This window comes from Vibrio casei, from assembly GCF_002218025.2.
GTDB lineage: Bacteria > Pseudomonadota > Gammaproteobacteria > Enterobacterales > Vibrionaceae > Vibrio > Vibrio casei.
This window is the reverse complement of sequence record NZ_AP018680.1, coordinates 2,133,840-2,191,510: the sequence shown is the minus strand read 5'-3', so window position 1 is coordinate 2,191,510 and position 57,671 is coordinate 2,133,840. Positions and strand designations below refer to the sequence as shown.

The 57,671-nt window shown below is 41.9% G+C and carries 50 protein-coding genes, 4 tRNA genes and 3 rRNA genes (2 of these 57 cut by a window edge); 44 read left to right on the top strand and 13 right to left on the bottom strand.

Going from position 1 to position 57,671, the window contains the following annotated elements; genetic code table 11:
* Positions 1-786, top strand: the end of a protein-coding gene (clpB, locus tag VCASEI_RS10320) for an ATP-dependent chaperone ClpB (protein WP_089110695.1). The gene continues 1,791 nt to the left of window position 1, outside the view; only the last 786 of its 2,577 coding nucleotides appear in the window; its start codon lies beyond the left edge, outside the window; it ends in the stop codon at positions 784-786.
* Between the two features lie 64 nt (positions 787-850).
* Here clpB and VCASEI_RS10315 read toward each other — a convergent pair whose 3' ends face one another.
* Positions 851-1,840 carry an isopenicillin N synthase family dioxygenase gene (locus tag VCASEI_RS10315; RefSeq protein WP_089110696.1) on the bottom strand — a complete coding sequence of 330 codons (990 nt, stop codon included), beginning with the start codon at positions 1,838-1,840 and terminating at the stop codon, positions 851-853.
* A 116-nt stretch (positions 1,841-1,956) separates the two neighbouring features.
* Positions 1,957-2,430, bottom strand: coding sequence for a nucleoside deaminase (locus tag VCASEI_RS10310; protein WP_086961733.1), 474 nt, complete (start codon positions 2,428-2,430; stop codon positions 1,957-1,959).
* A 79-nt stretch (positions 2,431-2,509) separates the two neighbouring features.
* Here VCASEI_RS10310 and VCASEI_RS10305 point away from each other — a divergent pair.
* Positions 2,510-4,053 (top strand): IS3 family transposase gene (locus tag VCASEI_RS10305; RefSeq protein WP_110957763.1). Its coding sequence is split into 2 segments (ribosomal slippage): positions 2,510-2,975 and positions 2,975-4,053, totalling 1,545 coding nucleotides; the frame shifts between segments, so codons are not numbered across the junction.
* 35 nt (positions 4,054-4,088) lie between these two features.
* On the opposite strand, the gene VCASEI_RS10300 is transcribed toward VCASEI_RS10305, so the two are convergent.
* Genes VCASEI_RS10300 through VCASEI_RS10290 form a run of 3 tightly spaced genes read right to left on the bottom strand, consistent with a single transcriptional unit; the run spans position 4,089 to position 6,738 of the window.
* On the bottom strand, positions 4,089-4,862 hold the full coding sequence (locus tag VCASEI_RS10300; protein ID WP_086961732.1) for an ABC transporter permease: 774 nt from the start codon (positions 4,860-4,862) through the stop codon (positions 4,089-4,091).
* A 56-nt stretch (positions 4,863-4,918) separates the two neighbouring features.
* Positions 4,919-5,734 carry an ABC transporter ATP-binding protein gene (locus VCASEI_RS10295; protein ID WP_110957790.1) on the bottom strand — a complete coding sequence of 272 codons (816 nt, stop codon included), beginning with the start codon at positions 5,732-5,734 and terminating at the stop codon, positions 4,919-4,921.
* On the bottom strand, positions 5,731-6,738 hold the full coding sequence (locus VCASEI_RS10290) for an ABC transporter substrate-binding protein (RefSeq protein ID WP_110957789.1): 1,008 nt from the start codon (positions 6,736-6,738) through the stop codon (positions 5,731-5,733). Before VCASEI_RS10290 ends, VCASEI_RS10295 begins: the two co-directional genes overlap by 4 nt.
* 487 nt (positions 6,739-7,225) lie before the next feature.
* On the opposite strand from VCASEI_RS10290, the gene VCASEI_RS19770 reads away from it, so the two are divergent.
* The 10 genes from VCASEI_RS19770 to nfsA all read left to right on the top strand — a co-directional run bounded on the left by VCASEI_RS19770 (position 7,226) and on the right by nfsA (position 15,606).
* Positions 7,226-8,029: an amidohydrolase family protein gene (locus tag VCASEI_RS19770; protein ID WP_264298570.1), complete on the top strand. Its 804-nt coding sequence runs from the start codon at positions 7,226-7,228 to the stop codon at positions 8,027-8,029.
* Complete coding sequence (locus VCASEI_RS19765; RefSeq protein ID WP_264298569.1) at positions 8,014-8,577, top strand: amidohydrolase family protein; 564 nt, start codon at positions 8,014-8,016, stop codon at positions 8,575-8,577. Before VCASEI_RS19770 ends, VCASEI_RS19765 begins: the two co-directional genes overlap by 16 nt.
* Before the next feature lie 612 nt (positions 8,578-9,189).
* Positions 9,190-10,746, top strand: a 16S ribosomal RNA gene (locus VCASEI_RS10280).
* A gap of 91 nt (positions 10,747-10,837) precedes the next feature.
* Positions 10,838-10,913 (top strand) — tRNA-Glu (locus tag VCASEI_RS10275).
* A gap of 19 nt (positions 10,914-10,932) precedes the next feature.
* Positions 10,933-11,008 (top strand) — tRNA-Lys (locus VCASEI_RS10270).
* Between the two features lie 43 nt (positions 11,009-11,051).
* A tRNA-Val gene (locus VCASEI_RS10265) sits at positions 11,052-11,127 on the top strand.
* Between the two features lie 354 nt (positions 11,128-11,481).
* A 23S ribosomal RNA gene (locus VCASEI_RS10260) occupies positions 11,482-14,369 on the top strand.
* Between the two features lie 119 nt (positions 14,370-14,488).
* Positions 14,489-14,604 (top strand): 5S ribosomal RNA (rrf, locus tag VCASEI_RS10255).
* The 16S, 23S and 5S rRNA genes sit together here with 4 tRNA genes alongside, the layout of an rRNA operon.
* Positions 14,605-14,634: 30 nt before the next feature.
* Positions 14,635-14,711 (top strand) — tRNA-Asp (locus tag VCASEI_RS10250).
* Between the two features lie 172 nt (positions 14,712-14,883).
* Positions 14,884-15,606: an oxygen-insensitive NADPH nitroreductase gene (gene nfsA / locus VCASEI_RS10245; protein WP_089111218.1), complete on the top strand. Its 723-nt coding sequence runs from the start codon at positions 14,884-14,886 to the stop codon at positions 15,604-15,606.
* Between the two features lie 83 nt (positions 15,607-15,689).
* On the opposite strand, the gene VCASEI_RS10240 is transcribed toward nfsA, so the two are convergent.
* The 3 genes from VCASEI_RS10240 to rdgC form a co-directional block, all read right to left on the bottom strand.
* Entirely contained in the window at positions 15,690-15,944 is a 255-nt protein-coding gene (locus tag VCASEI_RS10240; protein ID WP_089111219.1) for a YfhL family 4Fe-4S dicluster ferredoxin, read from the bottom strand.
* Complete coding sequence (gene trhP, locus VCASEI_RS10235) at positions 15,945-17,408, bottom strand: prephenate-dependent tRNA uridine(34) hydroxylase TrhP (protein WP_089111220.1); 1,464 nt, start codon at positions 17,406-17,408, stop codon at positions 15,945-15,947.
* A 178-nt stretch (positions 17,409-17,586) separates the two neighbouring features.
* Positions 17,587-18,498, bottom strand: coding sequence for a recombination-associated protein RdgC (gene rdgC, locus VCASEI_RS10230; protein WP_089111221.1), 912 nt, complete (start codon positions 18,496-18,498; stop codon positions 17,587-17,589).
* 255 nt (positions 18,499-18,753) lie between these two features.
* Here rdgC and phoB point away from each other — a divergent pair, with 255 nt between their 5' ends.
* From phoB to VCASEI_RS10215, 3 genes are read left to right on the top strand one after another with little or no spacing between them, the layout of a single operon-like run.
* Positions 18,754-19,443, top strand: a complete 690-nt coding sequence (phoB, locus tag VCASEI_RS10225) for a phosphate regulon transcriptional regulator PhoB (protein ID WP_086959387.1) — start codon at positions 18,754-18,756, stop codon at positions 19,441-19,443.
* A gap of 37 nt (positions 19,444-19,480) precedes the next feature.
* Positions 19,481-20,806, top strand: a complete 1,326-nt coding sequence (gene phoR, locus VCASEI_RS10220) for a phosphate regulon sensor histidine kinase PhoR (protein WP_089111222.1) — start codon at positions 19,481-19,483, stop codon at positions 20,804-20,806.
* Positions 20,799-21,764, top strand: a complete 966-nt coding sequence (locus VCASEI_RS10215) for a PstS family phosphate ABC transporter substrate-binding protein (RefSeq protein ID WP_086959389.1) — start codon at positions 20,799-20,801, stop codon at positions 21,762-21,764. The genes phoR and VCASEI_RS10215 overlap by 8 nt, the downstream gene beginning before the upstream one ends.
* A gap of 112 nt (positions 21,765-21,876) precedes the next feature.
* On the opposite strand, the gene ppx is transcribed toward VCASEI_RS10215, so the two are convergent.
* Both ppx and ppk1 read right to left on the bottom strand, forming a co-directional pair.
* A complete protein-coding gene (gene ppx, locus VCASEI_RS10210) occupies positions 21,877-23,463 on the bottom strand; it encodes an exopolyphosphatase (RefSeq protein ID WP_086959390.1) in 1,587 nt (528 codons plus the stop codon).
* Between the two features lies 1 nt (position 23,464).
* Complete coding sequence (gene ppk1 / locus VCASEI_RS10205) at positions 23,465-25,549, bottom strand: polyphosphate kinase 1 (protein ID WP_086959391.1); 2,085 nt, start codon at positions 25,547-25,549, stop codon at positions 23,465-23,467.
* A gap of 208 nt (positions 25,550-25,757) precedes the next feature.
* Between ppk1 and VCASEI_RS10200 the strand changes: the two genes are divergently transcribed.
* The 4 genes from VCASEI_RS10200 to phoU all read left to right on the top strand — a co-directional run bounded on the left by VCASEI_RS10200 (position 25,758) and on the right by phoU (position 31,162).
* Positions 25,758-28,001 (top strand): ABC transporter permease subunit, encoded by a 2,244-nt coding sequence (locus VCASEI_RS10200; protein ID WP_089111223.1) that lies wholly within the window; start codon positions 25,758-25,760, stop codon positions 27,999-28,001.
* A gap of 33 nt (positions 28,002-28,034) precedes the next feature.
* Positions 28,035-29,573: a phosphate ABC transporter permease PstA gene (gene pstA / locus VCASEI_RS10195; protein ID WP_086959394.1), complete on the top strand. Its 1,539-nt coding sequence runs from the start codon at positions 28,035-28,037 to the stop codon at positions 29,571-29,573.
* A 1-nt stretch (position 29,574) separates the two neighbouring features.
* The gene (pstB, locus tag VCASEI_RS10190) at positions 29,575-30,393 is read left to right on the top strand and encodes a phosphate ABC transporter ATP-binding protein PstB (RefSeq protein WP_086959396.1); all 819 of its coding nucleotides are present in this window, start codon (positions 29,575-29,577) and stop codon (positions 30,391-30,393) included.
* A gap of 70 nt (positions 30,394-30,463) precedes the next feature.
* Positions 30,464-31,162, top strand: a complete 699-nt coding sequence (gene phoU, locus VCASEI_RS10185) for a phosphate signaling complex protein PhoU (protein ID WP_086959398.1) — start codon at positions 30,464-30,466, stop codon at positions 31,160-31,162.
* 15 nt (positions 31,163-31,177) lie between these two features.
* Here the strand turns inward: phoU and VCASEI_RS10180 are convergent, their stop codons facing one another.
* Entirely contained in the window at positions 31,178-31,921 is a 744-nt protein-coding gene (locus tag VCASEI_RS10180; RefSeq protein ID WP_086959400.1) for a copper homeostasis protein CutC, read from the bottom strand.
* 145 nt (positions 31,922-32,066) lie between these two features.
* Positions 32,067-32,678: a peroxiredoxin C gene (locus VCASEI_RS10175; RefSeq protein WP_086959401.1), complete on the bottom strand. Its 612-nt coding sequence runs from the start codon at positions 32,676-32,678 to the stop codon at positions 32,067-32,069.
* 201 nt (positions 32,679-32,879) lie between these two features.
* Between VCASEI_RS10175 and VCASEI_RS10170 the strand changes: the two genes are divergently transcribed.
* From VCASEI_RS10170 to secF, 6 genes are all read left to right on the top strand, one after another.
* Positions 32,880-33,785, top strand: a complete 906-nt coding sequence (locus VCASEI_RS10170; RefSeq protein ID WP_086959403.1) for a hydrogen peroxide-inducible genes activator — start codon at positions 32,880-32,882, stop codon at positions 33,783-33,785.
* A 93-nt stretch (positions 33,786-33,878) separates the two neighbouring features.
* Positions 33,879-34,931 carry a tRNA preQ1(34) S-adenosylmethionine ribosyltransferase-isomerase QueA gene (queA, locus tag VCASEI_RS10165; protein ID WP_086959405.1) on the top strand — a complete coding sequence of 351 codons (1,053 nt, stop codon included), beginning with the start codon at positions 33,879-33,881 and terminating at the stop codon, positions 34,929-34,931.
* An 87-nt stretch (positions 34,932-35,018) separates the two neighbouring features.
* Positions 35,019-36,164 carry a tRNA guanosine(34) transglycosylase Tgt gene (gene tgt, locus VCASEI_RS10160; RefSeq protein WP_089111224.1) on the top strand — a complete coding sequence of 382 codons (1,146 nt, stop codon included), beginning with the start codon at positions 35,019-35,021 and terminating at the stop codon, positions 36,162-36,164.
* 112 nt (positions 36,165-36,276) lie between these two features.
* Positions 36,277-36,612, top strand: a complete 336-nt coding sequence (gene yajC, locus VCASEI_RS10155) for a preprotein translocase subunit YajC (protein ID WP_086959409.1) — start codon at positions 36,277-36,279, stop codon at positions 36,610-36,612.
* A 35-nt stretch (positions 36,613-36,647) separates the two neighbouring features.
* Entirely contained in the window at positions 36,648-38,498 is a 1,851-nt protein-coding gene (secD, locus tag VCASEI_RS10150; protein ID WP_089111225.1) for a protein translocase subunit SecD, read from the top strand.
* A 9-nt stretch (positions 38,499-38,507) separates the two neighbouring features.
* The gene (secF, locus tag VCASEI_RS10145; protein WP_086959412.1) at positions 38,508-39,458 is read left to right on the top strand and encodes a protein translocase subunit SecF; all 951 of its coding nucleotides are present in this window, start codon (positions 38,508-38,510) and stop codon (positions 39,456-39,458) included.
* Between the two features lie 137 nt (positions 39,459-39,595).
* On the opposite strand, the gene suhB is transcribed toward secF, so the two are convergent.
* The gene (gene suhB, locus VCASEI_RS10140) at positions 39,596-40,399 is read right to left on the bottom strand and encodes an inositol-1-monophosphatase (RefSeq protein ID WP_086959413.1); all 804 of its coding nucleotides are present in this window, start codon (positions 40,397-40,399) and stop codon (positions 39,596-39,598) included.
* A gap of 177 nt (positions 40,400-40,576) precedes the next feature.
* Here suhB and trmJ point away from each other — a divergent pair, with 177 nt between their 5' ends.
* From trmJ to der, 19 genes are all read left to right on the top strand, one after another.
* Positions 40,577-41,308, top strand: coding sequence for a tRNA (cytosine(32)/uridine(32)-2'-O)-methyltransferase TrmJ (gene trmJ / locus VCASEI_RS10135; protein ID WP_086959525.1), 732 nt, complete (start codon positions 40,577-40,579; stop codon positions 41,306-41,308).
* 102 nt (positions 41,309-41,410) lie between these two features.
* Positions 41,411-41,893 (top strand): Fe-S cluster assembly transcriptional regulator IscR, encoded by a 483-nt coding sequence (gene iscR / locus VCASEI_RS10130; RefSeq protein ID WP_086959415.1) that lies wholly within the window; start codon positions 41,411-41,413, stop codon positions 41,891-41,893.
* Between the two features lie 78 nt (positions 41,894-41,971).
* Positions 41,972-43,186, top strand: a complete 1,215-nt coding sequence (locus tag VCASEI_RS10125) for an IscS subfamily cysteine desulfurase (RefSeq protein WP_086959417.1) — start codon at positions 41,972-41,974, stop codon at positions 43,184-43,186.
* A gap of 33 nt (positions 43,187-43,219) precedes the next feature.
* Positions 43,220-43,603 carry a Fe-S cluster assembly scaffold IscU gene (gene iscU, locus VCASEI_RS10120; protein WP_017024463.1) on the top strand — a complete coding sequence of 128 codons (384 nt, stop codon included), beginning with the start codon at positions 43,220-43,222 and terminating at the stop codon, positions 43,601-43,603.
* A gap of 96 nt (positions 43,604-43,699) precedes the next feature.
* Positions 43,700-44,023, top strand: coding sequence for an iron-sulfur cluster assembly protein IscA (gene iscA, locus VCASEI_RS10115; RefSeq protein ID WP_086959418.1), 324 nt, complete (start codon positions 43,700-43,702; stop codon positions 44,021-44,023).
* 108 nt (positions 44,024-44,131) lie between these two features.
* On the top strand, positions 44,132-44,647 hold the full coding sequence (gene hscB / locus VCASEI_RS10110; RefSeq protein ID WP_086959420.1) for a co-chaperone HscB: 516 nt from the start codon (positions 44,132-44,134) through the stop codon (positions 44,645-44,647).
* A 51-nt stretch (positions 44,648-44,698) separates the two neighbouring features.
* Entirely contained in the window at positions 44,699-46,549 is a 1,851-nt protein-coding gene (gene hscA, locus VCASEI_RS10105) for a Fe-S protein assembly chaperone HscA (RefSeq protein WP_086959422.1), read from the top strand.
* Positions 46,550-46,623: 74 nt separating this feature from the next.
* A complete protein-coding gene (gene fdx, locus VCASEI_RS10100) occupies positions 46,624-46,962 on the top strand; it encodes an ISC system 2Fe-2S type ferredoxin (protein ID WP_086959424.1) in 339 nt (112 codons plus the stop codon).
* A 28-nt stretch (positions 46,963-46,990) separates the two neighbouring features.
* Positions 46,991-47,182 carry a Fe-S cluster assembly protein IscX gene (gene iscX / locus VCASEI_RS10095; protein ID WP_086959528.1) on the top strand — a complete coding sequence of 64 codons (192 nt, stop codon included), beginning with the start codon at positions 46,991-46,993 and terminating at the stop codon, positions 47,180-47,182.
* A 320-nt stretch (positions 47,183-47,502) separates the two neighbouring features.
* Entirely contained in the window at positions 47,503-48,798 is a 1,296-nt protein-coding gene (pepB, locus tag VCASEI_RS10090) for an aminopeptidase PepB (protein WP_086959426.1), read from the top strand.
* A gap of 104 nt (positions 48,799-48,902) precedes the next feature.
* Positions 48,903-49,331: a nucleoside-diphosphate kinase gene (ndk, locus tag VCASEI_RS10085; RefSeq protein WP_086959428.1), complete on the top strand. Its 429-nt coding sequence runs from the start codon at positions 48,903-48,905 to the stop codon at positions 49,329-49,331.
* Positions 49,332-49,492: 161 nt separating this feature from the next.
* Positions 49,493-50,611, top strand: coding sequence for a bifunctional tRNA (adenosine(37)-C2)-methyltransferase TrmG/ribosomal RNA large subunit methyltransferase RlmN (locus VCASEI_RS10080; protein ID WP_086959430.1), 1,119 nt, complete (start codon positions 49,493-49,495; stop codon positions 50,609-50,611).
* Positions 50,612-50,650: 39 nt separating this feature from the next.
* Entirely contained in the window at positions 50,651-51,418 is a 768-nt protein-coding gene (gene pilW / locus VCASEI_RS10075; RefSeq protein ID WP_086959432.1) for a type IV pilus biogenesis/stability protein PilW, read from the top strand.
* On the top strand, positions 51,408-52,385 hold the full coding sequence (rodZ, locus tag VCASEI_RS10070) for a cytoskeleton protein RodZ (protein WP_089111226.1): 978 nt from the start codon (positions 51,408-51,410) through the stop codon (positions 52,383-52,385). Before pilW ends, rodZ begins: the two co-directional genes overlap by 11 nt.
* Before the next feature lie 17 nt (positions 52,386-52,402).
* Complete coding sequence (gene ispG, locus VCASEI_RS10065; protein ID WP_089111227.1) at positions 52,403-53,524, top strand: flavodoxin-dependent (E)-4-hydroxy-3-methylbut-2-enyl-diphosphate synthase; 1,122 nt, start codon at positions 52,403-52,405, stop codon at positions 53,522-53,524.
* 37 nt (positions 53,525-53,561) lie between these two features.
* The gene (gene hisS, locus VCASEI_RS10060) at positions 53,562-54,830 is read left to right on the top strand and encodes a histidine--tRNA ligase (RefSeq protein WP_086959438.1); all 1,269 of its coding nucleotides are present in this window, start codon (positions 53,562-53,564) and stop codon (positions 54,828-54,830) included.
* Positions 54,831-54,885: 55 nt separating this feature from the next.
* Positions 54,886-55,503 carry a YfgM family protein gene (locus VCASEI_RS10055; RefSeq protein WP_086959440.1) on the top strand — a complete coding sequence of 206 codons (618 nt, stop codon included), beginning with the start codon at positions 54,886-54,888 and terminating at the stop codon, positions 55,501-55,503.
* 12 nt (positions 55,504-55,515) lie between these two features.
* Positions 55,516-56,682: an outer membrane protein assembly factor BamB gene (gene bamB / locus VCASEI_RS10050; protein ID WP_086959442.1), complete on the top strand. Its 1,167-nt coding sequence runs from the start codon at positions 55,516-55,518 to the stop codon at positions 56,680-56,682.
* Between the two features lie 211 nt (positions 56,683-56,893).
* Positions 56,894-57,671, top strand: partial view of a ribosome biogenesis GTPase Der gene (der, locus tag VCASEI_RS10045; RefSeq protein ID WP_089111228.1) — the 5' portion only. The gene runs 728 nt beyond the window's last position; the window shows 778 of its 1,506 coding nt (coding positions 1-778); its start codon is at positions 56,894-56,896; its stop codon lies beyond the right edge, outside the window.

Here is a 57,671-nt window from a genome sequence, read left to right as displayed (position 1 = left end):
ATTGGCTCTTTCTTATTCTTAGGTCCAACCGGGGTAGGTAAAACCGAGCTGTGTAAAACATTAGCGAACTTTATGTTTGATAGTGAAGATGCCATGGTTAGGATTGATATGTCGGAGTTTATGGAGAAGCATTCGGTGTCTCGTTTAGTCGGCGCGCCTCCGGGTTATGTTGGCTACGAAGAAGGTGGTTACCTAACCGAAGCGGTCCGCCGCAAACCTTACTCGGTGATTTTACTTGATGAGGTAGAAAAAGCGCATCCAGATGTATTTAATATTTTATTGCAAGTGTTAGATGATGGACGTTTGACTGATGGCCAAGGCCGAACGGTAGATTTTAAAAATACCGTGGTGATCATGACATCTAACTTGGGTTCCGATCGAATTCAAGAAAAAGCGATGACCTCGACGTATGAATCGATGAAAGCTGAAGTAATGGAGATCGTCAGCCAGCATTTTAGACCTGAGTTCTTAAACCGCGTGGATGAATGTGTGGTCTTCCATCCATTAGGACAAGAACAAATTAAGTCAATTGCCTCTATTCAACTGGATCGTCTACGTCAACGTATGGCGGAAAAAGAGTATGAATTAGAGGTGAATGAAGACGTGTTGTCTTTGGTTGCGGCAGTCGGCTTTGACCCGGTTTATGGGGCTCGTCCATTGAAACGTGCGATCCAACAAATGGTCGAAAACCCGTTGGCTCGTTCGATTCTGGCTGGGGAGCTAATTCCTGGGCAGAAAGTCCATCTAACGGTGAAAGATGATGAGATCGTTGCTCATCAATCTTAATTAAATCTTCAATGAATCAAAGGGAGCAATTATCTGCTCCCTTTTTTATTTGTTATTATTGAGCTTATTTCGCAAAATTCGCCTGAATTCTCATGTTCAAATACTCTTCGGCGGTCATTGCTTGATATTTTTTATTCGGCCCTTGAATTACTTGATCTTTATTGGCCTGACAGAAAAATGCCATGCTATAGCGTGAACCTTGATTTTCTTCAGGGTAGGGCATGCGAACGCGGTGCAATGTCGATTTTAACTTATCATCACTCCAACGCATTAACATATCGCCAATATTACAAGTGATCACGCCAGCTTGTGGTACTACATTACTCCACACTTGTTGATGCTGATAATCCTTCCCCGCGGCAACTTGTAATCCGCCTTGATTCGGTTGTTGGACTACCATAGTCAAACAATCAAAATCGGTATGAGCGCCCGCGCGCCAATGTTCTTCGCCTTGTGGCAGTTGCGCCATTGGTAAATAGTGAAGCAGCCTTAATGTACTTTGATATTGCTCTGAATTCGGTTGATGGACTTGCCTGAAAAAGTCGCGTTCAAATCCCAGTTTATCGGCAAAACAAGACAGGATGTTCATACCGAGTTGCCACGCTTGAGATTCAAAGTTGAGCATGTCTTGCTGGAAATTGGCTAAAGGCGCTTGGTCTGGCCATATCCCTTCCATGTGAGGGCGCGTGATTTGGTAGGATTCTTTTTGATCGGCAGTACCTGTAGAAGGGCGAACCTGTTGCTTGAATTCCCAACCGGCATTTTTCCCAGGCTTTAGGCTTAACGGCTGTTTTTGTTGTTGAGGAAGAGAGAACAATTGCTCGCTAAGTTGAAAAGCGTGTTCAATATCCTTTAGAGCAATGGAATGGTTTTTAATTTGAAAGAAACCGACTTGGGTGGCGGCTTGCCATAATGCTTCAGTGATCTCAGCTCGGCGAGATTCAAATTGGCTCATATTAATGATGGGAATATTGCTATGTTGTGCATCAATCCCTTTTCCGCCGATGGTAGTTTCAAATTGCAGTTCATCCAGTGCGTAAGCTGTAGTGGTCATATTATTTCTCCAATAGTTAAGCGTGTGCTTAGTGATTGGAGCAATGCCCAGCAATGGTTACCCATTACAGACCGCTTCTACTCCTGTTGTGTTTATTCTGTTATGTATAAGAAGGTTTACCAAACCCCATCATGTATTTGCGCCGCTTGCTCTTCCATCAGTGGACCAATGATTTCCATCGGTCGTTGTCCTGCTGAAAAAACAGTGCGACAAGGTAGATCTAAGGTTGGGTTCTCAGGGTGATTACCGGTGATTTGTTTTAGCCGATGTTCACTTAATCCGTAAACCACTCGCCCTACGCCCGCCCAATAAATCGCTCCGGCGCACATGGCGCAAGGTTCGGCAGAAATATACAGAGTGCAGTCTTTCAAATAATCAGGGCGATATTTTTGACTCGCTTCCGTCATAATTAATCGCTCAGCATGGCCGGTCATATCTTTATTTGGCAGATAGCCATTGATTTGTTCAAGCAGCACTTCGCCTTGAGCGTTGACTAAAATTGTTGCAAAAGGATGAATGCCTTGCTGCTTGGCTTTTTCAGCTAAATCGAGACTTTGCTGTAAGTGTTTTTTGTCTTGTTCTGGTGTCATGGCTCGCTCCTTAACCCTCTCTGTCAGACTAGTTGTCGCGCTTAATATTCAACCATTAAACAGAGGGCGTGGAGTAACAATGAAACATTATTCAGCGCAAAGCAAAGAGTCGGCTCTTCAGAAGATGATGCCTCCAAATAATATAGCAATAGCCCAATTATCAATCGAGATGGGGATTGGTGAATCAACCTTGTATAATTGGCGAAAACAAGCAATTGATAAGGGGCATTTAGTGCCAGGTGATGGAAAGAATGCTGAGCAGTGGTCATCAGCAAATAAATTCTCAGTCGTGTTGGAAACAGCCTCTTTAAATCAAGCTGAGTTAGCGGAATATTGCCGAGGCAAAGGTCTTTATGTGGAACAAGTATCGGCTTGGCGAAATGCGTGTATAGATGCAAACGCTAACGTTAAAGAGCAAGAAAAAGCCTTCTCCACCGAAACAAAGAAAGATAAAAAACAGATCAATCAATTAGAAAAGGAGCTACGTCGAAAAGATAAGGCACTCGCTGAAACCGCAGCACTATTGGTGTTAAGAAAAAAAGCAAATGCGATCTGGGGGGAAGCCGAGGACGAATGATCCTCGACTCAGCTCGCATTCAAGCAGTTAAACTAGTTAATGAAGCTGTGAGTTCTGGTGCGCCAAAGTTTAAAGCTTGCCGTGAACTTGGGATCAGTGTCCGGACGTATCAACGTTGGACTGTTGACGGGAACATAAAAACAGATGGTAGACCAATATCTCAGCGCCCTGAGCCAAAAAATAAGCTATCAAAAGCAGAGAGAGATAACATATTAGCCATCGTTAATAGCGATGATTTTAAGAGCTTACCACCAAGCCAAATCGTCCCTACATTAGCAGATGAGGGTATTTATCTTGCTTCTGAATCAACATATTATCGTGTTCTTCATGAAGAAAAACAGCAAAACGCTCGCGGACGTAGTCAGATAAAAGAGAGAAAAGTACCGACGACACACTGTGCTACAGGGCCAAACCAAGTGTGGTGTTGGGATATTACTTGGTTACCAGGCCCCGCTAAAGGGCTGCATTTTTATTTATATTTGATACTCGATATATTTAGTCGAAAGATTGTTGGATGGGAAATTCATGATGACGAATCAGCAGAAAATGCATCAATATTAATTAAGAAAGCTCATTTAAAAGAAGGAGTTAAAGATAATCCTCTGGTACTGCATTCGGATAATGGAAGCCCAATGAAAGGCTCATCAATGCTTGAAACACTTTATAGTTTAGGTGTCGTGTCGTCTTTTAATCGTCCTAGGGTGAGCAATGATAATGCTTATGCTGAGTCGATATTTAAAACGTGTAAATATCGCCCTGACTATCCGTATAAAGGGTTTTCAACAATTGATGAGGCGCGTAGTTGGGTGTTGAAATTTAGCCACTGGTATAATTTTAACCACAAACATAGTGGCATCAAATACGTCAGCCCACATCAAAGGCATTCAGGATTAGCGGGTGACATATTGGCTAATAGAAAAGAAGTTTATCAAGGTGCTAAAGATGCTCACCCTGAGCGCTGGAGCGGTAATATCCGTAATTGGGATTTACCAAAAGAAGTGTACTTAAACCCTGAACAAAATAGTGTCAAGGCTGAGAGTGCATAACGTAGTGATCGCGACAACTAGTTTGACAAACACCGTTAATGGCTTTTATCTTGAGGTAAACTCCAAGCGAAGAAACCTTTTTGGATCCAATGCGCGGATTTAAATAGCAGCATGCTCACCGCCGATAGAAAGACTAAGGCTGCAAAAGCTTGTGGGATCTTGAAGTATGATGTTGAGAATTGAACAAAGTAGCCTAGACCTTTTTCGGCAGCGACAAATTCTGAAATAACCGCGCCAATCACCGACAGCGTAATCGCCACTTTGACACCACTAAAGATATGGGGAATGGCATAAGGTAGGCGAATTTGCCAAATGGTTTTTGCTCGCGACACATTGAGTGACTTAGATAACTCGATTAATTCTGATGGGGTAGATAACATGCCAGTTGTCGCAGAAACCACTAATGGGAAGAAGGTAATTAAGCAGGTGATGGCTAAACGTGGAGCATCTCCTGTACCTAAAATCACAATAAGTAGTGGCGCAATGGCAACCACTGGTGTGGATTGTACGATTACCAGTAGTGGGAAAACCGCTTTAGTTAAAAACTTGGAGCTGACCATCATTATTGCTAAAGGAATACTGACTAACAGCGATAAGCCAAACCCTAATAATGCGATTCTTAATGTTGCCCAGAGATTATCGAGCCAGCGTTCAGCCGAGACTTGCATAAAGGCTTCTGCGATTGCCGATGGTGCTGGCAAAATAAAGTTAGGGATCTCAAATGTGCGGCAGATGATTTCCCATATCGGTAGAATAGCCAGCATCGCCAGTAATGGTAGGCTATTTTTATAAAGCTTTTTAATAGACATACTATTTCCTTATAGTGACGTCGTATGAATAAAGAGTATCGCTAGTTAGCTTTAGGCTAGGCGACAGTCCTTATTTGAGAGATATTGCTTTCGTTTTCTTGCTGAGTTGAAGGGGGTGAGTAAAAGTGCTCCCTGATTTTCCCTGTGTATTCAGCAAATAGTCGATGTTGAATTGTATCGAGTGTTCTAGGTCTAGGTAGATCGATATTAATTTCTTCTACCACGGTACTTGGACGAGGGCCCATCACTAGTACTTTGTCTGACAGTAAGACCGCTTCAGATATCGAGTGAGTAATAAATAACACGGTTTTAGGCTTCTCATTCCACAGGCGTAGTAACTCAAAGCCCATTTCTTCTCGGGTCAGTGCATCCAGTGCGGAAAATGGCTCATCCATAATTAAAATATCAGGATCAAGTAACAGCGCTCGTGCAATGCCTACTCGTTGTTGCATACCGCCGGAGAGTTGATCCGGCATGCTGTTATGAAAGTCTTTTAATCCCACTTTGTTGATCAGCTGTTTAGCAAAGTCACGCTCTTTATTGGTGATATGACCAAACTTATGTTTGAGTGGAAACAATACGTTTTCGAGTACATTCTTCCACGGCAGTAAGGTCGGCTTTTGAAAAACAATTCCGATGTCTTCTCTCGGTTCGGTGACTTGGCGGCCAAAGATTTCGACTTGGCCTTCGGTCGATTGCATGAGTCCTGAAAGTAATCTCAGCAAGGTGGATTTATCACAACCTGAAGGACCAACGATCGAAATAAACTGGTTCTTCTCAACATCAAAATTGACGTTGTTTAACACTTTTACCGAGCCATTGTCACTGTGGTAGGTGTGGCCAACTTGTTTGAAAGAAACAAAAGGGTTCATGATTTACCTCCCGGCATAAAGTCACGAGAAATAGCGCTTTCAGGATCAAACTTATTGACGTCGAGTTGTTGAGCTTCGGCTGTCCACTTCCAGGTTTCAGCAAGACGCTCTGGGGTAAAGGCACCGATGCCATCTCTATTACTGACTTCATTAATCACTAAGTCTTTAATCGACATAATAGTATCGGCGGCTTGTTGGGTATCCACTTCTGGCACCATTTTATGAACATCTTGCGCGCTTTGCTGCGGATGTTCCCATGTATAGGCAACGGCTTTTGCGTAGGCTTTGATAAAGCGTTTCGCGACATCGGGCTTTTTCGCTAAGAAACGATCACTGGCGATAAGTGAAGAGGAATAAAAATCTAACCCTGCATCATGCCAAGGTAGGATCTTCAATTTCTTTCCTACTGCTTCAGCTTGGCTTTGGTTTTTAACGGTATCGGTGACCCAAGAGATCATCACATCAGATTTGCCGGTGATCAGCATTGGATTGAGTGCGCCCGGATCGGCTTTGGTGACTTTCACGCTGCTTTCATCAACATGGTTTTTACGCAGTAGTAGGGGTAAGAATACGTTAGCAGAAGTGAAAGGAGAGGTTGCCACGCTTTTATTGGCAACGTCTTTGACAGAGTTAATGCCAGAGTCTTCCAATACATAAAAAGCATAAGGCGCTTTGCTGAAGACAGAATATACCGCTTTCACTGGCACATCATCATTGGCCTTGGCGACTAATAGTGACACGAGATCAGAAGAGCCTATGTCTGCAGTACCGGTGGCAACTTTAGTGATTGCATCGGTTGAATCTTTACCTTGGCGAATGGTGACATCAAGATCTTGCTCGGCAAAAAAGCCTTGCTGCACGGCAACATAAACTGGTGCTTTATCTCCCCCCGGTAGCCAGTCGAGTTGGAAGTTGACTTTGTCCGCGGCCAAGACATTGACGCTAGTGGATAGTGCAGCTGTGGTTAACGTTAAGTGGATGCATTGCTTGATTGAAAGTTTCATTTGGTTCTCCTTTACTCAATATAATTCCATATTGGCTTAATGATGATTCATATAGCACTTTGGCAATTTTTGGTAATGGTGAGCAATGTCCCGATGTTTTGCATCTAACCGCTTCTACTCACAGCTGTGGTTGTCACACATAGTTAATAGAGCAAACGCTATGCCAGATGCATATAAAAAAACGAAAAATAGATTTATTGTTAGAAATAACATTTATTTAACAGCTAACATTTTGCTCTACCTTTATATCTAGGGAGCGTTTTGGTGCAGTGGATTGCGTTGAAAAAGTGCAGAAAGTTAACTGTGCATTTATTTGGTGCAACATTTCTTATTCTGAACAATATAAAGCTATATATAGAGGGAATGACTTTCTGGCTTATTAATTGCTAGCTGAGTATGAATGTTATGTTAGATGAGTAGAAGCGGTTAGGTGCTTTGGCGCTGGGACATTGCTCATATCATGTCGAAAGATAGTGATGGAGTGATCATGAAATATCTAATTAAAAATGCACAAGGGATAGTTACGGAACAAACAGCAACAGATATAAGGATAGATAAGGGGGTAATAACGGAAATAGGCTCCGATCTTCTGCTGCAAGAAGGTGAACAGCTGATTGATGCCAGCCAATGTGTGGTTTATCCCGGCTTCGTCAATACCCACCATCATTTAGCTCAATCTATATTAAAAGGTATTCCTGCTGGACTAAACCAACCACTAGGTGATTGGCTTGCTAGTGTGCCTTATCAATATTGGCCAAAGATTACACCAGAAATAATGTACAGCGCAGCATGCCTTGGATTTTATGATTTGATTCGTTCTGGTGTGACAACTTGCGCGGACCACCATTATCTCTATCACGCGAAGACGTCACCTGAATTAGAAGCGGCAGTGTGGCAAGCGGCGGATGATATGGGAATACGTTTGGTACTTTGTCGAGGTGGCGCGACAACCAAAGGAACACACAAAGGACTCGCCAAAGCTGGAATTGAACCTGAATCTATCGATCTAATGCTACGACGCTTGGATGATAGCTATAGTCTATATCATCAAAATACCGATATGCCGATGCGGCAGTTGGTGGTGGCACCCACGAGTTTAATCCATTCATCTCCAGCTGAAGATTTAAAACAGCTCTCGTCTTTTGCACGCCAACGTAACTTAAGAATGCACTCTCATTTATTAGAGGTGGAGTTTGATCAGCAGCAGTCGTTATCTAAATACGAGAAAAGTGCTGTGGACTATGCCGCAGAATGTGAGTGGCTTGGTAGTGATGTTTGGTTTGCTCATTAGTGCAAGCTAACGAGCAAGACATAAGAACACTGTCTGAAACAAAAACCGGTATTTCACATTGCCCTACGTCTAATTGTCGATTGGGTAGTGGAATCGCCCCTATTATTGAAATGGAACAAGCGGGGATGAATATCAGCATCGGAGTTGATGGTTCGGCTTCTTCTGAATCGGGATCTATGCTTCAAGAGCTGAATCTAGCTTGGCTATTACATAGGGCGACTCATGGTGCCGCAAGTACGAGTCTAGAAAATGTCGTTAAATGGGGAACTCAAAATGGGGCTTCGCTATTAGGTTTAGATAAGGTAGGTAAAATAGAAGTAGGTTTTGCAGCTGATATTGTACTTTATGATTTAAATCAAGTTCGCTATCAAGGGGTTCATTCAACTTTATATGTGCCAATCCTATGTGGTGAACCTGCTCATATAAAGCTCAGTATGATAAATGGCAATGTGATTTACCAAAATGAAAGTTGTTTAGTTGATAAAGAAAGACTGATTGCTAATGCGCAATCCTCTTTTATCGATTTACTTACAAGGGTTGGCTGTTAATCTAACGGGGATTTATTTTTATTTCCCTCTTTTTCTGTGGAAAACCTGTGAGTTTAACTCGTGTAAATGTGTGTAAATAAAGCTTTGGTTGTAAATTGAGCGCTTAACACTTATTTATGTGTTTTTTTGAAAAAAGGGCTTGCCAATATGATGAGCTTCTCTATAATGCGCCCTCACTGACACGGAGCACACAGCCTAACGGCGCTGCGAGTCAGAGGTCAAAACCTTCTCAAAAAGGATTAGAAAATAAGTTTCAAAAAGTGTTTGACACCGAAGCTTAAATGACTAAAATGACCGACCTGTTCACTGAGGCGAAAGCCGAAAGAACAACGCTCTTTAACAATTTAAACCTATCAATCTGTGTGGGCACTCGTTGATGATAATCAAAAAGAATTATCAATGAACTGAGTGACCAAACGGCTATTAATAAGAACAGCTTTGAGCTTGTTTGATTTCACTTTTTAAAGTGAAAGTAATAATAGCGGCACAGTCAATTCATTATCATTTCCTGCTGGGAAATGATAATAAACTTTAAAGTTACTTCTTCTTTTTAAGAAGAATAAGTTTGAAGTCAGTAATCATTGAGCCGATGCGAAAGCATCAACAAAACTTTAATTGAAGAGTTTGATCATGGCTCAGATTGAACGCTGGCGGCAGGCCTAACACATGCAAGTCGAGCGGAAACGAGAAGTAGCTTGCTACTTCGGCGTCGAGCGGCGGACGGGTGAGTAATGCATAGGAAGTTGCCCTAACGAGGGGGATACCAGTTGGAAACGACTGTTAATACCGCATAATCTCCTTTCTGTTAAAGGAAAGAAGCAAAGCGGGGGACCTTCGGGCCTCGCGCGTTAGGATACGCCTATGTGGGATTAGCTAGTTGGTGAGGTAATGGCTCACCAAGGCGACGATCCCTAGCTGGTCTGAGAGGATGATCAGCCACACTGGGACTGAGACACGGCCCAGACTCCTACGGGAGGCAGCAGTGGGGAATATTGCACAATGGGCGAAAGCCTGATGCAGCCATGCCGCGTGTATGAAGAAGGCCTTCGGGTTGTAAAGTACTTTCAGTTGTGAGGAAGGTTTCGTCGTTAATAGCGGCGTTGCTTGACGTTAGCAACAGAAGAAGCACCGGCTAACTCCGTGCCAGCAGCCGCGGTAATACGGAGGGTGCGAGCGTTAATCGGAATTACTGGGCGTAAAGCGCATGCAGGTGGTTTGTTAAGTCAGATGTGAAAGCCCGGGGCTCAACCTCGGAAGGTCATTTGAAACTGGCAAACTAGAGTACTGTAGAGGGGGGTAGAATTTCAGGTGTAGCGGTGAAATGCGTAGAGATCTGAAGGAATACCAGTGGCGAAGGCGGCCCCCTGGACAGATACTGACACTCAGATGCGAAAGCGTGGGGAGCAAACAGGATTAGATACCCTGGTAGTCCACGCCGTAAACGATGTCTACTTGGAGGTTGTGGCCTTGAGCCGTGGCTTTCGGAGCTAACGCGTTAAGTAGACCGCCTGGGGAGTACGGTCGCAAGATTAAAACTCAAATGAATTGACGGGGGCCCGCACAAGCGGTGGAGCATGTGGTTTAATTCGATGCAACGCGAAGAACCTTACCTACTCTTGACATCCAGAGAAACCAGTAGAGATACAGGTGTGCCTTCGGGAACTCTGAGACAGGTGCTGCATGGCTGTCGTCAGCTCGTGTTGTGAAATGTTGGGTTAAGTCCCGCAACGAGCGCAACCCTTATCCTTGTTTGCCAGCGAGTAATGTCGGGAACTCCAGGGAGACTGCCGGTGATAAACCGGAGGAAGGTGGGGACGACGTCAAGTCATCATGGCCCTTACGAGTAGGGCTACACACGTGCTACAATGGCGCATACAGAGGGCAGCGAACTTGCGAAAGTAAGCGAATCCCAAAAAGTGCGTCGTAGTCCGGATTGGAGTCTGCAACTCGACTCCATGAAGTCGGAATCGCTAGTAATCGTGGATCAGAATGCCACGGTGAATACGTTCCCGGGCCTTGTACACACCGCCCGTCACACCATGGGAGTGGGCTGCAAAAGAAGTAGGTAGTTTAACCTTCGGGAGGACGCTTACCACTTTGTGGTTCATGACTGGGGTGAAGTCGTAACAAGGTAGCCCTAGGGGAACCTGGGGCTGGATCACCTCCTTACGAAAGATTTATTATTGATGAGTACCCACACAGATTGATTAGGTTTATATAGAAAAGAGTTTGAAAGCATCCCAATGCTTTCACCGTCCGTGTCCCGTTCGTCTAGAGGCCTAGGACACCGCCCTTTCACGGCGGTAACAGGGGTTCGACTCCCCTACGGGATACCATCTTCTTTAATGAAGATCTGGGTCGTTAGCTCAGTTGGTAGAGCAGTTGACTTTTAATCAATTGGTCGCAGGTTCGAATCCTGCACGACCCACCATTTCCTCCCACGGAAATGCTTACTTTAGGTAAGAAAACAATGTGGGCGATTAGCTCAGTTGGGAGAGCACCTGCCTTACAAGCAGGGGGTCACTGGTTCGAGCCCGGTATCGCCCACCACTCTTTAAATACTTTTACGATGCTTCGCATCCAATAACTACTTTGGATGGGAATTTTTGTCGCCAAGAGTCTTTAAAAAGTGGTTTGTTTGAAAAGAATAAACTCTTGCTCTTTAACAATTTGGAAAGCTGACTAGATAAACATTTACTGTTTATCTTAATAAAAGTTCTCAAATCTTATTGCTTGCTTGCAAGTAATAAGTAACAACACACATTCAAGTGTCTTGTATTCTACAAACCAGTAATGGTTTGTTCTATTGAGTCCGGCAAATCGTTTATTTTGGATTACCCTCCAAAATAAACAAAAACTAAACCTTATTTAGTTGACATACATAAAGACCCTTTTGGGTTGTATGGTTAAGTGAATAAGCGTACACGGTGGATGCCTAGGCAGTCAGAGGCGATGAAGGACGTATTAACTTGCGATAAGCGTAGATTAGGCAGTAAAAGCCACTTGAGTCTACGATTTCCGAATGGGGAAACCCACGTGCATAAGCACGTATTATTAACTCAATACATAGGTTAATAAAGCGAACCGGGGGAACTGAAACATCTAAGTACCCCGAGGAAGAGAAATCAACCGAGATTCCGAAAGTAGCGGCGAGCGAAATTGGATTAGCCCTTAAGCTTTATATGCGTCAGGTGAAGGCTCTGGAAAGTGCCGCGATACAGGGTGATAGCCCCGTAACCGACAACGCATACTAAGTGAAAACGAGTAAGGCGGGACACGTGATATCCTGTCTGAACATGGGGGGACCATCCTCCAAGGCTAAATACTCCTGACTGACCGATAGTGAACCAGTACCGTGAGGGAAAGGCGAAAAGAACCCCTGTGAGGGGAGTGAAATAGAACCTGAAACCGTGTACGTACAAGCAGTAGGAGCACCTTCGTGGTGTGACTGCGTACCTTTTGTATAATGGGTCAGCGACTTATATTTAGTAGCAAGGTTAACCGTATAGGGGAGCCGTAGGGAAACCGAGTCTTAACTGGGCGTCGAGTTGCTAGGTATAGACCCGAAACCAGGTGATCTAGCCATGGGCAGGTTGAAGATTGAGTAACATCAATTGGAGGACCGAACCGACTAATGTTGAAAAATTAGCGGATGACTTGTGGCTAGGGGTGAAAGGCCAATCAAACCTGGAGATAGCTGGTTCTCCCCGAAAGCTATTTAGGTAGCGCCTCGGACGAATACTACTGGGGGTAGAGCACTGTTAAGGCTAGGGGGTCATCCCGACTTACCAACCCTTTGCAAACTCCGAATACCAGTAAGTACTATCCGGGAGACACACGGCGGGTGCTAACGTCCGTCGTGGAGAGGGAAACAACCCAGACCGCCAGCTAAGGTCCCAAAGTATAGCTAAGTGGGAAACGATGTGGGAAGGCTCAGACAGCCAGGATGTTGGCTTAGAAGCAGCCATCATTTAAAGAAAGCGTAATAGCTCACTGGTCGAGTCGGCCTGCGCGGAAGATGTAACGGGGCTAAGCTATACACCGAAGCTGCGGCATCCTAGTTTACTAGGATGGGTAGGGGAGCGTTCTGTAAGCCGTTGAAGGTGAACTGAGAAGTTTGCTGGAGGTATCAGAAGTGCGAATGCTGACATGAGTAACGATAAAGGGAGTGAAAAACTCCCTCGCCGGAAGACCAAGGGTTCCTGTCCAACGTTAATCGGGGCAGGGTAAGTCGACCCCTAAGGCGAGGCTGAAAAGCGTAGTCGATGGGAAACGGGTTAATATTCCCGTACTTCTTATAAATGCGATGGGGGGACGGAGAAGGCTAGGTGGGCCTGGCGATGGTTGTCCAGGTTCAAGTGCGTAGGCTAATTTCTTAGGTAAATCCGGGAAATTGTTAGGCTGAGACACGATGTCGAGCTACTACGGTAGTGAAGTCATTGATGCCATGCTTCCAGGAAAAGCCTCTAAGCTTCAGTTTGTAAGAAATCGTACCCCAAACCGACACAGGTGGTCGGGTAGAGAATACCAAGGCGCTTGAGAGAACTCGGGTGAAGGAACTAGGCAAAATGGTACCGTAACTTCGGGAGAAGGTACGCTCTTGTTGGTGATGAGACTTGCTCTCTAAGCTGACGGGAGTCGCAGATACCAGGTGGCTGCAACTGTTTATTAAAAACACAGCACTGTGCAAAATCGTAAGATGACGTATACGGTGTGACGCCTGCCCGGTGCCGGAAGGTTAATTGATGGGGTTATCTTCGGAGAAGCTCTTGATCGAAGCCCCGGTAAACGGCGGCCGTAACTATAACGGTCCTAAGGTAGCGAAATTCCTTGTCGGGTAAGTTCCGACCTGCACGAATGGCGTAATGATGGCCACGCTGTCTCCACCCGAGACTCAGTGAAATTGAAATCGCTGTGAAGATGCAGTGTACCCGCGGCTAGACGGAAAGACCCCGTGAACCTTTACTACAGCTTGGCACTGAACATTGACCCTACATGTGTAGGATAGGTGGGAGACTTTGAAGCATTCACGCCAGTGGATGTGGAGTCAACCTTGAAATACCACCCTTGTAGTGTTGATGTTCTAACTTAGCCCCATTATCTGGGGTGAGGACAGTGCCTGGTGGGTAGTTTGACTGGGGCGGTCTCCTCCCAAAGAGTAACGGAGGAGCACGAAGGTGGGCTAAACACGGTTGGACATCGTGTGGTTAGTGCAATGGCATAAGCCCGCTTGACTGCGAGAATGACAATTCGAGCAGGTGCGAAAGCAGGTCATAGTGATCCGGTGGTTCTGAATGGAAGGGCCATCGCTCAACGGATAAAAGGTACTCCGGGGATAACAGGCTGATACCGCCCAAGAGTTCATATCGACGGCGGTGTTTGGCACCTCGATGTCGGCTCATCACATCCTGGGGCTGAAGTCGGTCCCAAGGGTATGGCTGTTCGCCATTTAAAGTGGTACGCGAGCTGGGTTTAGAACGTCGTGAGACAGTTCGGTCCCTATCTGCCGTGGGCGTTGGAAGATTGAAGGGGGCTGCTCCTAGTACGAGAGGACCGGAGTGGACGAACCTCTGGTGTTCGGGTTGTCATGCCAATGGCATTGCCCGGTAGCTAAGTTCGGAATCGATAAGTGCTGAAAGCATCTAAGCACGAAGCGAGCCCTGAGATGAGTCTTCCCTGGCGCTTTAAGCGTCCTAAAGGGTTGTCGGAGACTACGACGTTGATAGGTTGGGTGTGTAAGCGCTGCGAGGCGTTGAGCTAACCAATACTAATTGCCCGTGAGGCTTAACCATACAACACCTAAAGGGTTTTGGTTGGACTTAATAGATATATAAGACATGCTTGAATGAGTGTGAGAACGAACAGCTTTCCGAATTAAGTTAAACGCTTTTGCGTTTAACCAAAGAATTTGCTTGGCGACCATAGCGCTTTGGACCCACCTGATTCCATGCCGAACTCAGAAGTGAAACGAAGTAGCGCCGATGGTAGTGTGGGGTTTCCCCATGTGAGAGTAGGACATCGCCAGGCTTTAAATTTAGTTTACTGAATAGACACTGCGGAGTGGTAGTTCAGTTGGTTAGAATACCGGCCTGTCACGCCGGGGGTCGCGGGTTCGAGTCCCGTCCACTCCGCCACTTATTTTTAGATGAAAGCCTGATTCGAAAGAGTCAGGCTTTTTTGTTTGTTAAATCTAGTAAATATAATGGTATGCTTTTAGCACATACTGACTTTGCACTATATCAACTGAGTTAAATAAAATTATTGTGGTGGAGTTTCATTAATATCAAGCTGGAGAAACTTATACTTATGAACCCTGTTATTAATACGATGCTTAATCATCGTTCTATTAGGAAATTTACCGATAAAGTTATCACTGAGGAAGAATTGGATATGATTCTATCGTCTGGGATTTCGGCTTCCTCTTCTAGTTTTTTACAAACTACCTCAATTATTCGTGTTACCGATCCTATTATACGAAAAGCATTAGTCCAATTTTCTGGAGGACAAGCTTATGTGGAAACGGCTGCTGAATTTTTGGTTTTTTGTATCGATTATCAGCGCCATTACCAACTTTCAAGTGAAGTTAAACCAGAGTTTACAGAACTGACTCTTATTGGTGCTATCGATGCTGGAATCATGGCTCAAAACACCTTGTTAGCGGCAGAGTCTCTAGGCTTAGGTGGTGTTTATATTGGTGGGCTTAGAAATAGTCCAAAAGACGTGGATGAATTACTCGGTTTACCACAATATTGTGCGGTCATGTTTGGCATGTGCCTAGGACACCCCGATCAATCACCACAAATAAAACCTCGATTACCTCAGAAAGTCATTGTTCATCAAAATACTTATCAACCATTATCCGCTCAAGCCGTTATGGAATATGATGATAAAACAAATCATTATTACCAAACTCGTGGTAGCAATCAAAAGACCGGGTCTTGGTCTGATCATATCAGTGAACGTTTAAGCAAGGAATCACGCCCGTTTATTCTAAGTTACTTAAACTCAAAAGGCTTGGCGACTAAGTAATTTAATCTTGATACTACATCGCGATCTAAAAAGGGCTTGAAGATTAAATTTTCAGGCCCTTATTTGTCTATGCTTGGCAATTATTAGGCGAGATTTTGAATAACTACAAATTTTTCAAGTAATTGACCTTCGCTCTCAATGTGTTCAGGGTCGACTGTGATGCAATTATTGATAGGGCACACCGATTGGCAAGTTGGCTTGTCGTAGTGCCCTTTACATTCAGTGCATAAATTATGGTCAATTTCATAAATGCTGTCACCCATTGATATGGCACCATTTGGGCATTCTGGGTCACACATATCACAATTTATGCACTTATCTGTAATTAACAAAGCCATTTAATTTGCTTCTACAGCGGCAGTAGATGTATTGGGATTACGTGTATCTTGTCCCGTGGACAGATTACGCATTAACAAGCCAAAGCTGAGATCCAAATCTTCAGGTACAGGAATGAAGACAAAGTGACCATTGCCTTTTGCATCGTCGACCTCTTGAAACTTGCGGTTTTCCATCGCTTCGAGAGTAAAGATGATATTGCCTCGAGGGGTCATCATCTCAATACTATCGCCAACCATAAATTTATTTTTCACTTCGACTTCAGCAAGGTGACCATGTTTTTCTGATAGACGTGTTTTCCCTGTAAACTCGCCAACAAATTGCTGTGAATCAGAAACTGAATAACCATAATCGTAGTTTTGGTATGAATCATGAGTATGACGGCGTAAGAAGCCTTCTGTGTAACCGCGGTGCGCAAGACTTTCGAGTGTTCCCATTAAGCTATCATCAAAAGGACGACCAGCTACGGCGTCATCAATGGCCTTACGATAAACTTGAGCGGTACGGGCGCAGTAGTAGAAAGACTTAGTACGACCTTCAATCTTTAGTGAATGAACACCCATCTTCGTCAAACGTTCAACGTGCTGTACAGCGCGAAGATCTTTCGAATTCATAATATAGGTACCATGTTCATCTTCAAAGGCAGCCATCTTTTCTTCAGGGCGATGTGACTCAGAAAGCAGTACGACTTCATCGGTAGGTTTACCAAGACCTAGCGTATTGTCAGGACGTTCTTCTTGCACTTCAATGGTTGTTGCTGCATTTGGGTCAAACTGTTCTACACTGCTTGTTGGATTGGCGGAAATAATCTGCCCAGTTTCGTCTTCTTTACCTTTTTCAACGTTGTATTCCCAACGACAAGCATTGGTGCATGTACCCTGGTTTGGATCGCGCTTATTCATGTAGCCAGATAATAAACAACGGCCAGAATAAGCCATACATAATGCACCATGAACAAAGATTTCCAATTCGGTTTCTGGGCAATGTTCTCGGATCTCTTCCACTTCTTCTAATGATAATTCACGAGATAAAATCACACGTTCAATACCTTGAGTCGACCAAAACTTTACGGTCGCCCAGTTAACAGCGTTAGCTTGTACAGATAAGTGAATAGCCATATCAGGGAAGGCTTCACGAACCATCATGATTAAACCTGGATCTGACATGATCAAAGCATCTGGCTTCATTTCTACTACAGGTTTCAAGTCACGAATGAAAGTTTTTAGTTTGGAGTTATGTGGTTGAATATTACAAACCACATACAATTTTTTACCGAGTGCATGAGCTTCATTGATGCCGATTTGAAGGTTCTCATGATTGAATTCATTATTACGAACACGAAGGCTATAGCGGGGTTGTCCGGCATAAACAGCATCGGCACCATAAGCAAAGGCATAGCGCATATTTTTTAAGCTGCCAGCAGGAGACAATAATTCTGGTACAAAGTTAGATTCAGGTTTTAGCATGGTTTTATTCTCAAGGTCTGATTTCAGGTCAGATTTATACCACCAAGCGGTATAAATTTAGGGAGCGAATTTTACGCTATGTTTGCTATAAAAGCGAGAAAAGCACAGAAACTGTAGGGAAATAAGATAGGGAAGGAGCGAGAGCTTATAGTATCTCTCGCTCAATGATTCTGTTTGATTAATCTTGTTTAGGTAATCCACCTAAAGCGTCAAATAATTGTGGGAAGAAATTCTCAAATTCACCACACATTAAAACAAAGTCTGCATCAAAACGTTGAGCAGCATCTTCACGAGGAATATCTTCATTGGTATCTCTTAATTCATCACTAAACTTCAAGCGTTTAATGCTGACATCGGCCGATAATACAAACTCAATGTGTTCTTGCCAATCTAAAGCCAGCTTTGTTACCACTTTATCGGCGGCAATATGATTTTGAATTTCTTCAGCACTGAGTTCTTGCTTTTTACAACGAATGATCCCGCCATCTTCTTGAAGAGAGTGAAGTTCAGCTTCGTCTAACAATTGAAAACCCTGTGGTAAGTCACCCGTTTTTACCCATTCAGTTAAACTTGTTTCAATCGCAACTTCAGGTATGGCTGGGACAACTGGTAAGCTTCCCATGGTTTTACGCAATAAGGCCAAGGCATCTTCCGCTTTTTTAGAGCTGCTTGAGTCGACCAAGATTAAACCCAATTTAGGCATCACTAAAATAGGTGTAAAATGATGCCGACTGAACGCTCTCGGAAGTAAATCAATCAAGATTTCATCCTTTAAATCATCTTTTTCTTTTTTCTTTAAAGGGCGGCCTTCTTGTTGCTCGAGTGAGTCAATTTTATCTTGTAGAGAGTCCTTAATCACTGAAGCCGGTAATAACTTTTCTTCTTTTTTTGCTTTAATGAGAATGTTGTCGCCAGCGATATGAGTTAATACTTCTGAATGCTTATTGATAACACTGGTCCAGCCAAATTTTTGTTTATCTTGGCTGCCACATGGAGAAAAAGTGAATTCAGCGAGTTGAGACTCTAATTTATCGACATCAAAGTTAATTTCACGGTTGAAACGGTACACTAAACAATTTTTAAACCACATAATTCTCATACTCGGGGCTGGAAAGTTGAGCCACATAATAGAATATTTGTATCTTTAGTCAAAGAGTGGCTGGTTGTGAGGTGATGAATTCACCAACTTATTACTTAAGGCCGCACTCAGTTATGACAAATTGTCATGTGTTTGTTGACACTTACATGAAATTTAGTTTGCGTTAGTCACAAAAGTGTCATACTTAAAACACATAATATGCATTAAATCATCATTAAAACGTTAGGTGCGAAAGGTATTTCGAATATGTCGAGAAGAATTTTGGTTGTTGAAGATGAGGCTCCAATCCGGGAGATGCTTTGTTTTGTATTAGAGCAAAAAAGTTATCAAACGGTTGAAGCGGAAGATTACGATACTGCAATTAGTAAACTGTGCGAACCTTATCCTGATCTGATTTTACTCGATTGGATGCTTCCTGGCGGCTCTGGTATCAATTTTATTAAGCACCTTAAACGTGAAGAGCTGACTCGAAATATTCCAGTTGTTATGTTAACGGCTCGTGGTGAAGAAGAAGATAAAGTCAGAGGCTTGGAAGTCGGCGCTGACGATTACATTACTAAACCATTTTCACCAAAAGAATTGGTAGCACGTTTAAAAGCGGTGATTCGAAGAGTTACTCCTACAGCTTTAGAGGATGTGATAGATGTACAGGGGTTGAAGTTAGATCCTGTTTCTCACCGAGTGACGGCAAATGAAGAAGCGGTTGACATGGGGCCGACTGAATTCAAAATGCTACACTTTTTCATGACACATCAAGAACGTGTCTATAGCCGTGAGCAACTTCTTAATAATGTATGGGGAACCAACGTTTATGTAGAAGATAGAACGGTTGATGTTCACATTCGTCGCTTAAGAAAAGCGTTAGAGCTTGCGGGGCATGATAAATTAGTTCAAACCGTTCGTGGGGCTGGCTATCGTTTCTCTACACGAGCATAAGAGCAATTTATACCTGATAAGTGGAGTATCTTACTGAATGGTTGAAAGGTTAACCTCGAAAAAGCTAGCTTGGTCGCTGGCTTTTTTTTACCTCCCTTGGATTTTAATCGGGTGGTTCTTTGGCTCGATGAGTTGGTTGCTGTTAGCCGCGACAGTCTTACAATTGTTGTGGCAATTACATAATCAAGTCCGTTTATCGGAATGGTTATGGGATGAAAAACGCTTAAGCCCGCCTTCTGGTAATGGGAGTTGGGAGCCTTTATTTAATGGCATTTATCGTTTACAACAAAAGCAGCGTCGTCGCCGTAAAGAATTAGGTAACATTATTCGTCGCTTCCGTAATGGTGCCGAGTCTTTACCTGATGCCGTGGTGGTTTTTCGCAGCGAAGGCAACATTGTTTGGTGTAATAAACTTGCACAATCATTACTTGGTTTTCGTTGGCCAGATGACACCGGACAGCCTATAGCTAACTTGATTCGGACGCCCGATTTTATTAAATATCTTTCGAAAAAAGATTTTTCAGAACCTCTAGAGATGTTATCGCCATTAACACCGGACCGTGTTCTTGAACTACGTATAGTCCCGTACACCGATGGTGAGCATCTTATGGTCGTGCGTGATATCACACAACTTAAGCAGCTTGAAGGTATGCGTCGTAACTTTTTTGCTAATGTTTCTCATGAGTTACGAACGCCAATGACGGTGTTACAAGGTTATTTAGAAATGACGGAAGATCCGGAAGTTCTTGCTGGGCCAATGTGGTCGAAAGCCCATGGTGTAATGACGGAACAATTATCGCGGATGAATTCATTAGTTGAACAATTACTGACCTTATCCAAAATAGAGGCCGCACCAATTCATGATCTTGATGAGATCGTCAACATACCCTCAATGCTTGATATTTTAGAGAAAGAAGCGGTGGCGTTAAGTGGGCCTCATCAACACAATATTGTTTTCGATATTGATAAGAAGCTAAATGTATATGGAGATGAAGATCAATTGCGCAGTGCTATTTCTAACTTAGTGTATAACGCCGTTAAATATACGCCACCTGGAGCTGATGTTTGTGTTAAGTGGCATGAAACCCCTAAAGGGGCATGTTTATCTGTAAAAGACAGTGGAGATGGCATTGAGCCTCAGCATATTCATCGTCTTACTGAGCGTTTTTATCGAGTAGATAAAGCTCGTTCAAGAGAAACGGGCGGTAGTGGGCTAGGGTTGGCGATAGCTAAGCATGCTTTAAGTCATCATGAGTCCTATTTAGACATTCAAAGCCAAGTAGGAGAAGGCAGCTGTTTTTCATTTGTGTTACCTAAAAAGTTGGTTGCACGTAACATAATAGAAAGGGGAGACAATGTGTAAGATTAGCGCCGTCGTATTGCTCATCATGTTTTCTTTTTCTAGTTATGCCAATAAAATGGAAGTTGATGAGCTTCCTGATTATCAAAAAAGATCAGGTATCTCCGATACGATATCGTCGGTTGGTTCTGATACTTTAGCCAGTTTGATCACTTTGTGGGCGCAAGAATTTCACAATATTTACCCGAATATTAATATGCAAATACAGGCATCGGGTTCGTCAACCGCTCCAACCGCATTGACTGAGGGGACATCACAATTTGGCCCAATGAGCCGCCCGATGAAAGCAAAAGAAATTGAGGCTTTTGAGCGTCAATATGGCTACCCCCCTGTGTCATTAAAAGTGGCTATTGATGCCATTGGTATTTTTGTTCATAAAGACAACCCCATTAAGGGACTGAACTTTGAACAATTAGATGCGATTTTTTCATCAACGATGCAATGTGGCGGTACGAAACCATTAGATCGTTGGCAGCAGTTAGGGATTCAGTCCGATTGGGCTCGATTAGGCTTTCAATTATTTGGTCGTAATTCGGTGTCAGGTACTTATGGCTATTTTAAGCAACACGCTTTGTGTGGCGGTGATTTTAAGCGTGGAGTGAATGAGCAACCAGGATCGGCTTCTGTCGTTCAATCGGTGGCCTCATCGATTAACAGTATTGGTTATTCTGGTATTGGTTATCAAGTGTCAAAAGCCAGGCTTCTTCCTCTTGCAAGAAAGGGAAGTGATTATGTTGAACCAACAAGAGAAAATATTTTAACCGGGCGTTATCCATTAGCTCGTTATTTATACTTGTATGTGAATAAAGACCCACTGAAGCCTCTACCCGTAAGTGAAGCTGAATTTTTGAAGTTTATTTTTTCAAAGCAAGGCCAACTTGGTGTGGAAAAAGATGGTTATGTTCCGCTTTCTTCTGAGCTAGCGAAATCTGAATTGAATAAGGTTGGTTTGGAACTTTAGGAGGAGCGGCTTTGAGGCGTATTTGGAATATAAGTGTTCAATATAAAATAGCCGCATACTGAAGAATACTCTTATTACTGAGCTTTGATTATGCGGCTATTTTTTATGAAAATTAAAACATTAAGTGCCATCCAGCACTTTTCCAATACGCTTTTTCTGTGACAAGATCTGCATGCAGTAAGCGATTTTCACTTAGCCAATCTGGATTCGAGCACGTTATTTTCCATTTTTGTTGAATGCCATCCTCCCCATCAACCTCATCATTAATATCAAGAATAGAGAGAGTTAAAGAGGGTAGGTCTGCAACTCCCTGTCGCTGTCCATTAAGCACAATTGCGAGACGTAAAATTGCAATTAAAGGTAGGATTTGTTTTGCCTTATAAATGGAAAGAGCTGGCATTTCTTGAAGTTTTAATGCTTTACGTTGAAAGCGAACCAAAGCGGCTAAAACTTGCTGCTGTTCTTGATTGAATCCTGGCATATTGGTGTGCTGTAGAATATAAGCGGAGTGACGATGAAAGCCTTTATAGCCAATGCTTAAACCAACTTCATGTAATAAAGCTCCCCAACTGAGTAAGCTGCAAAGTTCGCTTTCAGGTTCGATAGATAAGCTAGAGCCAACTTGATTTAAAAATAATTCAGCCTGATCTCGAACATGGCTAGCATGTGTTAAATCAACTTGATGTTTCTCGGCAAGGTTCTCCGCTGTCCTCATTCGAATATCAGAGCGCTGGAATCTATCTTCCATTTCATACATTAATCCTTCGCGTAATGCCCCATCAGAAAAATGCATGTGGTCGATCGAAAAAGAATTAAAAACCGCATATAAAATAGCCACACCTGCAGCAAAGACGGGCTTTCTATCGTCCGTGAGGCCTTCTAATTTTATGTCGTCAATTTGATCCAGTTCACACAGCTCATCAATCAGGTGTTTGAGCCTTTCAATCGTAATTAACCCATCTTCATGGCCAAGACCCATAAGGACTTCACGGATGGCTTTGATAGTGCCAGATGAGCCAAGAGCCGCATCCCATCCTAGTTTTTTATAAGATTGGCTTAATGACTCGAGTTTTTGTTCGGCCGCTAAAATAGCCTTCGAAAAGTTTTTCTTAGAGAGCTTTCCATTATGGAAGAATTTATTGGTATAACTGACACAGCCAAGTTGTTTACTGTTAAGTAGGTGGGGTTCAAAAGCTTCACCAATGATCATTTCAGTACTGCCGCCACCAATGTCGACGACTAATTTTTTTTCCCATTCTGGTTGAGTATGTGCAACGCCTAAATAGATCAAACGAGCTTCTTCTACTCCTGGAATTACTTCAATTGGAAACGGTAAAACATGCTTAGCTCTAGATAAAAAAATATGTGTATTATTAGCTTGACGTAAAGTATGAGTGGCCGCAATTCGGACATTCTGTGGGGCAAAATCGACAAGCCTTTCTGCAAACATGGCAAGGCAGTCTAAGCCTCTTTGTATGGCGGCATTATCTAGATTCATATAGCTATCTAGGCCATCAGCTAAACGCACTCTTTGTTTATGACGGCTGACAATTTGTAAGTCGCTACCAATCACTTTAGCGACGACCATATGAAAACTATTTGAGCCAAGATCAATCGCCGCAATTTGTCTATCGCTAGGTGCGTTCTCACTTGATCCCGATGCTTTAGGTGCAATGTTAGGTTCGTTGGTTGAATTCATATTATTCTGTTGGCTCTATTTTTTGACGTGCTTTCTTTTCAATTTGCTTTAAATAATCATAAATAGCAATTTGTGAGCGAACTTTTTTCCGGTTACCGCGTGGCACATAAGTGTTACTCATTTCTTTATCGATGACTCGAGCTTTGACCGTATCAATGAAGTGTATGTTTAAAATATCAATAATACGTTGTTTTAAACGTGGGGAATGAACGGGAGTTGCCACTTCAATTCGATAATCGATATTTCGTGTCATCCAGTCGGCAGAAGAGATATAGACTTTAGGATCACCGTCATTTTCAGTCACCATCACGCGAGGATGCTCAAGAAAACGATCGATGACACTAATGATGGTGATGTTTTCACTCACGCCTTGAATTCCCGGAACCAATGAACACATACCGCGAATGATCATTTTTATCTTCACGCCCGCATTACTTGCCCCATATAATTTACTGACTAAGCCCTTATCAACTAGGTTATTTACTTTTAATATGATGCTTGCTTTCCTGCCTTCTTTTGCTATGGCTATTTCACTATCAATGATCTTATATATTTGTTGACGAGAATTACGAGGTGAAACCATTAATTGATTGAATCTTACTGGCCGGTAAGGGTTCTCTATATAACCAAATACATTGCGCACTTCGCTAGTGATCAAAGGATCGGCCGTCAGTAAGGCAAAATCGGTATAAATTCGAGCGGTTTTTTCATGGAAGTTACCTGTTCCAACATGTGCGTAGCGTTTTAATTCTTCCTGTTCACGTCTAGTAATTAAGAGTAATTTCGAGTGGATTTTAAGGCCGGGTGCACCAAAAATAACGTGAACGCCAGCATCGGTTAATAATTTTGCCCATTCAATGTTGGCTTCCTCATCAAAGCGGGCTTGAAGCTCCACCACTACAGTGACTTTCTTTTTATTGTGAACCGCATCCATTAACGAATTCATTAATTTGGAGTTCTTAGCCACGCGGTAAATGTTGATTTTTATGCTAATCACTTTGGGATCGAATGAGGCTTGGCGAACCAATTCAGTGATATGATCGAATGAGTGGTAGGGATAATATAATAAAATATCTTGCGCGCTAATCGCTTCAAAGCTGTTAGGGTAACCGTCAAAATCAGCGCACTTTAAAGGTGGAAGAGGTTTATTTTCTAAATAGTCTCGCCCAACGTTAGGGAAGCTCGTGAAATCTTTAAAGTTATGATAGCGCCCCCCTGGGATCAAGCTGTCGTAACTGCTCATATTGAGTTTTTCACATAAAAACTTCAATAGATGTTCTGGCATATCACGCTGATATACTAAACGTACTGGCATAGCCGTTAAGCGTTGATTCACGCCATCAGACATTTGTTCAAGTAAACTGTGTTCTACTTCATGACGTAAATCATATTCTGCATCGCGTGTCATCGTCATGGTATAGCACTTAAGTTCTTCGTACTCAAAGAAACCTTTAAAAATATCATCTAAACAAAAACGGATAATATTATCTAATAATATGATGGTTTTACGGCTTTTCCCTTTTTGTTCTGGCACCATGATAAATCGCGGAAGGTGATTGGTTGGGATATCAATTAATGCAAAATTACGTTGATCATTATTGGTTATCTCAACGGCAAGATAAGAATGTTCATCTTTTAAGAAGCTGAGGACATCGGTATCGGAACTCATTAAAAAAGGCGTGATATGAGGAAGAACTTCACGTTCGAAATATTTCTTTATCCATTTTTGTTGGTATTCTTGTAGCTGGGATTCATTCACTAAGAAAATTCGACGGCGCGCCATTTCAAGAATCAATTCATTGTAGAGTTCATCGAATCGCTGATTGAGTTTTAGCACCTTAGTTTGCATCTTGGTTAATAAGTGTTTAGGACTGTCGCTGCTTTTGCTCTCTTGGCTTATTAATATACGACGTTTGACATCAGCAAAACGGACTTTGTAGAACTCGTCTAAGTTACTTGAAAAAATGCCTAAAAAGCGAACGCGTTCAATTAGTGGAACGGTTTTGTCTGCGGCCTCTTGCAATACACGTTCGTTGAAAGACAGCCAACTAAGTTCTTTTTCAATGTAAAGTTTTTCTGAGCTCATTTTACCATCCAGCTTGTAAAAATAGAGAAAGGGAAATAATTTCTATCCTAGAGTCCTTGGAATGTAGTGCTAAAATGTGACATTTTTATTTCAAAGGATGAACTTCCTTATCGTAAAGGCAATAAAATCAAGCATGCTGCAAAATGTAGTAATAAAAATGTCATGTATTCGACATATTATGGCATGAATCTAAATAGGTAATGTGAACATGGCTCAAGTTGATACTTTTTTTAAACAACGAGATAAAAGACGCTGGGTGACTGATCGCTTGGCGAGCTCGGTGATTAAACTTGGTGGTATCACTGTTTTGCTTGCTCTTGTGTTACTGATTTTTTATTTGATCATCGTGATCGCTCCTATCTTTTCTGCTGCGAATATTACTCCGCTTAATCATAAAGCTCTGCCGGGGTTGAGTGAGAAAAATACCCCGATTGCGGTAGGGATCGATGACAATGCAAAAACCGCATTTACCTTTACCGAACAAGGACAATTGAGCTTTATTGCGCTAGGTAAGGTGGGAGATAGTCACGACAAGCCTTTGCTTACCATGAACGTAGCAACAGATCCTGTTGCCTTTAGAGCTGCAATGATGAATAGCCGTTGGTATGGGTATGCGAATCATCAAGGTCAGATTATTGCTGTCCATCCTAAGTTTTCGAATGTATTTACTTCTAACGGACGGCATTCTTCACCCAGTGTGAGCGCTTTTGTACATAGCCCAGTTCAATTAGATCCTGCAGGGTTGCCGATCACCTCGTTTGATTTTGCGATTAATGCTAATGACGCTATTTTTATTGGACAGAATAGTGAAAATGATTGGCAAGGTATGGCGTATTCGAAACCCACTCAGTTTAACCAAACGAACGTTGAGCCACTTTGGCAAGAAAGTCGTCTTTATTTTCCAACGTTGAATATTGACGTGAAGGATTATCGTGTTACTCCCGATGGTAAAACCGTATACGTCTTATCTGCTGATTCAATAACGGTACTTAAGCGTCAAGCCAATAAATTTGTATTAAGAGAAGTTGTACCGCTTTCCTCTGCAGGTAAAACGCGAATAGGGAATCACTTAGCATTACTCTCTGGGGCTAACTCGGTTTTAGTTACTGATGAAACAGGACAAGTTTCTCAGTGGTTTGATGTTTTGAAAAATGGTGAGCGTCATTTCACCTATATTCGAGATTTTAAGTTAGCACCTAACGTGAATTTTGTGCTGCCGGATTATTATCGTAAAGGATTTTATAGTTTTCATGATAATGGTGTCATTGAGAACTTTTATACCACATCGAATGACCGAGTTTTTTCGAAACGTGTTACGGATAATATCCCCTTAACGGCTGGAATATCGTCGAGTGAAAACTATTTGATTACCGCAAACCTTGGCGGTTTGAATGTTTACTCTGTAAATAACTCATATCCTGAAATTTCATTTTCCTCGCTGTGGAAAAAGGTATGGTATGAAGGATACCCTGAACCTGAATATGTTTGGCAATCGACCGCTGCCAGTAATGATTTCGAAGCTAAATTTAGTTTGGTTCCCATTGCTTTTGGAACGCTTAAATCGGCTGTTTTTGCGATGATTTTTGCAGTACCGATTGCCATCTGTGGTGCTATCTATACCGCGTACTTTATGACTACCAGAATGCGTCGTTATGTAAAGCCTACGATTGAACTGATGGAAGCTCTGCCAACGGTTATCATTGGTTTTTTAGCCGGGTTATGGCTGGCTCCAATTGTGGAAATGAATTTGTTGAACACAATATTGTTTATGACTTTATTACCGGTCGTCATTTTGGTTTGCGCTTTTATATGGCAGATGATTCGTCAATATTTGGGAGTAGAAGCCTACCAAGGTTGGGTTGCCTTAATCTTGATACCTGTTGTGCTTGGTTTCGCCTTATTGATTATGAATTATGGTCATAACGTGGAGCATTGGTTGTTTGGTGGTGATGTTCGTTTATTTATGGCTGAAATCGGCCTTGATTTTGATCAACGAAATGCATTGATTGTTGGCTTTGCTATGGGATTTGCGGTTATTCCAACCATTTTTACCATCGCAGAAGATGCGATTTTTTCCGTGCCTAAACATTTGTCTGATGGAGCCAGTGCGTTGGGTGCAACGTCATGGCAATGTTTAACGACGGTTGTACTCGTGACCGCATCGCCAGGGATTTTCTCTGCGGTGATGATGGGGTTAGGTCGAGCGGTTGGTGAAACTATGATTGTACTGATGGCAACGGGCAACACACCAGTGATGGACTGGAATATCTTTGAGGGTATGCGAACTTTGTCGGCTAATATCGCGATCGAAATGCCGGAGTCAGAAGTTGGGAGCTCTCATTTTAGGCTGCTCTTTTTATCGGCTTTTCTATTGTTTGTTTTTACTTTTGTGGTGAATTCTATCGCTGAGTTAGTTCGTCAACGTTTAAGAGAAAAATACAGTGCGTTATAGCTTAACAAACCCAGTATCAGGGAAGTATTTATTGTGAAAAATAATGGGTTTGGTTGGATTAAATCAGGCACCCCTTGGATATGGCTAACCGCGGGTTCGGTGAGCATTAGCTTAATTTCTGTTTTAGGGCTTTTACTTTTGATTGGTTGGAAGGGCTTAGTCTATTTTTGGCCTACGCCAGTTTATCAATGGCAAGATAAAGACGGATCGATATTATTAGGGCAAGTTTATCAACGTGACTATGTATCTTTAGATCATCTTTCTGAACAGGGAAGGAAGTGGCCTCAATCAATTATTGATAAAGGTGAGGTTGAAAGACTTTCCATCAAAGTGGCTAACCGAGATCTTTATCCTCAGGATTTTATTTCGGTGTTAGCCATCGATTTATACCATAAAAAAGCCCCTAATAATGTTGCTGTATTTGAAAGAACCCGAAGTGGTGATTTTATCGGTACACCAGTGATGTTCATTGATGGTCAAAAGAAGATAGAGACAAACTTACCTTCCCAGATTAAAAAAGTGATAAGCAATGCTGATGATATTCGACAACAAATTGATGAGATTATACAAGGTGATATTCATCAAGCAGCGCTAGAGCAAAAAGTTGACTTACTTCAAGGTCAGTTACGCCAACAGTTCATTGTAGTTGAAGACATGAGAGGACAACGCGTTTCTCTCCCTATAGAGACTGTTCTAGATGTTTGGTACCCCAATAATATGCGCTTATCAGATAAAGCTCTGCACTGGATTACTCAGGTTAAGAAATTTTTGACCGAGACGCCAAGAGAATCAAACTCTGAAGGTGGGGTGTTTCCTGCTATTTTTGGTACGGTATTATTGGTCATTTTAATGTCGATAATGGTGATGCCATTAGGGGTTATTGCGGCTATTTATTTGCATGAGTACGCTAGAAATACAACCTTAACAAAGCTAATTCGTATCTCTGTTGTGAATCTAGCGGGCGTGCCGTCTATTGTGTATGGTGTGTTTGGCCTTGGTTTTTTTGTCTACACCATAGGTAGCTCTATTGATAAGTTGTTTTATTCTTCGGCTTTACCTACACCGACATTTGGGACGCCCGGATTACTTTGGTCGGCTTTAACGTTGGCTATTTTAACGTTACCTGTTGTGATCGTTGCAACAGAAGAAGGGTTAGCGCGAGTACCAAGTGCGGTTCGTCATGGCTCTTATGCGCTCGGTGCGACTAAGTTTGAAACATTATGGCGGATCATTTTGCCAATGGTGAGTCCGGCAATCATGACAGGTCTCATTTTGGCGGTTGCTCGCGCTGCGGGAGAAGTTGCTCCACTTATGCTGGTGGGGGTCGTGAAACTTGCACCAAGCTTACCGATTGATGGCGCTTTTCCTTATCTACACTTAGAGCGTAAGTTCATGCATTTGGGCTTTCATATTTATGATGTCGGTTTTCAAACACCAAATATTGAAGCTGCGCGTCCTCTTGTCTTTGCCACGTCATTTTTACTGATAAGTGTGGTGGTAGGACTCAATATTACCGCGATTATGATCCGTAATAATTTACGTGAAAAATTCAGAACTTTAGGAAGCGATTAATATGTTTTCGATCCATTCGGCACTTGGTTATGCCGAACCGCTAGATGTTAATCAACTTACTGATAGCCAAACTGCCATTTCAATTGAAGGGCTGAATCTTTACTATCAACAGGCCCAAGCGTTGAAAGATATTACGATGCGAATTCCTAAAGGGCATGTCACGGCTTTTATTGGGCCATCAGGGTGTGGTAAATCCACGTTATTACGCTGTATTAATCGGATGAATGATTTGGTGGAGGGCTGTAGAGTTGAAGGGGCGATCAATTTACATGGTAGTAATATTTATCACCCTAATGTCGATGTGGCGAGTTTGCGTCGTCGGGTAGGTATGGTATTTCAACGTCCTAATCCTTTCCCCAAGTCCATCTATGAAAATGTGGTGTATGGGTTGAGGCTTCAAGGAGTGAAAGATTCTCGAACTCTTGATGACGCGGTAGAGCGTTCGCTTCGAGCCGCAGCATTATGGAAAGAAGTGAAAGATAGGTTACATGAAAATGCGTTTGGGCTTTCAGGTGGTCAGCAGCAACGCTTGGTGATTGCGCGGGCAATTGCGATAGAGCCTGAGGTTTTATTGCTAGATGAACCGACCTCAGCTCTTGATCCTATATCGACTTTAACCATTGAAGAATTGATCTCAGAGCTCAAGACAAAATACACGGTAGTGATTGTCACGCATAATATGCAACAGGCCGCTCGAGTGAGTGACCATACCGCCTTTGTTCATATGGGGCAGTTGGTAGAATATAGCGATACTGATTCTATTTTTACTTCACCTAAAATGAAAAAAACGGAAGACTATATTACAGGGCGCTACGGCTAGGCTAACTAATATAGTATTGTTATTTACTATCACTACCTGATGTTTTTATTTCAATTTTAAAAGGAATTGCATGCAACTTGGTCGTCATATATCTGGGCAGTTTAACGTTGAGCTTGAATCCATTCGTACCCATGTTCTGGCAATGGGTGGCTTGGTTGAAGAGCAAATTTCGTTGGCGTTACATGCATTGTATAAACACGATTCGCAATTGGCGAGTAAGGTGAATCGTAATGATCATAAAGTAAATCAGATGGAGATGGCGATTGATGAAGCATGTACTCGTATCATTGCTAAGCGTCAACCAACAGCAAAAGATCTCCGCTTGATCATGGCAATCATTAAAACCATTACAGATTTAGAGCGTATTGGGGATGTGGCCACTAAGATCGGTTATGTCGCTCAAGAGCAATTTTCACCCAAGCAAGAAAGTATGATTGTGTTGGTTGAATCCTTTGGCCGAATGGCGGTTCATATGTTGCATCAAGTATTAGACGCCTTTGCCCGTATGGATGTGCAAGCGGCGGCTAAAGTTTACCATATGGATGATGAGCTTGATGCTGAGTACAAGAAGGTATTACGTCAAATGATGGACTTTATGATGGAAGAGCCCAGTTCCGTGCCGAAAATTATGCAGATAGTCTCTTGTGCTCAAGCGATTGAGCGGGTAGGTGATCGCTGCCAAAATATTTGTGAGTACATCATTTACTTCGTAAAAGGTAAGGATGTACGTCACGATCCTGAATATCTACAGTCGTTACTGGATGAGTGATTCACTCACGAGTTGTTACAGTATTGAAATAGCTTGCTTAACCGATTGAATCGTCTCAGGGTTCGTCACTGGAATGGCAAAGTCATCCACTGAATCTGCGCCCATTTTCGCTTTATTAGCAAGCACTTGCATGTGGCTTGGGCGAGTGGTTTTACCGGATAGGTGAATTTCACTTACTCCCGTATTTCTGATAATAGTGACTGCATTATGGATATTCACTCCTGCTCCAGCCATGACAGAAAAACGACCTTGGGCACGTTTTACCATGTCTGCAATTACCTCAGTTCCTTGTTCTGCATTGCTTGCCAATCCAGACGTCAAAATACGCTCACATCCCAATTCGGCAATGTCTTCGATGGCTTGTTTATAGTCATTGCATTGATCAATCGCCCTATGGAACGTGACCCCTAAATTGCTAGCGGCTTTCATCAATAGGCGAGCGGATGGCATATCAATATTGCCTTCTGCGCTTAATGTGCCAAATACTACACCTTGTAGACCCGCTTTCTTTGCGATATGAATATCTTCAATCATGGATTCAATATCTTCAGCGCTATAAAGGAAATCACCTTGGCGAGGGCGGATCATAGCGTAAACCGGTATGCTTGAAATCTCTGCAGATTTTTTCATAAAACCATAGCTTGGCGTTAACCCACCAAGGGCAAGTGATGAACACAGTTCAATTCGAGTCGCGCCGCCAGCAATAGCAAGGTGAAGGGATTCTAAATTATCAATGCAGACTTCCAAATTAATACTCATTGTGTTCTCTTGCTATAAAGGGTGAAGGTGTATTGTAGAAGATAATATGGCAAATAAAAATGATGAATATCACTAGGAGTCGGTATTTATATATGATAAAAAAAGTCCGCACTAGGCGGACTTTTTAAAGAGTTTTTAAACTAAATTATTTTTTGCCTAGATCTTCTGAATGCTCAGATAAGTAAGCAGCAACACCAGCAGTAGAACCAGTCATACCAGCTTTACCTTCTTCCCATTGTGCAGGACATACTTCACCATTTTTCTGGTGGAAGTTTAGTGCGTCAACCATACGTAGCATTTCATCAATGTTACGACCTAAAGGAAGATCGTTTACGACTTGGTGGCGTACAACACCATCTTCGTCGATTAAGAAAGAACCACGGAAAGCAACACCGGCTTCAGGGTGCTCAACATCGTAAGCTTTTACGATTTCATGTTTAACGTCAGCAACAAGAGGGTATTTAACTTGACCGATACCGCCATCAGCGATAGCTGTGTTACGCCATGCGTTGTGAGAGAATTGTGAATCGATAGAAACACCGATTACTTCAACGCCTTTTGCTTGGAAGTCTTCAAAACGTTTGTCGAAAGCAATTAGCTCAGATGGGCAAACGAATGTGAAGTCTAGAGGGTAGAAGAAAACAACTGCTTTCTTGCCTTTAGTGAATTCTGTAAAGTTGAATGCATCAACAATTTCACCGTTACCTAAAACTGCTGCAGCTGTGAAATCTGGGGCTTGACGACCTACTAGTACCATTATTTTGCTCCTAAATTGGCTTTGATATAAAACATCGATACTCAAACCACTCTGTTTGAGTATGTTTCATGCGAGACAAACTATAGTACAAGTTGTAGTATGAAAAAAAGCGAATTAAACCGATTAACTTAATCGAAAAAAACGATTATTGTTATTTTGTGATCAGAACGAAATTACGATGGAATATCATAGAAATTTAATATGACTAAATGGCCTAGTTTAAAACAACTTCATTATGCAGTGACGCTGTATGAAACACGACATTTTAGCGAAGCTGCTGAACGTTGCTTTGTGAGTCAATCGACGTTAAGTAAAGGTATTCAAAACCTTGAACAATTGATTGGTTGTCCGTTGTATGAAAAGAAAGATAAGAAAAGTCCTTTAGTATTTACTTTGGCGGGGGAAAAAGTAGTTAAGCAAGGGCGAGAGTTACTCGCAAAAAGTCAAGATTTACTAGAATTGGGATCGTTGTGCCAAGGTGGTAATATGCAAGGTCAGTTAAGGGTGGGGTGTATTCCTACTATTGCTCCTTTTTTACTTGGCGATCTCGTACAAAAAATCAATTTTCAATTCCCCCAGTTGACCTTGTTATTAAGAGAAGACACCACGGGGAATTTATTAAAAGCATTGCGTCATGGTGATCTAGATGTGTTAATCCTCGCCATGCCTGTTGATATTGATGGTATGGAATGCAGAATTGTCGGGCAAGACCCTTTTCGAATGATAATTAGCCGACAACAAGCTAACGACATTAGAATCCCCTTTCGTTATGATGACTTACCCGATGAATCGGTTTTCTTACTGGAGAATGAACACTGCTTAACCGAGCACGCTGTTTCTGCTTGCCGTTTAACGAAAAAGGAAAAAATAAATCCTTTTTCTGCCACCAGTTTACATACACTTGTTCAAATGGTTGCTAATGGATTAGGTACAACGTTCATTCCACAAATGGCGATTGATCATGGGTTACTTGATAACCAGAATTTAGTAGTTATTAAGCCTCCGGGCAAAAATGCCTATCGAGAGATTGGGCTTATTTGGCGGCCCACCTCTAACCGAATTGATACTTTTGAAGCGTTAGCAAAGGTTGTTGAAGGTTTACTTTGATTCAAGACGCTTCAAACTCTATACTACCGCCTGATTTATAGACCGCTAATTTTCAAATTGAATAACTGTTTAGCCTTAAGAAAGTGACCCTTCATGCAAGTATCTGATTTTGACTTTGAACTTCCAGATGAGCTGATCGCTCGTTATCCGCAACCGCAACGTACGGCGAGCCGTTTACTTCAATTAAATGGGGAATCAGGAGCGCTAACCGATGGGCAATTTACGGATGTGCTTGATCTTGTTCAAGCCGGAGATTTGGTGGTTTTTAATAACACCCGAGTTATTCCTGCTCGAGTCTTCGGACGTAAAGCTTCCGGCGGAAAAATAGAAGTATTGGTTGAACGAGTTATTGATGAAAAAAGCATTCTTGCGCATGTTAGAGCGTCGAAATCACCAAAACCGGGTAATGAATTGTTCTTAGGTGAAAATGATGAATTTAAAGCGGTAATGGTGGCTCGCCATGATGCGTTATTTGAAATTCGTTTTGATTCAGATAAAAGCGTATTGGAGGTATTGAATGATGTCGGACATATGCCATTGCCTCCTTATATTGATCGCCCAGATGAAGATGCGGATAAAGAACGATATCAAACAGTTTATAATAAAAAGCCTGGTGCAGTCGCTGCGCCTACCGCTGGGCTTCATTTTGATAATGAGCTTTTGGATAAGATTAAAGCTAAGGGAGTATCATTCGCCTATGTGACGTTGCATGTTGGCGCAGGTACTTTTCAGCCGGTTCGTGTCGATGACATTAATGATCATCACATGCATTCTGAATACGTGGAAGTGCCACAAGACGTAGTTGATGCGATAGCTGAAACCAAAGCACGTGGTGGACGAATTGTTGCTGTCGGAACGACATCGGTTCGTTCTTTAGAAAGCGCCGCTCAAGATGCCAAGCAAAAGGGAACAGAACTCGTACCATTTTTTGGTGATACTGAAATCTTTATTTATCCAGGGTATGAGTATCAATTGATCGATGTTTTGATCACTAATTTCCATTTGCCTGAATCAACACTGATTATGTTAGTGAGTGCTTTTGCTGGCTATGACAATGTAATGGCAGCTTATAAGCACGCAGTAAATAAAGAATATCGCTTCTTTAGTTATGGGGATGCGATGTTTGTCACTAAACGAGATTCATAATTTAGAATTTTGTTACTTAATAGATAAGACTCGATCAATTGAGAGTCGATTTTCGTTGGACTGTTTATCCGACATTTTGGAGGCTTCGTGGAATACGAACTAATTAAAAAAGATGGCGTGGCTCGTCGTGGACGTTTAACGTTCAAACGAGGTTCTGTTGAAACGCCGGCATTTATGCCTGTCGGTACTTACGGTACCGTTAAGGGAATGACACCTGAAGAAGTGAAAGACACAGGAGCAGAAATACTGCTTGGCAATACTTTCCATTTATGGCTTCGACCAGGTCAAGAAATTATGAAACTTCATGGCGATTTACATGATTTCATGAATTGGCAAGGTCCTATTTTAACCGATTCAGGCGGCTTCCAAGTATTTAGCTTAGGGAAAATGCGTAAGATCACCGAAGAAGGGGTACACTTTCGTAACCCGGTAAACGGTGACCGTATCTTCATGGATGCTGAAAAGTCTATGGAAATCCAAAAAGATCTCGGCTCCGATATTGTGATGATTTTTGATGAGTGCACGCCATACCCTGCTACTCATGATGAAGCAAAGAAGTCGATGGAAATGTCATTGCGTTGGGCACAGCGTAGCCGTGATCATTTTGATAAATTAGAAAATTCTAACTCACTGTTTGGCATTGTCCAAGGTGGGGTGTATGGCGACTTACGTGATGTTTCTGTTAAAGGCCTAACCGAGATTGGTTTTGACGGTTATGCGGTTGGAGGCTTAGCCGTTGGTGAGCCGAAAGAAGATATGCATAATATGCTTGAGCATACTTGTCCTCAATTACCAGAAGACAAACCTCGTTACTTAATGGGAGTTGGCAAGCCGGAAGATTTAGTTGAAGGTGTGCGTCGTGGTATTGATATGTTCGACTGTGTGATGCCAACTCGAAACGCACGTAATGGGCACTTGTTTGTTACTGGTGGCATCGTTAAGATCCGAAATGCATCACATAAAACCGATACATCGTCTCTTGATCCGCATTGTGACTGTTACACTTGTAAAAATTATTCGAAATCGTACTTACACCATCTTGATCGTTGCAATGAAATACTCGGTGCTCGTTTAAATACGATTCATAATTTACGTTATTACCAACGTTTAATGGCCAGTATTCGTCTTGCTATTGATGAAGATCGTTTCGAGGAATTCGTACAAGAGTTTTATGCACGACGTGATCGTGAAGTGCCACCACTGCAAAAAGAAATAAGAAGCAGCGCACAATAAGCTGAAATTCTTAACTTTGTAAGTGAGTTAAGTTATCTCTTTGCCTTGAAAATGGTACAGGGAAACCCAATTAATAAACCGATTATTAAATTATAGAAAAGGAAATGTTTTAATGAGCTTATTTATTTCTGAAGCACACGCATCAACCGCTGGTTCTTCTGCTGGTGGCGGTATGGAAATGTTCATCATGCTTGGTATGTTTGCGGTTATCTTTTATTTCATGATTTATCGTCCACAAGCTAAGCGTGTAAAAGAGCATAAAAACTTGATGGCATCGATGGGAAAAGGCGATGAAGTTCTAACTGGTGGTGGTTTAGTTGGTAAGATCGTTAAAATTTCAGATGATACTGACTACATCTTATTAGCGCTGAACGAGACGAATGAAATCACGATTAAAAAAGATTTTGTTACAGCAGTGCTGCCTAAGGGTACGCTTAAATCTCTTTAATTATAGCTTGCTATAACAGCTAAAGGATAATCGCTGTGCTAAACCGTTACCCGTTATGGAAGTATCTGATGGTGGCTACAGTCATTCTCATCAGTGCGCTATACGCGCTTCCAAATATTTACGGTGAAGATCCTGCGGTACAAGTCACTGGGGCGCGCGGCGCCTCAGTTGACATGTCTACACTGGATTCTGTTAATACCGTACTCAAAGAGAAAAAGATCGAAACCACGTCAGTTGCCTTAGAAAATGGTTCTGTTCTCGTTCGATTTAAAGATACTGACTCACAAATTAGTGCTCGTGATTTAATTACTCAATCACTCGGTAAAGATTATATTGTCGCTTTGAATCTAGCCCCTGCCACGCCAGGTTGGATGGACACGATCGGTGCCACACCAATGAAGCTTGGCCTTGATCTACGTGGTGGTGTTCACTTCTTAATGGAAGTGGATATGGATGCTGCGATGGAAAAATTGGTCGGCCAGCAGGAAGAATCTTTTCGAAGTGATCTTAGAGATGAACGCATTCGTTACCGCGGCATTCGGCCTATTGACAAAGACGGCGTTGAAATTGTTCTGCGTAATGCGGAACAATTAGAAAAAGCTAAGAGCATTCTTGCCGATAAACACCGCGACATGACCTTCACTGAAGGCAATAACAATTCTTTAATTGCAAAGTTTACTGATGCTCGTTTACTGGAAATTCGTAATTATGCGGTTGAGCAAAATATTACTATTTTACGTAATCGTGTAAATGAATTAGGTGTGGCAGAGCCTCTGGTTCAACGCCAAGGCGCAAGCCGTATAGTGGTTGAATTACCAGGTGTTCAAGATACCGCTCGTGCTAAAGAAATTTTAGGAGCGACAGCAACGCTGGAATTTCGCGAAGTGGATGATAAAGCCGATTTAGCAGCTGCGGCTGACGGCCGTGTGCCACCAGGCAGTGAAGTGAAGTTTGATAAAGATGGTCGCCCAGCTGTATTGAAGAAACGTGTGATTTTAGGTGGTTCAAGCATTACCGATGCAAGTTCTAGTGCTGATGAATATGGACGTCCACAAGTCAATATTTCATTAGATAGTGAAGGCGGCAGTAAAATGTCTGACTTCTCTAAGAAAAATATTGGTAAGTTAATGGCGACAGTATTCACTGAATACAAAGACAGCGGTCGTCGTAGCCCCGAAGGTAAAGTGATACTCGTTAAGCATGAAGAAGTAATTAACCAAGCAACGATTCAGTCAGCACTTGGCCGTAGCTTCCGAATTACCGGTATTGACTCCTCGGCAGAAGCCCATAACCTTGCCTTGTTATTACGTGCTGGTGCTTTAATTGCACCTATTTCCATTGTTGAAGAGCGAACTATTGGGCCATCAATGGGCCAACAAAATATCGATAAAGGAATGCAAGCTTGTCTATGGGGCATGGTGGCAGTTATGCTATTTACGTTAATCTATTACCGTAAGTTTGGGTTAATTGCCAACATGGCATTAATGGCTAACTTGGTATTGATTATCGGTATTATGTCTTTAATTCCAGGGGCGACAATGACCCTTCCAGGGATTGCCGGTATTGTATTAACTGTTGGTATGGCCGTTGATGCTAACGTACTAATCTTTGAGCGGATACGTGAAGAGCTGCAAGAAGGACGTAGTCCTCAGCAAGCGATTCACCAAGGTTACGCCAACGCTTTCAGTACCATTGCAGATGCAAACATCACCACCCTTATCACCGCAATTATTCTATTTGCAGTCGGTACAGGTGCGATTAAGGGGTTTGCCGTTACTCTGTCTATCGGTATTTTAACATCTATGTTTACGGCTATCATCGGCACACGTTGTGTGGTTAACCTGATATATGGCGGCAAACGTAATCTGAAAAAATTGTCGATCTAAGGAATAGTTATGTTTCAAATATTGAAAACTAGCAAAGCGATCGACTTTATGCGTTGGTCTAAGTTTGCCTTTGTGTTTTCTGGGTTAATGATCGCTGCATCGTTGTTCTCGATCTCAACCAAATGGTTTAACTGGGGGTTAGATTTCACTGGTGGCACATTAATTGAGGTCACTTTTGAGCAACCTGCGAACTTACCAGTGTTGCGTGAAGCATTAAGAAAAGATGGATTTGCAGATGCAACCGTACAAAACTTTGGTTCTGCTCACGATGTGATGGTACGTATGCGTCCTCGTGAAGGCGCTAAAGGTGAGGTTATTGGTAACCAAGTCTTAGAATCTTTGAAAAAAGGAACGGGCGATCAAGTTGAATTGAAGCGCATTGAATTCGTTGGCCCTAATGTGGGTGGCGAATTAGCAGAAGCCGGCGGTCTTGCGATCTTGGTTTCGTTGATTTGTATTTTACTTTATGTATCAATGCGATTTGAATGGCGTTTATCTGCAGGTGCCGTCTTCTCTTTGGCTCATGATGTCATCATTACGCTTGGTGTCTTTTCATTCTTACAAATTGAGATTGATTTAACTATTGTAGCCGCGTTACTCACGGTGGTTGGTTATTCACTGAATGATACTATCGTCGTATTTGACCGTATTCGTGAAAACTTCCGTAAAATGAGAAATGACGAGCCTGATGGCATTATTAATCAGTCAATTACTCAAACGCTTAGTCGTACTTTAATTACTTCTGGTACAACATTGTTTGTGGTTATTGCGTTGTTCATGCAAGGTGGTGCGAATATTCATGGCTTTGCACTCGCATTGCTATTGGGTATCACGGTTGGTACGTATTCATCGATTTACGTTGCCTCTGCATTGGCCTTAAAACTCGGGTTGACCCGCGAGCACTTAATGCCAACGCAAGTCGAGAAAGAAGGTGCGGATCAAGATTCAATGATGCCTTAATCTGCATATTCTATTTAAATAAAAAGGACTTTGAATGTATTTCAAAGTCCTTTTTATTATCTTTAGTTTGGGATCTTTTAAAATAAAAAACGCCAATACGTCAAAGTATTGGCGTTTTTATGTTTATCTAGAGGTGATTATTTCATCATTCCTTCATTGGCATGCTCACGTACGTGTTTCAGAATATTCTTCACACCACGAGCACTTGAAGCAACAAGGTTCCCCGAAGCAAGGTAGTTCGTGCCGCCTGAGAAGTCGGTTAAAATCGCGCCAGCTTCACGAGCAATCAATTCGCCTGCTGCGATATCCCAAGGTTTTAAGCCTAGCTCAAAATACCCATCAACACGGCCTGCTGCTAAGTAACAAAGATCGAGTGCGGCTGAACCAGTACGACGGAAATCTGAGCATTCAGTGAATAAGCCACCCACAATTTTAACAAAGCTTTCAGCGTGTTGCTTTTGCTTAAATGGGAAGCCAGTAGCAAGGATTGCGCCGTTTAAATCTTTAATTGGATTAATACGAAGACGTGCATTGTTCAGTTGTGCACCAGAACCACGCTGTGCGGTGAATAATTCATTACGGATAGGATCGTAAACACAAGCAACTTCGGTTTTACCGCGCATACGTACTGCGATAGAAACAGAAAAGTGCGGGAAACCTTTTACAAAGTTATTCGTGCCATCCAGTGGGTCTATGATCCATTGAACATCGGTATCTTTGCCATCAATAGAACCGCTTTCTTCGCAGATGATGCAGTGATCAGGGTAAGATTTTTTGATGGTATCAATAATCAGCTGTTCTGCTTCTTTGTCAATGTTAGTAACAAAGTCATTCTGACCTTTTTGAGTGGTTTCAATTTTGTCAGTATTTTCTGCAGATTTAGCAATATGATTGCCAGCCATTCGTGCAGCACGAATCGCAATATTTAGCATAGGATGCATATAGTTTTCCCAACGGATGTTAAAGAACGAAAAAGCGGCGTGCAGTATACCAAAGTTTATCTAAATAGAAAGCGACTATTTTTTGGTCAGTTGTTGAGCATAGAGTTTAAGGAAAGGCTTATTTTATTCCAATATATGGTATGATTCGGCCAATTTTTCACGTTAACGATGAATACCATGCTAGATAATGTAAAAGTGATTTTGGTTGGGACATCTCATTCCGGTAATATAGGCTCAGCAGCGAGAGCTATGAAGGTCATGGGATTGACTGAAATGGTTCTGGTATCGCCTCAATGTGAGGTCGATGAACAGACCATGTCTTTAGCTTCTGGTGCTGGCGATGTGGCTCAACATGCTAAGATCGTTAATAGTCTTGAAGAAGCCGTTGATGATTGTGTTTTGGTTGTTGGGTCAAGTGCTCGTTCTCGCACGCTTGAATGGCCAATGCTAGAACCAAGGGAATGTGGCGTTAAGTTTATTCAAGAAGCTAAAAAGGGCAAAGTTGCTCTGGTATTTGGGCGAGAAAGAACAGGGCTGACAAATGAAGAGCTTCAAAAATGTCATTATCATGTCTGCATTCCTGCTAACCCTGAGTATAGTTCTTTAAATCTAGCCATGGCGGTTCAGACATTAAGCTATGAAATCCGTATGGCTTGGTTGGAAGATGATGCTCAGCAATATTCAACTCCCGTTGAAGAAGAATACCCTCGACATAAAGAGTTGGAATTATTTTATCAACACCTTGAAAATGTCATGTTTGAGACCCAGTTTATATCCAAAGATAAACCTAACCTGGTGATGAACAAATTACGTCGTTTATTTAGCCGTGTGAGACCAGAATTACAAGAATTGAATATGCTAAGAGGTATTCTTACTTCGGTTGAAAAGTCAATTTCAGATAAAAAATAATCACTTACGAATACCTGACTAAATTAGTCAATTTAATACTTGACCAATTTAGTCAGGTATGAAAATATAGAGTCCACATACTTACTGTGGACACGGTGCGATATGAGACTCACATCAAAAGGAAGATATGCGGTAACAGCCATGCTGGATGTAGCGTTACATTCAAATAAAGGGCCGGTTCCGTTAGCTGATATTTCAGAACGCCAAGGGATTTCATTATCCTATTTGGAGCAACTTTTTTCTCGATTACGCAAAGCTGGCTTAGTGGCAAGTGTGCGTGGTCCCGGCGGTGGTTATCGTTTAGGTATTGATGCGAATGATATCGCAGTTGGTGCTGTGATTGCCGCAGTCGATGAATCAGTTGATGCGACAAAATGTCAAGGTAAAGGCGATTGTCAAGGCGGAGTTCGTTGTTTAACACACACGCTATGGCATGACTTAAGTTCTCGGATCAGCGAGTTCTTAGATGGTATTACGCTGGGTGAATTAATGCGTGATAGTGAAGTCCTTGATATTTCAGAGCGTCAAAATATTGAACTGGTAGTCAATAATAGCTTTGGTAATAAGAATTACGCTTCAAATTAATCGTAATCTAGCAGACACACTACCGGTATAAATGCTCGCTTTTTATGTGAGCAATAAGTTTTTACATTGGAGCAAAGAATGAAACTGCCTATTTATTTTGACTATTCAGCGACATGTCCGGTCGACCCTCGTGTGGCTGAAAAAATGGTTCAATTTATGACGATGGATGGCACCTTTGGTAACCCTGCATCTCGTTCTCACCGTTTTGGTTGGCAAGCAGAAGAAGCCGTTGACCATGCTCGTGAGCAAATTGCTGACATTCTAAATGCAGATCCTCGTGAAATTGTGTTTACTTCTGGGGCGACGGAATCGGATAACCTTGCCATTAAAGGGGTTGCGCATTTTTATGCTAAGCAAGGTAAGCACATTATTACTTGTAAAACTGAGCATAAAGCGGTACTTGATCCTTGTCGCCAATTAGAGCGTGAAGGCTATGAAGTGACTTACCTTGATCCAGAAAGTAATGGTCTTATTGATCTTGAAAAATTTAAAGCGGCATTACGTGAAGATACGGTTTTAGTGTCTATTATGCATGTGAATAACGAAATTGGTGTGATTCAAGATATTGCAGCGATTGGTGAACTCTGTCGTGCAAACAAAACCGTTTTCCATGTGGATGCTGCTCAATCTGCAGGTAAGTTGCCTATTGATACTCAGGCCTTAAAAGTGGATTTGATCTCACTGTCTGCTCATAAGATTTATGGCCCGAAAGGTATTGGCGCACTTTATGTTCGTCGTAAGCCACGTATTCGCCTTGAGGCACAAATGCACGGTGGTGGTCATGAGCGAGGTTTCCGTTCAGGGACACTTCCAACTCACCAAATCGTGGGTATGGGTGAAGCTTGTGCTGTTGCAAAACAAGATATGCAAAAAGATTATGATCACGCTCTAATGTTGCGTAACCGCCTGTTGGATGGTGTTAAAGACATGGAAGCGGTCACAATCAATGGTGATTTGGAACAACGTTTACCCAATAACCTCAACGTAAGTTTTGCGTTTGTTGAAGGTGAATCATTATTAATGGCACTTAAAGATCTTGCTGTTTCTTCTGGTTCGGCATGCACATCTGCAAGCCTTGAGCCTTCCTATGTTTTACGGGCATTAGGTCTTGATGATGAGTTAGCACATAGCTCGGTTCGTTTCTCATTTGGTCGTTTCACAACAGCAGAAGAAGTTGATTATGCTGTTGAACAAATTCGAGTAGCAGTAGATAAACTCCGTGACATGTCGCCATTATGGGACATGTACAAAGAAGGGATTGATTTGAACACTGTTGAGTGGGCTCATCATTAATCTCAAGGAAGTCGAGAATTCGAGGTATAGATTATGGCGTATAGTGAAAAAGTAATTGAACATTATGAGAACCCACGTAACGTAGGTTCTTTCGACAAAGAAGATCCTTCTATTGGTAGTGGTATGGTTGGTGCTCCGGCTTGTGGTGACGTAATGAAACTGCAAATTAAAGTATCACCTGAAGGCATTATCGAAGATGCGAAATTTAAAACTTACGGTTGTGGTTCTGCGATTGCTTCCAGCTCCCTTGTTACTGAATGGGTAAAAGGCAAAAGCTTAGATGAAGCGGCTTCAATTAAGAACTCTGAAATCGCTGAAGAGTTAGCATTACCACCAGTAAAAGTTCACTGCTCAATTCTTGCAGAAGATGCGATTAAAGCGGCAGTGTCTGATTACAAAAAGAAACATCAGCAATAAATAATCAAAGGGGAGGGTAACACCTTCCCTTGCGTTATTTTAAGTTTACAAATTTCATTTTTTACATATATTACCCGATAAATATAAGGTTGAAGTATGGCCATCACCATGACAGATGCGGCAGCTGATCGCGTTAGAACTTTCTTAGACAATCGAGGCAAAGGCATTGGTCTTCGCTTAGGGGTAAGAACGACAGGTTGTTCTGGTATGGCTTACGTCCTTGAATTTGTTGATAACCTGAATGAAGAAGATGAAATTTTCGAACATGATGGTGTGAAAGTGATTATTGATCCTAAAAGTTTGGTGTACCTTGATGGTACCGAGCTTGATTTTGCCAAAGAAGGCTTAAATGAAGGCTTTAGGTTTAACAACCCAAATGTAAAAGGTGAATGTGGTTGCGGTGAAAGCTTCAACGTTTAAATGCTACTTTCAGACCTTGATGGCACTCTATATTTAGGGTGCCATTGCCATTTAATAGAACTCGGTTATTGTATTTTCAACCGATAAATATACCGGACAAAAATCGCTATGAACCATTTTGAATTATTTGGCTTACCCAATCAGTTTGAATTGGATAGCAATACCTTGTCTGAGACGTTTCGTGAACTTCAACGTCGTTTTCATCCAGACAAGTTTGCTTCATCATCTGAGCGAGATCGTTTGATGGCGGTTCAAAAAGCCGCTGAAATTAACGATGCTTATCAAACTTTAAAATCCCCTATCTCGCGTGCAGAATACATTTTGTTGATACAAGGTGTGGACATTCGAGCAGAACAACAAACCATGAGTGATCCTGAGTTCTTAATGGAACAAATGGAATTACGTGAAACGATCGAAGACATTCCTCATTCCTCTGATCCTGACTCTGCTTTATTTGATTTTGATAATAAAGTTCAAGGAATGTATCAGGAGCATCTCAAGCGTCTTCAATCTGAATTAGCCGCCCAACAATGGGATGTCGCAGCCGATAGCGTACGCAAGCTTAAATTTGTGAATAAATTACGTTATGAAATAGAGCGCTTAGAAGATAAATTGTTAGGATAAGGCGACAATCAAGCCGATTCACCCAGCTCATAAATAAAGGACAGTGCAACAATGTTACTTCAAATTGCAGAACCTGGTCAAAGTGCCGCTCCTCATCAACATAAATTTGCCGTTGGTATTGATTTAGGAACGACTAACTCGCTCGTTGCAGCCGTTAGAAATGGTTCATGTAGCCCTTTGGTTGATGAAAATGAGCAGGCTATTTTGCCTTCGGTTGTGCATTATTCTGCGGAGGTCATCTTAGTAGGTAATGAAGCTAAGTTACGTGCGAAACAAGATCCCAAGAATACGATCAGTTCAGTGAAACGGTTAATTGGCCGTTCATTACAAGATGTACAGACTCGTTATGCCGATTTACCTTATCAGTTTAAAGCCAGTGATAATGGGTTGCCTTTAATTGAGATTCCTACTGGTCATGTCAATCCTATTCAAGTTTCTAGTGAGATTCTGAAAAGTTTGGCCGAACGGGCTGAAAAAACCTTAGATCACGCACTTGAAGGTGTGGTGATTACCGTTCCAGCTTATTTTGATGATGCCCAGCGTGCTGGTACCAAAGATGCGGCAGAACTCGCCAGTCTTAAAGTGTTACGCTTACTGAATGAACCAACGGCTGCCGCGATAGCTTATGGATTAGACTCTGGCCAAGAAGGTGTGATTGCCGTTTACGATTTAGGGGGTGGCACGTTTGATGTCTCTTTGCTGCGCTTATCAAAAGGTGTGTTTGAGGTATTAGCGACCGGTGGTGATTCTGCCCTTGGTGGGGATGATTTTGATGATTTATTGTTAGAATATTTTAAGCAGCAAGTTGGCATTACCGAAAAATTAAGCGCAGAACAACATCGCGTACTTTTGGATGCTGCAACGCAAGCAAAAATTCAATTATCCGATGCCGACTCTGTCAATGTGGAAGTTTTAGGTAAAACCATTGCTTTTACACGCGAACAATTTGATCAACTGATCCAGCCATTAATTAAAAAAACGTTATTATCATGTCGTCGAGCCTTGAAAGATGCCGGAGTGGATAACAACGAAGTCGTTGAAGTTGTGATGGTCGGAGGTTCTACACGCACGCCTCTTGTTCGCACAATGGTAGGTGAGTTTTTTGGTCGTACTCCGCTTACAAGCATTAATCCAGATGAAGTAGTGGCAATTGGTGCGGGTATCCAAGCGGACATCTTAGTGGGAAATAAACCCGATTCTGACATGTTGTTGTTGGACGTTATTCCATTATCACTTGGTATAGAAACTATGGGGGGATTAGTTGAGAAAATTATCCCTCGTAACACCACAATCCCAGTTGCGAAAGCGCAAGAATTTACCACATTCAAAGATGGTCAAACGGCCATGTTAGTACATGTGACTCAAGGTGAGAGGGAGATGATTGATGACTGTCGCTCATTAGCCCGTTTTACTTTAAATGGTATACCACCAATGAAAGCGGGTGCCGCTCATATTCGAGTGACCTATCAAGTTGATGCTGATGGTCTTTTATCCGTTACGGCGATGGAAAAAAGCACAGGCGTACAATCGGATATTCAAGTCAAACCTTCTTACGGTTTGAGTGACACTGAAATTGCTGACATGCTTCGCGCTTCGATGACGTATGCAAAAGAAGACATGCAAGCTCGTGCATTAGCTGAGCAGAAAGTAGAAGCGGATCGTGTCATTGAAGGGTTATTGGTTGCCTTACAAGAGAATGGTGAACAGCTTCTTAGTGTTGATGAATATCAATCTATAGAGGCCTCATTGAAAGCTTTAATTCAATTGCGTAATGGCGATGATGCGGATGCTATTGAACAAGGTATTAAAGATACCGATAAAATGAGTCAAGAGTTTGCCTCTCGTCGTATGGATGTTTCAATTCGTGCCGCATTGTCCGGCCAATCGGTCGATGATATTTAACTTAATCATTAATGTAATTATCTTTGTTGTTGATGAATAGGCTTTATCAGTGACAAACTTTAGTAGGATGGATTATGCCTAAGATTATAGTGTTACCTCATGAAGATTTATGCCCAGAAGGTGCTGTATTGGAAGCTGAAACCGGTGAAACGGTGTTAGATGTTGCGCTTAAAAATGGCATTGGAATAGAGCATGCTTGTGAAAAGTCATGCGCGTGTACAACTTGTCATTTAGTTATTCGTGAAGGTTTTGATTCTCTTGAAGAAAGTGAAGAATTAGAAGATGACATGCTAGATAAAGCATGGGGTTTAGAGCCTGAGTCTCGTTTAGGGTGCCAAGCAAGAGTCGCCGATCAAGATCTTGTAGTTGAGATTCCTCGTTATACAATTAACTTGGCATCAGAAAAACATTAATCTTAGAATAAGGAATTAAGCTATGGGCTTGAAATGGACGGATTCACAAGATATTGCTATTGAATTGGCTGAAAAATTCCCAGATCTTGATCCTCAAACAGTGCGCTTTACCGATATGCATCAGTGGATTACCGAGTTAGAGGATTTTGAAGATGAACCTAATCGTTCTAATGAAAAGATCCTAGAAGCGATATTATTGTGCTGGTTGGATGAAGTGTAATCAAGGGTTATTGAATGACCGAAAAAGCCTCTTTTGAGGCTTTTTTGTTGTTTGGATACTAGCGGTAGTTTCATCTCGCTAGTTTGATAGTGAGTTTTGGTATAGAGCCCACAACAATCAGGGTCATAGAGTGATACTTGTTATCGTATATATTATGATATAGCGTAACTTTTCAATATTCATATTCTTACTGTCGTTTCAATGTATGGTGGAAGTGTTTTTAAGGCTTTTTCGGATTCTGCCTTTTTATTTTAATATCATGACAAGCCTATAGTGTTTGAAAGTGATTGATCATTTTTAAACGAAGGCAAGGAGTAATAATGTCAACACAGATGTCAGTCGCTATTTCTCGTCAACCAGCGGATGCTCAATGGGGAGAAAACGCTATCCTTTCATTTGGGTCAGAAGGTGCAATTGTTCATGCATCTTCAGTATCGGCAATTGATAATGTTCAGCGCGCAGGTCGCAAGCTTGATTCTCAAGGCATCAAGAAAGTCGTCTTAGTTGGCGAGCAGTGGGATATTGAATCGATTTGGGCTTTTATCCAAGGGTTTCGTTCATCGAAAAAAGGCAATCTTGTTACGTGGCCTGAGCTTGAAAAAAATCAACAAGTTGAATTGGAAGCACGTGTTACCGTGACGGATTGGGTTCGCGATATCATCAATAAAAGTGCAGAAGAAGTTGCGCCACGTCAATTAGCAACAATGGCCGGTGAATTCATTAAATCACTAGCGCCTGAAGGCTCGGTAAACTACCGCATTGTGAAGGATAAGGATTTATTGACAGAAGGTTGGGATGGTATTTATGCCGTCGGTCGTGGCTCTGAGCGTACTTCAGCCATGCTGCAATTAGATTTTAATCCAACAGGTGATGACAATGCGCCTGTATATGCTTGTTTGGTTGGTAAAGGTATCACTTTTGATTCAGGTGGTTACAGTATTAAAGCATCAGGTTTCATGGATTCAATGAAAGCGGATATGGGCGGTTCAGGTACGATTACTGGTGGACTAGCACTTGCCATTGCTCGTGGATTAAATAAGCGAGTAAAACTTATTCTTTGCTGTGCAGAAAATATGATTTCAGGCCGAGCACTTAAATTAGGTGACATCATTACTTATAAGAACGGTAAAACCGTTGAAGTGATGAACACGGATGCAGAAGGTCGTTTAGTTCTTGCCGATGGGCTACTGTTTGCCTGTGAGCAAAAACCCCAGTTGATTATTGATTGTGCCACCTTAACGGGGGCTGCGAAAAATGCGTTAGGTAATGATTATCATGCCTTACTAACGTTCGATAATAAGTTGGCTCAAAAAGCACTGAAAAGTGCAGAATCAGAATCTGAAGGTTTGTGGCAGCTACCATTAGCTGACTTTCATCGAACAATGCTACCATCAAATTTTGCAGATATGTCTAACATATCAAGTGCTGGATATGCACCAGGTGCGAGTACCGCTGCGGCGTTTTTGTCTTATTTCGTCGATGATTACAAAAAGGGCTGGTTACACTTTGACTGTGCGGGTACCTACCGCAAAACATCAAGTGATAAATGGTCTGCTGGCGCGACAGGTATGGGAGTAAGAACTTTAGCCCGTATTTTAGTCGACCAATCTAAATAGATTCCAGTTACGAAATATCAGAGAATGTGAGTAGAAAGCATTCATATAACATTACGTTAAGGGATAGTGACTTTCCCTTTCAATGAAATAATTAAGGATAACTAATGGCTTTAGAAAGAACATTTTCAATTATTAAGCCCGATGCCGTTGAGAGAAACCTAATTGGTGCTATTTATCAGCGTATGGAAAAAGCCGGATTGACTATCATCGCGGCAAAAATGGTTCACTTGACAGAAGAACAAGCAAGTGGATTTTATGCTGAACATGAAGGGAAACCATTTTTTGAGCCACTGAAAGAGTTCATGACATCCGGGCCGATTATGGTTCAAGTTCTTGAAGGTGAAAATGCGATTACACGTTATCGTGAATTAATGGGAAAAACCAACCCAGAAGAAGCAGCATGTGGCACATTACGCGCAGATTACGCAGTGAGTATGCGTTTAAACTCAGTGCACGGTTCAGACAGCCCAGAATCAGCAGCACGAGAGATTGAATTCTTTTTCCCTGAATCAGAAATTTGCCCACGATCATAAATGTTACGATGAATTTGCAATAAACCACTATAATTAAGAGGCTACTTGGCCTCTTTTTTTATTACTACTATTTCCCCTAGATATGTCGACAAACCTTGTTGTGAATGTATAAAGGCTGTACAATTCGCGCCCTTATTTATTGTTCTATTAGTGAGAAAAGCATGACCATGACAAAAGTAAATTTGCTGGACTTTGATCGCAAAGGTCTACGCCAGTATTTTTCTGAAGAACTAAATGAAAAAGCTTTCAGAGCCGATCAAATCATGAAATGGATCTATCATTTTGGTTGTGATGATTTCTCTAAAATGAACAATATTAATAAGGTTTTGCGTTCTAAATTAGAAGAGCGTTGTGAAATCCGCGCCCCTTATGTTTCAGAAGCGCTGCATTCTAATGATGGCACCATTAAATGGGCTATGCGTGTAGGTGATCAAGATGTAGAAACGGTTTATATTCCAGAAGATGATCGTGCAACTTTGTGTGTGTCTTCACAAGTGGGTTGTGCACTAGAATGTAAGTTCTGTTCTACAGGTCAACAAGGCTTTAACCGTAATCTTAAAGTGTCTGAAATTATTGGGCAAGTTTGGCGCGCGGCACGTGAGATTGGCTTACAAAAAGAAACGGGTCGTCGTCCCATTACCAATATTGTGATGATGGGGATGGGCGAGCCTTTGCTGAACATGAAAAATTTAATCCCATCATTAGAGATAATGTTGGATGACTTAGGCTTTGGTTTATCAAAACGCCGTGTCACCGTTTCAACTTCTGGTGTGGTTTCAGGTCTTGATCAAATGACGGGAAATATCGATGTTGCGTTGGCAATTTCATTGCATGCTCCAACCGATGAATTACGCAGCCAAATCATGCCAATTAACGATCGCTGGAATATTGAAGCATTTTTAGAGTCCGTTCAGCGTTACATTGCCTCTTCAAATGCCAACCGTGGCCGAGTTACCATTGAATATGTTTTACTCGATCATGTTAATGATGATATGCAACATGCAAGACAGCTCGCAGAGTTGTTAAAAGATACGCCTTCAAAAATTAATTTAATTCCATTTAACCCTTATCCTGGGTCACCATATAAGAAACCAAGTAATTCTCGTATTGATCGTTTTCAAAAAACATTGATGGAATACGATTATACCGTGACCGTTAGAAAAACACGTGGTGATGATATTGATGCGGCTTGCGGTCAATTAGTCGGCGATGTGATCGATAGAACAAAACGCACCAAGCAAAAACAACAAGGGGAACCAATCCCAGTGAAGGCTATCTAACTAATTAGATAACTTTGGGCCTCTTGCACATTTAGGTAGATGCCCATGTTAATCGTTAAAAGGATAGTTTTTACTTTAGTAGTTAGTTTCTTAGTTGGTTGTGTTACAGTGACTGACAAGCCAAATACTGCTAAGTTTGATAATATAAAAGCCTCTGAAGCTAGAATCTCATTAGGTTTGGGATATTTAGAAGAAGGGAACATGATTAAAGCTCGAGAAAATCTTGAAATGGCGGTGAAATATGCGCCATCTTATTATCGAGCATTAAATTCTGTTGCTTATTATTATCAAAAAGTAGGTGAAAATGAATTAGCCGAACAAGCATATGAAGACGCATTGGATAGTTCTCCAAAAAATGGAGATGTATTGAATAACTACGGTGCTTTCTTATGTCGGCAAGGTGAATACGAAAAAGCGGATGAATTTTTTAACCGTGCTATAGAGCAACCTTACTACTATTTAGTCGCTGCAAGTTATGAAAATGCTGGTTTGTGTTCATTAAAAAGTGGTAACGAAGAAAAGGCCGCAGCGTACTTTTCAAGAGCTCTAGATCATGATCCAGGCAGGGCTCGGTCATTGCTACAATTGGCTGAGTTGGAAATCGAAAAGGACAAGTTTTCCGATGCAAGGGTTCGTTTATTTAAGTTTAATAAGAGATATGGATACCGTCCAGTTAGCTTAGGTTTGTTAATAAAACTAGAACATAAAGATAATAATTCTGAGCTAGTGTCTAAGTATGGCGACATACTTAAGACGAAATATCCAGACTCTATTCAATATCAGAAGTACAGGCAGAATGAGTACTGAAAATCATACGGAAACAGAGCTAGAAACGCCAACATCAAAAAATGAATTACTTCCGGGGGAAATGCTCCGTAAGCGCAGGGAAGAATTAGGCTTAAGCCAAAAAGATATCTCTGAACGTTTACGTTTGAAAGTTTCTGTCATTGAAAGTATAGAAAGTAATCATTTTGACTCTTATCAAGTAGCCACTTTTATTCGTGGCTATTTTCGATCTTACGCTAAAGCTGTCGGTATCAGTGAAAAGCAAATTTTATCTGCGTTAGAGCAATCAGGACGAGGGCAGCACAAAGAGCAGCCCATGCACAGTTTTTCTCAAAAGACTAAAAAGCAACAGCACGATAATCATATTATGCGATTAACGTGGGGGATCTTGGTTGTGATCTTAGGGATATCTTCGATCTGGTGGTGGCAAAATCACCAGCAAGATACGCTGGCGCCTTCTTCTTATTCGCCACCGACTTCCGATGAAATGAATACAGAAGATCAAAGTGATGACTTTAATCGTATTGATTCTGATAAAAACATATCGAGTAACTCGGAATTAAGTGACGATCCATCAAATGAGACAGTGAATGTTGACACGGATGATGAATCGATGAATGATTTTTCAGTACAGTCATCTACCGAGTCGACAATGACTCAAGCCAATAAATCATCAAGCTTAAGTAAAGATTCAGATGAGAAGCTTTCTGAAAATGAAGAAATCAAAGCACTTTCTTCATCTGAAACGGCGAATAATGTCCTATCCATGTCGTTTAAAGATGATTGTTGGATTCAAGTAAAAGACAGCAGCGGTAATGTTTTGTCTACTGGTCTTAAAAAAGCTGGCCAGTCCTTAACTCTTGAAGGTAAAACGCCTTATTCTATTATTCTAGGAGCACCAGAAGGGGTTTCTATTACTTTAGCCAATGAACCTGTTGATCTTTCTCGATTTACGGCAGGTAAAGTTGCTCGATTGACATTACCATAGATAAGCGTAGATAAATTATGCATCACGAATCTCCTATTAAACGTCGCCCGTCGACACGAATTTATGTTGGTAACGTGCCTATTGGCAACGGTGCCCCAATCGCTGTTCAATCGATGACGAACACTCGCACCACAGATGTGGAAGCGACCGTGGCACAGATTCGATCTTTAGAAAAGGTGGGCGCAGACATTGTACGAGTTTCTGTTCCTACGATGGATGCAGCAGAAGCTTTTAAACTAATTAAACAACAAGTGAACGTTCCTTTAGTCGCGGATATTCATTTCGATTACCGAATTGCTTTAAAAGTGGCTGAATATGGTGTTGATTGCTTACGTATTAACCCAGGTAACATCGGGAATGAAGAGCGTATTCGTGCTGTTGTTGATTGTGCCCGTGATAAAAACATTCCAATTCGAATTGGGGTTAATGGCGGTTCATTAGAAAAAGAAATCCAGCTCAAATATGGTGAGCCAACGGCGCAAGCCTTAGTTGAATCTGCGATGCGCCATGTGGATATTCTTGATCGTCTTAATTTTGATCAATTCAAAGTCAGCGTAAAAGCTTCTGATGTTTTTTTAGCGGTAGAATCGTATCGCTTGTTGGCAAAGCAGATCGATCAACCTTTACACCTAGGCATTACTGAAGCGGGCGGTGCTCGTGCTGGATCGGTGAAATCTGCGGTTGGATTAGGGATGCTATTAGCCGAAGGCATTGGTGATACATTACGCATTTCGTTGGCTGCCGATCCTGTAGAAGAAATTAAAGTTGGTTTCGATATTTTAAAATCACTTCGTATTCGTTCTAGAGGAATTAACTTTATTGCGTGCCCAACTTGTTCTCGTCAAGAGTTTGATGTTATTGCTACTGTTAATGCATTAGAAGATCGATTAGAAGATATTATTACCCCAATGGATGTGTCGATTATAGGCTGTGTTGTTAATGGCCCAGGTGAAGCTGAAGTTTCACATATGGGTATTGCTGGCGGGAATAAGAAAAGTGCTTTTTATGAAGATGGTAAACGCCAAAAGGAACGTTTCGATAACGACAATGTTATTGATCAATTGGAGTCAAAAATTCGCGCTAAAGCTGCCATGTTAGATACAAATAATCGTATTGAGATTAACCACATTGATAAATAATGACACTCCACGACAATTAAAGTGAACGGTACAGACTGTGAGTAAAACAATTCAAGCAATTCGAGGCATGAACGATTGCCTTCCTACACAATCCCCACTTTGGCATAAAGTGGAAGAGGCAGTTAAAAATGTAGTCAGCTCTTATGGTTACAGCGAAATTCGTATGCCTATTGTTGAAGTGACTAATTTATTTAAGCGTGCGATCGGTGAAGTTACTGATGTCGTTGAAAAAGAAATGTATACATTTGAAGACCGTAATGGTGACAGTTTGACCTTACGGCCAGAAGGTACGGCGGGTTGTGTCCGTGCTGGTATTGAAAATGGTTTAATTTATAATCAAGAGCAACGTCTTTGGTATATGGGTCCAATGTTTCGTCACGAGCGCCCTCAAAAAGGTCGTTATCGTCAATTTCATCAGGTGGGTGTTGAGACATTTGGGCTGCAAGGACCCGATGTTGACGCCGAGCTTATTATGATGACGGCACGTTTATGGCGTGAATTAGGTATTAATAAACACGTTCGTTTAGAACTAAATTCAATTGGTTCTGTCGAATCACGAGCAAACTATCGTGCAGTACTGATTGAATTTTTAGAACAGCATATTGATGTATTAGATGAAGACTGTAAACGCCGCATGTATACCAATCCATTACGTGTGCTTGATACGAAAAACCGTGATATACAAGCCATCTTAGTGGATGCGCCACAGTTGGCAGATTACCTTGATGATGATTCGAAAGAACATTTTGAAGGTCTCTGTGCTTTATTAGACGCAGCAGGAATTGAGTATCAAATCAATCAACGTTTAGTTCGTGGTTTAGATTATTACAATAAAACGGTTTTTGAGTGGATCACTGATAGTTTAGGTGCGCAAGGTACAGTATGTGCTGGTGGTCGTTACGATGGTTTGGTCGAGCAGTTAGGTGGAAAACCAGCCCCTGCGGTTGGTTTTGCTATGGGCTTAGAGCGCTTGGTATTAATGCTTGAAACGCTTGAATTGAATGATGTCCGTAAAGCAGTAGATGTTTATTTAGTGACTGCAGGTGAAGGGACGTTAATCAATGGCATGAAGTTGGCTGAACAACTTAGAGAAAGTGTGCCGGGTCTGCGTCTTATGACACATTTTGGTGGCGGAAACTTTAAAAAACAATTTAAACGCGCAGATAAAGTCGGTGCATCAATGGCATTAGTTTTAGGCGAAAATGAAGTTTTAGACAACACTGTTGTCGTGAAAGATCTTACTGGTGGTGAGCAACAAACTCTCGCGCAATCTGATCTTGCGAATTATTTAGCAAATGCGATTTAATGAATACAATGAGTATCAATACTATTATTTATCGAATTTTTAAAGAGGATAGGACGTGAGCATCTTCGACGCTGATGAAGAACAACAAGTAGAAGCAATTAAAGATTGGTGGCGAGCAAACGGTAAAGCGGTTGTTATCGGTGTTGTGGTTGGTATCGGTGGCCTTATCGGTTGGCGTTACTACCAAGATAAGATAACAAATGAGCAAGAAGCTGCGTCTCATGGTTATTCTGCTGTGATTGAAGATATTCAATCGCAAGGTATTGCTGCGGAAACCTCAGCTCAAACGTTTATTGATGCAAATGATAAAACGTCTTATGCAGTTTTAACTTCTTTACAGTTAGCCAAAGTGCAAGTGGAAGCGAATAAACTGGATGATGCCTTAGCTCAGTTGAAATGGGCTCAAGCACATACGGATGATGAAGCATTAACACCATTGATCGCTTACCGTATTGCTCGAGTGTTATCTGCTCAAGGGCAATACGATGAAGCAATTACTAAGATTACGTCGATGAAATCTAAATCTTGGAGTGCTCGTAATCAAGAGCTAATGGGGGATGTTTATTTGCTGAAAGGTGATAAAGAGTCTGCAGTAAAAGCTTATACACAAGCGCAACAAGATGGCTCTACCGATCAAGCGTTACAAATTAAAATTGATGATCTTGCAAAGTAAGGGATGTCTTGCATGAGAAAAATGTTCAGTCGTAGTTTAGCATTAACGGTTATTGCTCTTGGGCTCTTAGGATGCTCAAGCGAAGAAGATACTATTGTAATGTCGCCTTTACCTATCGTGAAAAGCGAGTTTACACCGAGTACTGAATGGACAGCATCCGTTGGTGATGGCGTTGGACATTTTTTTTCTAAATTGTCACCGGTTTATGCTTATGACAAAGTATTCGTCGCTAGCCGTGATGGCGAAGTGAAAGCTTTAGATCCTGAAAACGGCAAAACACTGTGGGAAGTCGATCTTGGTGATGATGTTCCAGCTCGATTATCTGGCGGGTTAACGGCGTCATACGACAAAGTTTTTGTTGGCTCTGAAAATGGCCAAGCATATGCATTATCGGTAGAAGATGGTTCCATCGTTTGGCAGAAAAAAGTGGATGGCGAAGTATTGGCTAAACCACTAGCAGATGAAAATTTAGTGATGTTTCATACCAATAAAGGCTCATTGGTTGCGGTGAGGCAGGACTCGGGCGATAGTGCTTGGGAAATCCGTAACGAAGTACCTAATTTAACACTTCGTGGGGATAGCTCTCCTGTTTCGGTTTCTGGTGGTGTTTTTTGGGGCATGTCGAATGGCAGATTAGCTGCAGCATTGATTCAAAAGGGCCAGTTATTGTGGCAACAGCCTATTGGCACACCAAAAGGTTCAACTGAAATTGACCGCTTAGTGGATGTGGATGCTAGCCCATTAATTATCGGTTCTAATCTTTATGCTGTTGGTATTAATGGACAGCTTGTTGCAATTGACTTGCGTTCTGGTTCTCCAATGTGGAAACGTGCGTATTCTTCTGCGACCGATCTAGCGACAGATGGAAGCCGAATTTTTGTTGTGACGGATAAAGATCATATCTCTGCTGTTGATGTCCGCAGTGGAACAAAATTGTGGGATAATAGCTCTCTACAATATCGTCAGTTAACCGCACCAGTTATGATTGGTGACTACTTAGTGGTTGGTGATAGTGAAGGTTATTTACACTGGATGGATCGCACTAGTGGTAAATTTATTGCACAACAACTGATTGATGATGAAGGTATTGCTGTTTCACCTATCGAAACGGCTGATGGTTTCATTGTGATAACTCGTGATGGTGAAATAAAGAAAATGCAGATCCCATCAGGATCATGATATAATCTGCCGCCCTGATTTTATCAGAGTATGAGTAATCGGCTCCTTTCCGTCTCGGATATAGGAGCCGTTGTTATTCTTAGCCATAAGTTTTAATTAGAAAAGTATGGTTGAGAACAATTTCTTGAGCAAGTGGTTATAGGTAAGGTGTCATCACCATGGTACTTACCTATAACTGCTGTCGTTATTTTAAAAGATTGTTGAGGTAAATATGATTCCTGTAGTGGCTCTAGTTGGGCGTCCAAACGTTGGTAAATCAACGTTATTTAATCGTCTTACACGTACACGTGACGCGCTGGTTGCTGACTTTCCAGGCTTAACTCGCGATCGTAAATATGGTCAAGCAAAATCGGGTGAACATGAGTTCATCGTGATTGATACTGGTGGTATTGATGGCACCGAAGATGGCGTAGAAACCAAGATGGCAGAACAATCATTAGCGGCGATAGAAGAAGCCGATGTTGTATTGTTTATGGTAGATGGGCGTGCAGGGCTAACAGTTTCTGATGAAGGGATCGCTCGTCATTTACGTATGCGTGAAAAACCAACCATGCTTGTCGTGAATAAAGTTGATGGTATCGATGCTGATGCAGCCAGTGCGGAATTTTGGCAGCTAGGCATGGATAAAATTTATCAAATTGCAGCGGCACATGGTCGTGGTGTAATGAGCTTGATTGACAAAGCTTTGAAGCCTTTCTCTGATGAATTGGCTGAAGAAGAAGCTAAGTTAAAAGCAGAAATAGAAGATTTAACCGGTCATATTGACGAAGAAGAAGAACAACTAGAATACACGGAAGAAGAAGCGGAAGCTGAGTATAAACGTCTACAAGATCAGCCAATTAAATTGGCAATCATTGGGCGTCCGAATGTTGGTAAATCCACGCTAACTAACCGTATTTTGGGTGAAGAGCGTGTTGTTGTTTACGATATGCCTGGTACTACTCGTGATTCTATCTACATTCCAATGAAACGTGATGAGCGTGAATATG

Bases quoted from the DNA above. Each gene is read 5' to 3' on its own strand.
- VCASEI_RS10315 (WP_089110696.1), bottom strand. From the start codon at position 1,840: ATGACCACTACAGCTTACGCACTGGATGAACTGCAATTTGAAACTACC.
- VCASEI_RS10310 (WP_086961733.1), bottom strand. From the start codon at position 2,430: ATGACACCAGAACAAGACAAAAAACACTTACAGCAAAGTCTCGATTTA.
- VCASEI_RS10300 (WP_086961732.1), bottom strand. From the start codon at position 4,862: ATGTCTATTAAAAAGCTTTATAAAAATAGCCTACCATTACTGGCGATG.
- VCASEI_RS10295 (WP_110957790.1), bottom strand. From the start codon at position 5,734: ATGAACCCTTTTGTTTCTTTCAAACAAGTTGGCCACACCTACCACAGT.
- VCASEI_RS10290 (WP_110957789.1), bottom strand. From the start codon at position 6,738: ATGAAACTTTCAATCAAGCAATGCATCCACTTAACGTTAACCACAGCT.
- VCASEI_RS19770 (WP_264298570.1), top strand. From the start codon at position 7,226: ATGAAATATCTAATTAAAAATGCACAAGGGATAGTTACGGAACAAACA.
- nfsA (WP_089111218.1), top strand. From the start codon at position 14,884: ATGAACCCTGTTATTAATACGATGCTTAATCATCGTTCTATTAGGAAA.
- VCASEI_RS10240 (WP_089111219.1), bottom strand. From the start codon at position 15,944: ATGGCTTTGTTAATTACAGATAAGTGCATAAATTGTGATATGTGTGAC.
- trhP (WP_089111220.1), bottom strand. From the start codon at position 17,408: ATGCTAAAACCTGAATCTAACTTTGTACCAGAATTATTGTCTCCTGCT.
- rdgC (WP_089111221.1), bottom strand. From the start codon at position 18,498: ATGTGGTTTAAAAATTGTTTAGTGTACCGTTTCAACCGTGAAATTAAC.
- phoB (WP_086959387.1), top strand. From the start codon at position 18,754: ATGTCGAGAAGAATTTTGGTTGTTGAAGATGAGGCTCCAATCCGGGAG.
- phoR (WP_089111222.1), top strand. From the start codon at position 19,481: ATGGTTGAAAGGTTAACCTCGAAAAAGCTAGCTTGGTCGCTGGCTTTT.
- VCASEI_RS10215 (WP_086959389.1), top strand. From the start codon at position 20,799: ATGTGTAAGATTAGCGCCGTCGTATTGCTCATCATGTTTTCTTTTTCT.
- ppx (WP_086959390.1), bottom strand. From the start codon at position 23,463: ATGAATTCAACCAACGAACCTAACATTGCACCTAAAGCATCGGGATCA.
- ppk1 (WP_086959391.1), bottom strand. From the start codon at position 25,549: ATGAGCTCAGAAAAACTTTACATTGAAAAAGAACTTAGTTGGCTGTCT.
- VCASEI_RS10200 (WP_089111223.1), top strand. From the start codon at position 25,758: ATGGCTCAAGTTGATACTTTTTTTAAACAACGAGATAAAAGACGCTGG.
- pstB (WP_086959396.1), top strand. From the start codon at position 29,575: ATGTTTTCGATCCATTCGGCACTTGGTTATGCCGAACCGCTAGATGTT.
- phoU (WP_086959398.1), top strand. From the start codon at position 30,464: ATGCAACTTGGTCGTCATATATCTGGGCAGTTTAACGTTGAGCTTGAA.
- VCASEI_RS10180 (WP_086959400.1), bottom strand. From the start codon at position 31,921: ATGAGTATTAATTTGGAAGTCTGCATTGATAATTTAGAATCCCTTCAC.
- VCASEI_RS10175 (WP_086959401.1), bottom strand. From the start codon at position 32,678: ATGGTACTAGTAGGTCGTCAAGCCCCAGATTTCACAGCTGCAGCAGTT.
- VCASEI_RS10170 (WP_086959403.1), top strand. From the start codon at position 32,880: ATGACTAAATGGCCTAGTTTAAAACAACTTCATTATGCAGTGACGCTG.
- queA (WP_086959405.1), top strand. From the start codon at position 33,879: ATGCAAGTATCTGATTTTGACTTTGAACTTCCAGATGAGCTGATCGCT.
- yajC (WP_086959409.1), top strand. From the start codon at position 36,277: ATGAGCTTATTTATTTCTGAAGCACACGCATCAACCGCTGGTTCTTCT.
- secF (WP_086959412.1), top strand. From the start codon at position 38,508: ATGTTTCAAATATTGAAAACTAGCAAAGCGATCGACTTTATGCGTTGG.
- suhB (WP_086959413.1), bottom strand. From the start codon at position 40,399: ATGCATCCTATGCTAAATATTGCGATTCGTGCTGCACGAATGGCTGGC.
- trmJ (WP_086959525.1), top strand. From the start codon at position 40,577: ATGCTAGATAATGTAAAAGTGATTTTGGTTGGGACATCTCATTCCGGT.
- iscR (WP_086959415.1), top strand. From the start codon at position 41,411: ATGAGACTCACATCAAAAGGAAGATATGCGGTAACAGCCATGCTGGAT.
- VCASEI_RS10125 (WP_086959417.1), top strand. From the start codon at position 41,972: ATGAAACTGCCTATTTATTTTGACTATTCAGCGACATGTCCGGTCGAC.
- iscU (WP_017024463.1), top strand. From the start codon at position 43,220: ATGGCGTATAGTGAAAAAGTAATTGAACATTATGAGAACCCACGTAAC.
- iscA (WP_086959418.1), top strand. From the start codon at position 43,700: ATGGCCATCACCATGACAGATGCGGCAGCTGATCGCGTTAGAACTTTC.
- hscB (WP_086959420.1), top strand. From the start codon at position 44,132: ATGAACCATTTTGAATTATTTGGCTTACCCAATCAGTTTGAATTGGAT.
- hscA (WP_086959422.1), top strand. From the start codon at position 44,699: ATGTTACTTCAAATTGCAGAACCTGGTCAAAGTGCCGCTCCTCATCAA.
- fdx (WP_086959424.1), top strand. From the start codon at position 46,624: ATGCCTAAGATTATAGTGTTACCTCATGAAGATTTATGCCCAGAAGGT.
- pepB (WP_086959426.1), top strand. From the start codon at position 47,503: ATGTCAACACAGATGTCAGTCGCTATTTCTCGTCAACCAGCGGATGCT.
- ndk (WP_086959428.1), top strand. From the start codon at position 48,903: ATGGCTTTAGAAAGAACATTTTCAATTATTAAGCCCGATGCCGTTGAG.
- VCASEI_RS10080 (WP_086959430.1), top strand. From the start codon at position 49,493: ATGACCATGACAAAAGTAAATTTGCTGGACTTTGATCGCAAAGGTCTA.
- pilW (WP_086959432.1), top strand. From the start codon at position 50,651: ATGCCCATGTTAATCGTTAAAAGGATAGTTTTTACTTTAGTAGTTAGT.
- rodZ (WP_089111226.1), top strand. From the start codon at position 51,408: ATGAGTACTGAAAATCATACGGAAACAGAGCTAGAAACGCCAACATCA.
- ispG (WP_089111227.1), top strand. From the start codon at position 52,403: ATGCATCACGAATCTCCTATTAAACGTCGCCCGTCGACACGAATTTAT.
- bamB (WP_086959442.1), top strand. From the start codon at position 55,516: ATGAGAAAAATGTTCAGTCGTAGTTTAGCATTAACGGTTATTGCTCTT.